We start from the raw sequence: 56,997 nt of genomic DNA, 5'->3' as shown, positions 1-56,997 counted from the left end.
GAGGTGCTCGCCTGGCGCCGCAGCCAGTCGGTCAGCAATGGCCAGACCTCGCGTTGCGCCGTCTTGCTGATGAGCATTTCCACATGGCCGAAGGGGCTGGAGAAGCCATTCCGGGGGCCGAGGCACAGGTGCTCGCGACTGGCCGAACCGAACTGGCGCAGCAGACGCTCGCAAGCCGCCGGCGGATCCTGACGATCCCCCTCGGCGGAAACCGCCAGCACCGGAATATGCACCGTGGCCAGGCCCTGCCACCAGTTTTCCCGCCCGCAGCCGAAGCGACCGAACAGTCCATGCCAGCGCAGGGCGTCGCGCGCCACGCCGATCGGCTCGTCCTCGGGTCCGCGCCCCAGTCGCATGCCGGACAGATGCGGCAGGCAGCCCAGCAGCAAGTGCCCGCCCCACTCCACCGGCGGAAACTTCAACGGCAGGTACAAGCGACTGACCTGACTGCCGAACAGCGCCAGCGAGGCTGCGCTGTGCTGGTCCAGATAACCACCACCCGCGGCAGCGGCGAGCACCACCCCGCCGAGCGAATGGCCCATCCAGTGCGGTGTCTGCCCGGTCTGTTCCATGACGAAGGCGGCGATGGCGGGGAGGTCGTAGCGCGCATAGTCGACCACTCGATTGTGCCGGTAGCTCCGGTTGCGCGGCGAAAGACCATGCCCGCGCATTTCCGGAATCCACACATCGAAGCCGGCCCGGGCCAGGTGCGCGCCAAAACCAATGCCCTTGGGCGAGTACCAGAAACGCCGGTTGGTGAAGGTGCCGTGCAGCAGGATCACAGGTACGCCCCGGCCCCCCTGTACATCGGCGCGCCCCAGGCGGGTGACCGCCAGCTCGACGCTGGCATCGGGACTGTTGCGTGGTTTGAGAAGGTAGACGTCCTCGCTCAGGTCGCCGCGGAGTTCGGCGCCGAGCAGGGAGACAGGAAAGAGTCGGCTGCTGCTTTGCATTACGGGTTCTATCGCGTGGATATGAAAAGGGCGGGTTCAGACCCGCCCTTCCAGTATGGTCAAAGCGCTCAGATTTGCCCTTCGGCGAGGAAGAACCAGGTATCAAGAACGGAATCCGGATTCAGCGACACGCTCTCGATGCCCTGCTCCATCAGCCAGCGGGCCAGATCCGGGTGGTCGGATGGGCCCTGGCCGCAGATGCCGATGTACTTGTCCGCCTTGCGGCAGGCCTGGATGGCACTGGAAAGCAGCTTCTTGACCGCCGGGTTACGCTCGTCGAACAGGTGGGCGATGATCCCGGAGTCGCGGTCCAGGCCCAGGGTCAGCTGGGTCATGTCGTTGGAACCTATGGAGAAACCGTCGAAATACTCGAGGAACTCGTCGGCCAGCAGCGCGTTGGAGGGCAGCTCGCACATCATGATCACGCGCAGGCCGTTCTCGCCGCGCTTGAGGCCGTACTGGGCCAGCAGGTCGACCACTTGGGAGGCTTCGCCGAGGGTACGTACGAACGGCACCATCAGTTCGACGTTGGTCAGGCCCATCTCGTCGCGCACCTTGCGCATGGCCCGGCATTCCAGCTCGAAGCAATCGCGGAACGATTCGCTGATGTAGCGCGACGCGCCACGGAAGCCCAGCATCGGGTTCTCTTCCTCGGGCTCGTAGAGCTTGCCGCCGATCAGGTTGGCGTATTCGTTGGACTTGAAGTCCGACAGGCGCACGATGACCTTCTTCGGCCAGAAAGCGGCGGCCAGGGTGCTGACCCCTTCCACCAGCTTCTCGACGTAGAAGCTCACCGGATCGGCGTAGCCGGCGGTGCGCTTCTGCACGCTTTCCTTGATGTCGGCCGGCAGGCTGGCGAAGTTCAGCAGCGCCTTGGGGTGCACGCCGATCATGCGGTTGATGATGAACTCCAGGCGCGCCAGGCCGACACCGGCGTTGGGCAGCTGGGCGAAATCAAAGGCGCGGTCCGGGTTGCCGACGTTCATCATGATCTTGAACGGCAGCTCGGGCATGGCATCGACGGAGTTCTTGCGTACGTCGAAGCCCAGCTGGCCTTCGAAGATGAAGCCGGTATCACCTTCGGCGCAGGAGACGGTGACGCCCTGGCCGTCCTTCAGCACGTGGGTGGCATTGCCGCAGCCCACCACCGCCGGAATGCCCAGCTCGCGGGCAATGATCGCCGCGTGGCAGGTACGGCCGCCGCGGTTGGTGACGATGGCGCTGGCGCGCTTCATGATCGGTTCCCAGTCCGGGTCGGTCATGTCGGAGACCAGCACGTCGCCCGGCTGCACCTTGTCCATCTCGGACACGTCGTGGATCACGCGCACGGGACCGGCGCCGATGCGCTGGCCGATGGCGCGGCCCTCGACCAGCACGGTGCCCTTTTCCTTGAGCAGGTAGCGCTCCATGACGGTGGCGCTGGCGCGGCTCTTAACGGTTTCCGGGCGGGCCTGCACGATGTACAGCTGGCCGTCGTCACCGTCCTTCGCCCATTCGATGTCCATCGGGCGGCCGTAGTGCTTCTCAATGATCAGCGCCTGGCGTGCCAGGTTGGCGACCTCCTCGTCGCTGATGGCGAAGCGCGCGCGCTCCTCGCGGGCCACGTCGACGGTCTTCACCGACTTGCCGGCCTTGCCTTCGTCGCCATAGACCATCTTGATGGCCTTGCTGCCCAGGTTGCGACGCAGGATGGCCGGGCGGCCGGCTTCCAGGGTCTGCTTGTGCACATAGAATTCATCGGGGTTCACCGCGCCCTGCACCACGGTCTCGCCCAGGCCGTAGGCGGCGGTGATGAACACCACGTCACGGAAGCCGGACTCGGTATCCAGGGTGAACATCACACCGGCGGCGCCGGTTTCCGAACGCACCATGCGCTGTACACCGGCGGACAGGGCCACCAGCTTGTGGTCGAAGCCCTGGTGCACGCGGTAGGCGATGGCGCGGTCGTTGAACAGAGAGGCGAACACTTCCTTGGCGGCACGGATCACGTTGTCCACGCCACGGATGTTCAGGAAGGTTTCCTGCTGGCCGGCGAAGGAGGCGTCCGGCAGGTCTTCGGCGGTGGCCGAGGAGCGCACGGCAACCGCCATATGCTCGTTGCCGCCGCTCATTTCGGCGAAGGCCTTGCGAATGTCGGCGTCCAGCTGGGCGGGGAATTCGGCCTCCATCACCCACTGGCGGATCTGCGCGCCGGTCCTGGCCAGGGCATTGACGTCATCGACGTCCAGCGCATCCAGCGCGGCGTGAATACGATCGTTCAGACCGCTTTGCTCGAGGAAATCACGATAGGCCTGGGCCGTGGTGGCGAACCCGCCGGGGACGGAAACACCGGCACCCGCCAGGTTGCTGATCATTTCGCCCAGGGAGGCGTTCTTGCCCCCTACCCGCTCGACATCGTGGTTGCCGAGCTTATCGAGGGAAACTACGTACTCAACCAAGGTGATTTCTCCACGCTGTAGGGGAATGCTGCCAGCGGATTGTGTCCGCACCGGTGTGGCCTGCCCCGGGGAAATAGGTAAGAATGCCAGCCGTCTAGCTATGGCACAGCCCGGCTATGATAGCCAAGAATCGCTTTCACCTTAAGGCTTTCGGCGTATGAAACGAACCGCTTTCTTCATCTCTGACGGAACAGGCATCACCGCCGAAACCCTTGGACAGAGCCTGCTTGCCCAGTTCGAGAACATCCAGTTCCAGAAACTCACCCGCCCCTACATAGACACGCCCGCCAAGGCTCAGGCCATGGTTCAGCAGATCGATCTGGCCACCGAGCGCGACGGTTGCCGGCCGATCATTTTCGATACCATCGTGAACCAGGAGATCCGCGACATCTTGGCGCAGTCGAGTGGCTTCATGATCGACATTTTTTCCTGTTTCCTGTCGCCGCTTGAGCAGGAATTGAGCGCCAGCTCGTCCTATTCGGTGGGCAAATCGCACGCCATCGGCCACTCCGCCAACTACATGGAGCGCATCGAGGCGGTGAACTTTGCCCTCGACAACGACGACGGCGCCCGCACCCACTACTACGACAAGGCCGACCTGATCCTGGTGGGCGTGTCACGCTGCGGCAAGACGCCCACCTGCCTGTACATGGCCATGCAGTACGGCATCCGCGCCGCCAACTATCCGCTGACCGAAGAGGACATGGAGCGCTTGCAACTGCCGGCAGCCCTCAAGGTGCACAAGCAGAAGCTGTTCGGCCTGACCATCGACCCGGACCGGCTGACCGCCATTCGCCATGAGCGCAAGCCCAACAGCCGCTACGCCAGCTTCGCCCAGTGCGAGTTCGAGGTGCGCGAAGTGGAGAAGCTGTTCCAGCGCGAGAACATCCCGTGCCTGAATACCACGCATTTCTCGGTGGAGGAGATCTCCGCCAAGATCCTGGTGGAGATGGGCGTGGAGCGCCGTCTCAAGTAGAGCGCCCGAACAAACGAAAAAGCCGGCCCCAGGCCGGCTTTTTCGTTCTCGCAAACAGGTAATCAGAACGCGTCGCCCGGCACCCGCACCCAGCCTTCCATGAGGATGCGCGCGCTGCGGCTCATGATGGCCTTGGTCACCGTCCAGTTACCGTCGATCTGCTTCGCTTCGGCACCGACTCGCAGCGTGCCGGAGGGATGGCCGAAGCGCACGGTCTGGCGCTCACCCCCGCCGGCAGCCAGGTTCACCAGCGTGCCGGGCACCGCCGCCGCCGTGCCGATGGCCACCGCGCAGGTGCCCATCATGGCGTGGTGCAGCTTGCCCATGGACAGGGCACGCACCAGCAGGTCGACCTCGCCGGCCTCGATGGTCTTGCCGCTGGATGCCTTGTAGGTTTTCGGCGGGGAAACGAAGGCAATCTTCGGCGTGTGCTGGCGGGTCAACGCCTCTTCGGCCGTCTTGATCAGCCCCATGCGCAGCGCACCGGCCACGCGGATCTTTTCGAAGCGCGCCAGCTGGGCGGGGTCGCCGTTGATGTCCTCGCGCAGCTCGGTGCCCTGGTAGCCGATGTCCTCGGCGTTGACGAACACCGTGGGGATGCCGGCGCTGATCATGGTGGCCTTGAAGGTACCGACGCCGGGCACTTCCAGGTCGTCGACCAGGTTGCCGGTGGGGAACATCGAGCCGCCCTCCTCGCCGTCGTCGGACGGGTCGAGGAATTCCAGCACGATCTCCGCCGCCGGGAAAGTCACCCCGTCCAGCTCGAAATCGCCGGTCTCCTGCACCTGGCCGTTGGTGACCGGCACGTGGGCGATGATGGTTTTCTGGATATTGGCCTGCCAAATGCGCACCACGCAGGTGCCGTTCTGGGGAATGCGCGCAGGATCGATCAGCCCGGCGTGGATGGCGAAGGCGCCGGCCGCGGTGGACAGGTTGCCGCAGTTGCCGCTCCAGTCGACGAAGGCCTTGTCGATGGAGATCTGGCCATAGAGGTAATCCACGTCGTGCCCGGGCTGGCTGCTCTTGGACAGGATCACGCACTTGCTGGTGCTGGAGGTGGCGCCGCCCATGCCGTCGATGTGCGCGGCATAGGGATCGGGGCTGCCGATCACGCGCATGAACAGCTGGTCACGGGCCGCGCCCGGCACCTGGCAGCGCTCGGGCAGGTCCTGCAGACGGAAGAACACGCCCTTGCTGGTACCGCCACGGATGTAGGTGGCGGGGATTCGAATCTGAGGTTGATGAGCCATTACGCTGCTCCAGATGAAAAGTGAAGCGGCCCCTCAGGGCCGCCTCGTTCGTTGCTTAGGCGTTGCCTTCCAGGAAGTCCTTGGCGAAGCGCTGCAACACGCCGCCCGCCTCGTAGATCGACACCTCTTCGGCGGTATCCAGGCGGCAGGTCACCGGCACCTTGAGGCTTTCGCCGTTAGTGCGGTGGATGACCAGCGTCAGGTCGGCACGCGGCTTGCGCTCGCCGATCACGTCGAAGGTTTCGGTGCCGTCGATGCCCAGGGTCTTGCGGGTGGTGCCCGGCTTGAACTCCAGCGGCAGCACGCCCATGCCGATCAGGTTGGTGCGGTGGATACGCTCGAAGCCCTCGGCGACGATGGCTTCCACACCGGCCAGACGCACGCCCTTGGCCGCCCAGTCGCGGGACGAGCCCTGACCGTAGTCGGCGCCCGCGATGATGATCAGCGGCTGCTTGCGCTCCATGTAGGTCTCGATGGCTTCCCACATGCGCATGACGGTGCCTTCCGGCTCGACACGCGCCAGCGAACCCTTCTTCACCTGGCCGTCGACCACGGCCATCTCGTTGACCAGCTGCGGGTTGGCGAAGGTGGCGCGTTGCGCGGTCAGGTGGTCGCCACGGTGGGTGGCGTAGGAGTTGAAGTCCTCCTCCGGCAGGCCCATCTTCGCCAGGTATTCGCCGGCGGCCGAGTCGGCCAGGATGGCGTTGGACGGCGACAGGTGGTCGGTGGTGATGTTGTCCGGCAGCACCGCCAGCGGGCGCATGCCCTTGAGGGTGCGCTCACCGGCCAGCGCGCCTTCCCAGTACGGCGGACGACGGATGTAGGTGGACATCGGGCGCCAGTCGTACAGCGGGCTCTTGGCCTCTTCCACGCTGCCCAGGTCGAACATCGGGATGTAGACCTGCTTGAACTGCTCCGGCTTGACGCAGGCGGCGACGATGGCGTCGATCTCTTCGTCGCTCGGCCACAGATCCTTCAGCGTGATGGCCTTGCCGTTCTTGTCATGGCCCAGCACGTCCTGCTCGATGTCGAAGCGTACGGTACCGGCGATGGCGTAGGCGACCACCAGCGGCGGCGAGGCCAGGAAGGCCTGCTTGGCGTACGGGTGGATGCGGCCGTCGAAGTTGCGGTTGCCGCTCAGGACAGCGGTGGCGTACAGGTCGCGGTCGATGATTTCCTGCTGGATCTTCGGGTCCAGCGCGCCGGACATGCCGTTGCAGGTGGTGCAGGCGTAGGCGACGATGCCGAAGCCGAGCTTTTCCAGTTCCGGCAGCAGGCCGGCTTCTTCCAGGTACAGCTTGGCGACCTTGGAACCCGGCGCGAAGGACGTCTTCACCCAGGGCTTGCGCACCAGGCCCAACGCGTTGGCCTTCTTGGCCACGAGGCCGGCGGCGACCACGTTGCGCGGGTTGGACGTGTTGGTGCAGCTGGTGATGGCGGCGATGATCACCGCGCCATCGGGCAGCAGACCCTTTTCCTCTTCGGCGCGCGCGGCGGCCAACATGGCTTCGTCGGCGATGCCGCGCTCATGCAGTGCCGAGGTCGGCAGGCGCTTGTGCGGGTTGCTCGGGCCGGCCATGTTGCGCACGACGGTGGACAGGTCGAAGGTCAGCACGCGCTCGTACTCGGCGCCTTCCAGCGCGGTCGCCCAGAGGCCGGTAGTCTTGGCGTAGTTCTCGACCAGCGCCACCTGCTCCGGCTCGCGGCCGGTCAGCTTGAGGTAGTCGATGGTCTGCTGGTCGATGTAGAACATCGCCGCAGTGGCGCCGTATTCCGGGCACATGTTGGAGATGGTGGCGCGGTCGCCGATCGACAGGCTGTCGGCACCTTCGCCGAAGAACTCCACCCAGGCACCCACCACGCGCTCCTTGCGCAGGAATTCGGTCAGGGCCAGCACGATGTCGGTGGCGGTGATGCCCGGCTGGCGCTTGCCGGTCAGTTTGACGCCGACGATGTCGGGCAGGCGCATCATCGAAGCGCGGCCGAGCATCACGGTCTCGGCTTCCAGGCCGCCGACGCCGATGGCGATCACGCCCAGGGCATCCACGTGCGGGGTATGGGAGTCGGTGCCGACGCAGGTGTCCGGGAAGGCCACGCCACCGCGGGCCTGGATCACCGGCGACATCTTCTCCAGGTTGATCTGGTGCATGATGCCGTTGCCGGCGGGGATCACGTCGACGTTCTTGAATGCGGTCTTGGTCCACTCGATGAAGTGGAAACGGTCTTCGTTGCGGCGCTCTTCCACGGCGCGGTTCTTCTCGAACGCGTCCGGGTCGAAGCCGGCGTATTCGACGGCCAGCGAGTGGTCGACGATCAGTTGGGTCGGCACCACCGGGTTGACCTTGGCCGGGTCGCCACCCTGTTCGGCGATCGCGTCACGCAACCCCGCCAGGTCGACCAGCGCGGTCTGACCGAGGATGTCGTGGCAGACCACGCGGGCCGGATACCAGGGGAAGTCCAGGTCGCGCTTGCGCTCGATCAGCTGCTTGAGCGCATCGGTCAGCAGCGCCGGATCGCAGCGGCGCACCAGCTGCTCGGCCAGCACGCGCGAGGTGTACGGCAGTTTTTCGTAGGCGCCGGGCTGGATGGCGTCGACCGCCGCGCGGGTGTCGAAGTAATCCAGCGCGGTGCCGGGCAGGGATTTGCGGTATGCGGTGTTCATGCCATGGACTCGATGGGGTAATGGGTAAAACGGAGCAGGCAGGGCCCGTCAGCGGGCCCTGCCTTCCCCAATCAGCGCTGCGCCATGGGCGGCACGGCGCGCGGCTCGACACCGATGTACTCGGCGCTCGGGCGGATGATGCGGTTGTTGCTGCGCTGTTCGAACACGTGGGCGGCCCAGCCGGTAACCCGCGAGCAGACGAAGATCGGGGTGAACAGCTTGGTGGGAATGCCCATGAACCGGTAGGCGGAGGCGTGGTAGAAGTCGGCGTTGGGGAACAGTTTCTTGCGCTCCCACATCAGCTCGTCGATGGCCACGGAGATCGGGAAGATCATGGTGTCGCCGACCTCCTCGGCCAGTTGCTTCGACCAGACCTTGATCACCTCGTTGCGCGGGTCGGAAATGCTGTAGATCGCGTGACCGAAGCCCATGATCTTCTCCTTGCGCTCCATCATCCGCTCCAGCTCGGCGACGGCTTCGGCCGGCGTCTTGAAGCGGTCGATCAGGTCCATCGCTGCCTCGTTGGCGCCGCCGTGCAGCGGGCCGCGCAGCGAACCGATCGCACCGGTGATGCAGGAGTACAGGTCGGACAGGGTCGAGGCGCAGACGCGACCGGTGAAGGTCGACGCGTTGAATTCGTGCTCGGCGTAGAGGATCAGCGAGACGTTCATCACCTTGCGGTGCAGCTCGCTGGGTGACTTGTCGTGCAGCAGGGCGAGGAAATGGCTGGCCAGGTCCGGCTCACCGGTGACGCAGTTGATGCGCACGCCATCATGGGTGTAGCGGTACCAGTAGCACATGATCGCCGGGAAGGCCGCCAGCAGGCGGTCGGCGATGTCGAGCTGCTGCTCGAAGCTGTGCTCGGGCTCCAGGGTGCCGAGCATCGAGCAACCGGTGCGCATCACGTCCATGGGGTGGGCGTCGGCAGGAATGCGCTCAAGCACTTCCTTGAGCGCCTGCGGCAGGTCGCACAGCCCCTGCAGGCGGCGCACATAGGCCTCCAACTGGGCGGCATTGGGCAGTTCGCCGTAGAGCAGCAGGTAGGCGACTTCCTCGAACTGACAGTCCTTGGCCAGCTCACGCACATCGTAGCCACGGTAAGTCAGGCCGGCGCCTTCCTTGCCAACGGTGGACAGGGCGGTCTGTCCGGCGATCTGCCCACGCAGACCCGCACCGCTCAGTACTTTTGCTTCAGCCATTGCTCGCTCCTTATTGAATTTGTTCTGGATACTGCAAATTGCCTCAGGCGCGACCCAGGCTGATGGGCCGCACGGTTCTCTTCCTCAGCCCTTCTTCTGCGCAAACAGCGCGTCGAGACTCTGCTCGTAGGCGTGGTAGTTGATGCGGTCGTACAGCTCCATGCGCGTCTGCATGGTATCGATCACGTTCTTCTGGGTGCCGTCGCGGCGAATAGCGGTATAGACGTTCTCGGCAGCCTTGTTCATGGCGCGGAACGCCGACAGCGGGTAGAGCACCAGGGAGACGTCCACGGAGGCAAGCTCCTCGGTGGTGTACAGCGGCGTGGCACCGAATTCGGTGATGTTGGCCAGGATCGGCGCTTTCACGCGGTCGGCGAAGGTCTTGTACATGGCCAACTCGGTGATCGCCTCGGGAAAGACCATGTCGGCACCGGCCTCGACACAGGCGGCGGCACGATCCAGCGCGGCGTTCAGACCTTCCACGGCCAGCGCGTCGGTGCGCGCCATGATCACGAAGCTGTCATCGGTGCGCGCGTCCACGGCCGCCTTGATGCGGTCGACCATTTCCTGCTGCGAGACGATTTCCTTGTTCGGGCGGTGGCCGCAGCGCTTGGCACCCACCTGGTCCTCGATATGGATGGCGGCGGCGCCGAACTTGATCATCGACTTGACGGTGCGCGCCACGTTGAAGGCCGAGGCGCCGAAACCAGTATCCACATCCACCAGCAGCGGCAGGTCGCAGACGTCGGTGATGCGACGCACGTCGGTCAGCACATCGTCCAGGCCGGTGATGCCCAGATCGGGCAGGCCAAGCGAGCCGGCAGCCACGCCGCCTCCGGAGAGATAAATGGCCTTGAAGCCGGCGCGCTTGGCCAGCAGCGCGTGGTTGGCGTTGATGGCGCCCACCACCTGCAGCGGATGTTCAGCGGCCACGGCGTCTCGGAAGCGCTGACCGGGGGTGTTGGAGCTCATGCGTCACCTCTGCTTTGGTTGTCTACCTGTTGTTCCACGTTGCGGCGCGAAGCCGCGATATGTCGGCGCATCAGCAGCTCGGCCAGTTCGCCATCGCCCTCGGCAATGGCTTCGAGAATCCGCTGATGCTCGGCGAAGGCCTGGTGCGGCCGATTCGGCGTGCTGGAGAACTGGATGCGGTACATGCGCACCAGTTGATAGAGATCGCCGCACAGCAGCTGGGACAGCGTGGCATTGCCGCTGGCCTGAATAATGCGGTAGTGGAAGTCGAAGTCGCCTTCCTGCTGGTAGTACCCGCGCCCGGCCTGGAAGGCCTCGTCGCGCTCGTGGGCATCCAGCACCCGGCGCAGTTCGTCGACCTCGGCGCGGGTCATGCGCTGCGCGGCCAGGCGACACGCCATACCTTCGAGGGACTCCCGGATCTGGTACAGCTCCACCAGCTCGCGGGTACCCAGCGAGACCACTCTGGCGCCAGCGTGGGGAACTCTCACCACCAGGCGCTGTCCTTCCAGCCTGTGAATCGCTTCACGCAACGGCCCGCGGCTGATGCCGTAGGTACGCGCCAGCTCAGGCTCGGAGATCTTGCTGCCGGGCTTGATCTCTCCACTGACGATGGCGGCCTGGATACGACGGAACACCTGCTCGGCCAGGGTTTCGCCTTCTTCCGCCACAGACAGCAAGGCTGGTGGGAGCCACTCATTCATTGTCGACAATCCATTTACTAGATGTCTAAAAAATACTCAAAAAAACGGGTCAATGCCAGATCTCAGCAGAAGATTGTCAACATGAACCCTGCCAAGCCATGCCACCTTGGTCGAGTTGTCTTTCCACCACCCGGTTCACGATCCGCCAGGCGCCGGACTTCCGGCGCCATGGTAGAATTCGCCCCGCTTGTTCCAGGGGGCGTCTCTGCATACCTTCTCCCGCGTTCCACGCGCTTGCCGGTCCGCAGCTGACTCCGGTCGGTTCAGAACCGCCACTGCCTGTACTCCAAGACCTATGAGAATTACGCCTCCCCTCCTTTTCTGCCTGTTGCTCGGCCTGGCCACTGCCAGCACCGCCGATCAGAAAACCATCTATGGTTTGAACGAATACGCCCGGATCATGGATTTCGATCTGGAACTGCCCGCCAAGCTCGACACCGGAGCCATGACCGCCTCGCTCAGTGCCCATCACATCCAGCGCTTCGAACGCGACGGGGAAACCTGGGTGCGTTTTCAGCTTGATAATGGTGACGCGGAAGGCAAACCGATCGAGCGCCCGGTGTCACGCATCAGCCGGATCAAGCGGCGCGCGGGCGATTTCGATCCTGAAGAAGGCAAAAGCTACACCGCGCGCCCGGTTATCGAGCTGCAGCTGTGCATGGGCCAGACCCTGCGCACGATCGAAGTGAACCTGACCGACCGCAGCGCCTTCCAGTACCCCCTGCTGATTGGTTCTGACGCGCTGTCCGAGTTTGCGGCCCTGGTCGATCCCAGCATTAAATACGTGGCCGGCAAGCCTGCCTGCCCTGCCCCAGAAACAACTCCCGGCGAGTAAACAGCTCCATGCGCTCACTGACTCTGCATCTGAAAATTCTCATCACCGTGCTGGTGACGCTGGGGGTGCTGACTACGGCCTACCAGATCTTCGTGCTCGGCATTCCATTGACCGAAGACGAAACCGCGGACCTGTGGAACATCGACGCCCGGGTGGAACTCCAGGCCAACCCCCGCGAGCCAGTGAAGGTGCAGATGTTCGTGCCGCCGCCGGCAGCCAGCCATGTCAGCCTCAACGAGAGCTTCATCTCCAACAACTATGGGGTCAGCGTCAACCGGGTCGATGGCAATCGCCGGGTCACCTGGTCGGCCCGGCGCGCCAGCGGCGATCAGACCCTGTACTACCGGATGGTGCTGACCAAGCGCTACGGGGGTGAGCAGAGCGAGGAAAAAGGACCGATCTTCCGCGAAAGCATCCCGGTCGAAGGGCCGGAGAAGATCGCCGCCGAAGCGCTGCTGGCCCCCATCCGCCAGCACTCCGCGGATGTGGAGACGTTCATCAGCGAGACCATCAAGCGTGTCAACAACCTGAACGACGACAACGTCGGCCTGCTGCTGGGCGGCGATCGCTCCACGGCAAATAAAGCCCGCGTCATCGATCTGCTGCTGTCCATTGCCCATGTACCCATGGAGCGCGTGAACACGATCCGCCTGGCCAATGGCATCGCACAGACCCCGGAGCTGTGGCTGCGCAGCTACAACGGCACCCAGTGGCTGTACTTCAATCCGGAGACCGGCGAGCAAGGCCTGCCGGCAGACCGGCTGATCTGGTGGTTTGGCGAAGAACCGCTGATCAGCGTGGAGGGCGGGCGCAACCCGCAAGTCGAATTCACGCTGAACAACAGTCAGATCAACGCCATCCGCCTGGCGCAACTGTCGGACGCTCAGGCCCAGGCGGGTTTCCTCGAGTACTCCCTCTACGGGTTGCCGCTGCAGACCCAGCAGACCTACCAGATCATGATCATGATCCCCATCGGCGTACTGATGATCCTGATCCTGCGTAACCTTGGCGGCTTGCAGACGCTGGGCACCTTCACACCAGTGCTGATCGCCCTGGCTTTCCGGGAAACCCAGCTGGGATTCGGCATCCTGCTGTTTACCCTGGTCACGGCGCTGGGCTTGATGCTGCGTTCCTACCTCGAGCACTTGAAACTGCAGATGCTGCCGCGGTTGTCCGTGGTGCTGACCTTCGTGGTGGTGCTCATGGCGGTGATCAGCCTGCTGAGCCACAAGCTGGGCCTGGAGCGCGGCCTGTCGATCGCCCTGTTCCCCATGGTGATCCTGACCATGACCATCGAGCGCCTGTCGATCACCTGGGAAGAACGCGGCGGCGCGCACGCCTTCAAGGTCGCTATCGGCACCCTGGTGGCGGCCACTCTGGCCTACCTGCTGATGACCATTCCGGAGCTGACCTACTTCGTCTTCACCTTCCCTGGCGTGCTGCTGATCATGGTTGCCTTCATGCTGGCGATGGGTCGCTACCGCGGCTACCGGCTGACCGAACTGTTCCGCTTCAAGGCTTTCCTGAAGGACTGACACCATGCTGGGACTCTGGAAAACCTGGAAGGCCCTGGATGCCAAGGGCATCATGGGCATCAACCGCCGCAACGCGGATTACGTGCTCAAGTACAACAAGCGCAGCCTTTACCCCATCGTCGACGACAAGATCCTCACCAAACAGCGCGCGCTGGAAGCGGGGATCCATGTGCCGGAGATGTACGGGATCATCGAGACCGAGAAGCAGATCGAAGGGCTCGACCGCATCATCGGTGGGCGCAACGACTTCGTGATCAAGCCAGCCCAGGGCGCCGGCGGCGACGGTATCCTGGTGATCGCCGACCGCTTCGAGGGGCGTTACAAGACGGTGTCGGGGCGCATCATCAGCCATGAAGAGATCGAGCAGCAGCTGTCGACCATCCTGTCCGGCCTCTACTCCCTGGGTGGTCACCGGGACCGCGCACTGATCGAGTACCGCGTCACTCCGGACCCGATCTTCAAGAGCATCAGCTACGAGGGCGTGCCGGACATCCGCATCATCGTGCTGATGGGCTATCCGGTGATGGCCATGCTGCGCCTGCCCACCCGCCAGTCCAATGGCAAGGCCAACCTGCACCAGGGCGCCATCGGTGTCGGCGTGGACCTGGCCACCGGCATCACCCTGGGCGGCACCTGGCTGAACAACAAGATCGTCCGTCACCCCGACACCGGCAACGCGGTGGATGGCGTGCAGTTGCCCGACTGGGACGGCTTCATGCGCCTGGCCGCCGGTTGCTATGAGCTGTGCGGGCTTGGCTACATCGGCGTCGACATGGTGCTCGACCAGGACAAGGGGCCACTGATTCTCGAGCTCAACGCACGACCCGGCCTGAACATCCAGATTGCCAACAACTGTGGCCTCACCCTGCGCACCCAGGCGGTCGAGGCGCATCTGGAAACCCTGCGCAAGGCAGCCGTGACCGAAACTCCGGAGCAGCGGGTACGCTTCGCCCAGGAAGTGTTCGGGCACGTGAAGCCCAGGGACTGATCAACGCAGCACGGTGAGTTCGAAGCTGCCGTCCTCGGCATGGCGATGGACCTGCACACCGGCCTCGTTCAACTCCAGGGACTGCAGCGGGCGCTTGTAGGGCCGGTTGTCCAGCGTTTGCCGGGCCCGGTCCTCCTCGGTGGTCAGCAACAGGACGTAGCGCTCGCCGCGACCCCCGAAAACCGGCACCACGCCCTCCAGGAAGGCGTAGCGGTGCCAGCTTTCCGGATGCAGAGTGGACACCGCCTCGCTCACCAGACGCGTGGGGCGGCGCGACTCATCGAGAAACAGCAGCGACGGATAGACCAGTTGCCGGTTGGCGAAACTGCGCACCCGCAGACCATAACGCTGCGCGGAGCGCGGCAGCTTGATGGCCACGTAACGGCTGTTAAGGTGCGGCAACCTGAGACGCGGCGAGAACCGATTGAACTCCTCGTAACGGGGCTCTTCGGTCGACAGTTCGATGAAGTCGCTTTCCGCCAGCTGCTCGCAACAACGCTCCAGCAACTCCCGGTGCAACTCGGTCATCCCGGCCGCGGACTCCTGCGGCTGCCAGGCCAGTGCGGGCTGACCATCCAGACTGGGCAGCAGGGGCGACGGTCGGCTGAACGCTACCTGCCGACCTTCGCTGTATTCAACCGGTGCGGCGGCCGGCCCGACGGGGCCGCCGCGCTGGCCAACCGGCGAGTTGCGCACCCGCCCCTGATCATCGACCCAGGTGAAATAGGCACCTGCGCGATCATCCGCCTGGAAGTTGCGGCCTTCCAGCCATTCCGAATCCACATAGTCACCCTCCAGCGGATCGCGGCCGGATACCTGCGTATCGGCCGGCGCGGTCGCCGAAACATGGAAACTGCTCTGCAACGCGCCACTGGCATCTACCCAGGTGAAGTAGCGGCGCTTGGCCTCATTGCTGCCCGGAGCGTTGTTGGCCCAGCCGGCACCATCCCGACTGTTCGCTTCCGGGGTAGGTCCGCTTCGCCAGAAGCCACCGGCAGCACCCTCAGCCTGGATGAAGGTGTTATGGACACGTCCCTGGTCATCCAGCCAGGTCAGATAGCGCCCCTGCCCCGCCTCGACGGGCAGGGCCAGGATCACCCACAACAGCGGCAGCCAGTTGCGCATCTCGACTCTCAGAAGGTCGTCCGGTAACTGATCGAGAAGATATACGCCTCAACCTTGGTCTTGATATCCAGGTCGGCATACGGGTTGTAGACCATGTCCAGCAATCCCGAGCAGTTCACGTTACAGCTGGTGCCGGCGGGAATGTCCTGCTTGCTGATCAGGTAGTTGAAGCCGATATCGATCTCCGTATCCTTGTCCCAGCGATACCCGGCACCGATGCCGTAAAGGTCGGCATCGCCCAGCGGCGCGAGGATATCCGCCCGATCACTCGGGATGGATGAGCTACGCGGTTCATAGCCCACCCGCAGGCTGAGACGATCGTTGACGTCGTACTGCACGCCCAGGGCCCAGCTCCACACCGACTCGTAGCCGCGATCCAGGATGATCGAACGGTTGGTGGCGTTGTCGGGCGCAAACAGCATGGCAATGGTCAGCAGATCCAGTTGACGGTCGAACTCCAGCTCCAGGTTTTCCCAGCTGCCGTAGTCGGTCCATTTCACGTCGAAATTGACCTGCCAGCGCGGCAAGGGGCGGACCTTGATCCCGGTGGAAAAATGCGCCGGATGGGTCACATCCAGGGAGACGTTGCCTTGCTCGTTCTCCCAGACGCCGTCAGGTGTGATGCTGGTGAAAATGGCGCCAAACAGTGAACTGTCGAGGCCCCTCCAGAAGTTCTGCCAGTTGTCGGTGTACTCGACGCGGTACTTGCCCTGCAGGCGCATCTTCGCTTCGCTCTGGTAGACGGCCCCCAGGGAGAACCACTCGGTCGGTTCCCAGAGGAAACCCAGGTTCCAGGTCGGCGACAGCGTCTGCTGCATGTCGACGTCCAGGTTCGCCAGGTCGGTGAAGGGACCAAAGGGCGCGCCACACAGGTTGATCAGCACATCCATCGGGTTGCCCTCGATGGTGCAGAGCGCATCCTGAACCGCGGCCACCACACCGGTGAGCATGCCTGGAGCCCGGAAATCCTGCTTCAGGGCCAGCGCCTGGTGGGAAAACCCGACCGAAAGCCCCACGGAGAACTCATCGTTGACCTGGTAGGCCACCGAAGGCGAAAAGTAGGTGATGCGCTGCAGCGCGATTTCCTGCCCCATGTAGCGGCCCGGATCATCCTTGTCGCGCCGAAAACCGACCGCCTGCGGGGTATACACGTTGGTGGCGAAGGTGAACTTCGACCCCGGCGGATTGATGGAGACCCCGGCCAGCGGCGCGACCAGCACCGGCACATCGACCGTCCCGCCCAGACCGGGCAGGTACATGGTGGAGGTGGTGGTGCGACTGCGGCTGCCCGCGATCGGATCGTTCTTGAAGTTGAAGAAGTTGTCGCCGTAATGGGGCGGCGCATCGAACTCGGCACGGATATCCATCACCCCGGTCACCAGCTTCAGCGCGGTCTGGCGACCCTTGAGCTTGGAAAGCGCCGCCGGGTTGTAGTGCACCGCATCGATACCGCTGGAATCGGCGGTAATGGCGTTGCCCAGCGCCATGGCCTTGGGGTTGCCCACGGTCAGGTTCTGGGAAAACTGCGCCTGGCTTTCCATTGCCCAGAGCAAGGTCACCCCGGCAATCGCGCGCGCAAGCGGCGAAAATCGCTTTTTCATGGGCTGTCCGCCTGCGCGTTATCGGGCCTTGAGGCCTTTGATATCCAGGGGCATGGAGAACCCCAGTAGGACATCCGGCGAATCCTCGGTCAGACCGAAACCGGCGTTGACGTTGACGATGCGATCCGGCGAGGTTCGCAAGCCCAGCGAAAAGTTCATGACAGCGCTGGTCTGCTCGTTGCCGTCACCGGAAACATCCGCGAAGCGAAACTTGGGCTTCAGGCTGTGGGCCATCTGGTAGGAGGTGGCCAGCGACACGTCATAGGACAGGGCGTAGGCAAAGCCCATGCTGAGCGAGAAGGTGGCGCCGGGGTAAACCTCTTCCAGCAACCGTCCACCGCGCACCTGGTCGATGTCCTTGATGGGCGCGTTGTAGGCGTACCCCAGCGAACCGAAGAGCACGACCGGGTCGAGGACATGGGAGACGTTGGCCCCCAGACCTAGGCTGTAGTAGCCATTGCCGGTCGACAGATCTCGGTTGATGTTGATGTCATAGGGGCTTTCCCCGGTGGGAAAGCCGAGGTTCGCGTAGAACGTGGTAACGGGGCGTCCGCGCACCGAGTTCCAGGGCTGCCAGCGCAGACTGGTGGAGAGATCGCCGATGCTGTAGACGTCGAGATCGCGCTCGGTATCGTACTTGGCCACCAGTGGCAGGCGCACGCTGAAGGTCAGGTTGTCCCAGACACCGTAGTCGAAGGTAAAGGCGTTGGTGAAGCTGTGCTGAGCCTCGCTCTGGCCAATGACGCTGTAACTCGGCACACCCTGGCTGTCCTGGTTCGTGCGCACCGTCTGGATGGCCATGTCGCGGGTCAGTGAATAGTCGAAACCGTAAGTGAGGGTCCGCTCCCCCTTCTTGAGCAGGGTGTAGCTCTGTTCGGCCGCCTGGAATACTTCTTCCAGCGCCTTGGTGCTGTCCGCGTCGTCTTCTTTCTTGCTCAGTGCTTCCCGGGCCTGCTCGACACTGCTTTCCTCGGCATAAACCTGCCCCGCGCTGACCAGCGAGATGATCGCCAGCCACGCCAGTCCCCGAACTCCCATGGCCTACCCCTTGTTATTTTTGAATTACGGGTCGCGCGTCCCCTGCGCGATCTGTGCTTGCTATTTGCGGCGGATGTAATGGGTTTCTCGCAGTTGACCCGCGGACCCGATTTCGGTCGCCTGGTTCTCGGTGAATTTGGCCAGAACCGGGAACTCCCGAAATGCCAGCAGGCTGGTGGTCCTGTCATCGACCAGACGCATGTCTGCGTCGCTGAGGGCAAGCGCGTTCACGGGCGGACGCTCGCCCGGATACACGATGAACACGACATTCTGATCCCAGACGTCCTGAAATCGTGTCTGGGTAAAACTGATGTTGCCCAGGGCCGGATCGGCCACATAAACCCGACCTTCCTGAACCTTGCGCAGCACCACGAAATGTTTGAAACCGGCATATTCGATCGGAACGATCGCCGGATGCTCCAGGGTCACCAGATCCTGGAAGTCGGCACGGAAACCGCCGCTCTGGTAGCCCAGCGCCGCCGTGAGCCGTTTCATGTCCAGCAGCGAGAAGCCACGCCGTTCGGCGATCTTGTCGGCCTCACCATAATGGAGGAGCCCTTCCATGACCTGGCGTTCATCCAGATTGAGCCCCAGGTAATAATCCAGCACCGTGGTCAGGGCTGCCGAACCACAGCTGTAGTCGTAAGCCTGGCGGACGACGTTGCGATACTTGAGCTGACTCAGTGGCTCGACCACCACCGACTCCCGCACCGGGCCGGCGACCGTCATGCCGTGACTGACATTCACGCCGCCTTCGGGCACTGTCCGGGTGTCAACGGCCTCGGTGAAGCCCCAGACAGCCAGCAGGCTACCCAGCAGAATTTCTATCATTGCTGTTCTCTCGATCCAGGAATCCGCCGGTTGCCCGGCGGATTGTCAGGCGCGTGCCCGGGGATCAGTGACCCCAGATCCGCAGCTGGGTACCGGCCATGTTCTGGTCGATGATGGCCAGGGAGCCCAGGCTGGCACCGGTATCACCCACACGGATGGCGCCGATGGACACCTGACCGGTCATTTCCGGCAGGGTGATCTGCAGCTGATCGGTAGCGGTACCGGAAATATCAGTGGTAACCACGTCAATCATCAGCGGGTTGTCGTCAGTGATGCTGAAGCCGGTCATGGAGACGTTTTCCAGACGCAGGGTGCCGCTGCCGGAAGCATCGTTGTCGGTGTAGACGATGGCGCCGATGGTGCCATTGAAGTCACCGGCAATGCTGATGCCGTCCTGACCGCTGATACCTGCCAGGGAAGCGTCGTCCAGGGCGCGCAGATCGGCCTGAGCCATGAACGGAGCGGCGAGAACAGCGGCAGCCAGAGCCAGTTGGTTCAATTTCATTGTTGTTATCTCCAGAAGGTTCGGTTCGCTAGGGATCATCCCAGAAGCTGTCGCGGCACCCGCCTCGACAGCAGGAGCGCTTCGTCTCGCCTGCCGCAGCACCTCGGTCGACAGTCGGATAGCATCGAACTCGTCCTGCGCATAAAGCTACTGAGGCTTCGGTGACCTGCCAGCCTATCCAAGGGATGGCACAGGCCAGATGGCGTCCAGCCGAACCTCAGGCCTCACCCAGCAGGCCCAGGCTCTTGCCCTTCAGTACCGCCTGGGTACGGCTGCGCACGGCCAACTTGGCAAACAGGTTGTGCAGGTGCCATTTGATCGTGGCTTCGGAGAGGTGCACCGCCTGGGCGATATCACGGTTCGACAAGCCCGCCGCAACCAACCGGAGAATTTCCCGCTCGCGGTGGTTAACCACCTGATTCTCTTCAATTTTCTCCGGGTCTACGGTCAGCCGCCGGCACTGCTCGCGCAGCATCTCGCCCAGACTTGGCCAAGCGACCTCCGACTGCCAGGCCTCCCACAGTGGCAACAGCCATAGCGCATCATCCAGGAAGAGGCGTCGATAGCCCCGCTCCCAGGCATCACGTACGGTCTGTTCCAGCAGGTTGAACGCCTTTTCGCTGTTACCCTTGCGCCAGTACGCTACGGAGAGTAACAAGCCCAGGCGCAGACGCCGGTCGCGCTGATGTTCGCCGGCCTGCGCAGACAGCAGCGGCTCCAGAACCCCCTGGGCCTTCTCCGGGCGCCGCTCACTGAGGGCCAGGCGTGCCTGGGCCAGACTGAGGGCGGCAAAGGCGTCTGGATAGCGGCTGATGTCCAGGCGATCCAGTTGCCGCTCCAGCTGCAGGCAGGCGCGCTCCGCTTCGTTGGGACGATGCAACCACAGCAGGAAGCTCACCTTGCAGCCCATCGCCAGGGCATAGACGCGCTCGTAGCCGGGGCCCTGCAGATTCAGCAACCAGTCCTCCAGCTCCGCCAGTCCCTGCTCGGGTTCCCCGGCATAGAAGCGCGCGCGCACCATGACCAGTCTTGCCCGGTTGATCAGCTCGATGGGCGTCGCCACATCCCGCCAGGTGGTGGCCAGGGGCAGCTCGGCCAGGACCGCAGCGTGGCGATCCTGCTCGTAAAGCAGGTCGGCATAGGCCAGGGCCAGCGGCCCGCCGACCCGGCTGCGCCGGCCGAACACCCGCTCGACTCGATTGCGCGCCGCCTCGGCAATGGCACGCCCGCGCTCCAGTTCGCCATATTCCTTGCTGATCAGGGCTTCGATCAGACTGGTCACAACGTACAGGTAGGCGCTGTCCACCTGACGCAGCTCGCTGCGCGCCAGCGCGATGGCCTTGCCGGCCTCGGCAAAATCACCGAGCAAGGCCAGGGCGGCGGCCTGCACGCAGGCCAGGCTGGCACGGAACACCGGCTGGCCGCTCGGCACCAGCGTCAGCCATTGTCGGGAAATCTTCAGGCAGGTCTCCAGCTTGTCCTGGTAGAGGAGCACCAGCGCCTTGAGCACCTGGGCGGCGCCCAGCAATTCGATCAGACCGGGCTGCGGCGTCTTGCCCCTCACCTGCAGCAGGCGTCCGCTGACCTCCTCGATCAGCGCCTCGGATTCGGCGAAGCGCTGATCGAACGCCAGCTGCCAGGCGTAGAACAGCTGAAAGACTATGTGCTCACGGATCTGCTCGGTGGGCACCTGCTTGAGCAGGGTCAGGACCCCGTAGGCCCGGTTGCCCGCCACCAGGCGAGCGCCCTGCCGCTCCAGCAGACTGGCGGCCAGGGTGTAGTCCCGCGCGCGCAGGGCATAGGCGATGGCGCGGTCGCCGTGCCCCTGCGCCTCGCTCCAGCGGGCGGCAGCCAGCAACAGCGGCGTTGGGCTGCCATTGCGCGCCAGGCGCCCCTGGAGGAATTCGGCGAACAAGTGGTGGTAACGAAACCAGTGGCCCTGGCCATCCAGCGGAATGATGAACAACTGCTCCCGTTGCAGACGTGCCAGCAGCTCGGCGCTGTCCGTGCGCCCGGTCAGCGCATCGCACAGCTCGGCGCTGAACTCGTCAAGCACGGAGGTCTGTTCCAGGAAGCGGCACAACGCCGGCGGGAGACCCGACAGCACATCCTCGGCCAGGTAGTCCGCGATGTCGCGCTCGGTGCCGCTTAAGCCGTCAATAAACGCCTTGCGGTCCGGATGGCGCGCCAACGCCAGTGCCGCCAGGTGCAGCGCGGTGATCCAGCCCTCGGTACGTTGGTAGAGCAGATCCAGCTCACGCTCGGTCAGCTCGAGGTGGCGCAGGCGCTTGATGTATTCGGCCGTCTCGGCCCGACTCAGCCGTAGGTCGCCGGCCCCGATCAGCTGGCAGGCCCCCTCGGGAAGTGCCGTTTCGTCGCGCAGGAAGCGGGGAAGGAAGCGGCTGCTGGCAACCAGGTGCAGCCGTGGCGGCATCCGGCTCAACAGATAGCGTACGGCTTGCGGAAACTCCGGATGACGAATGCGGTGCACGTCGTCGAGGATCAGATAGACGTCGCGGGGAAACCGCTGTACTTCGGCCAGAAAAGCATCGAGCAAAGCCTCCACCGGCCAGCTCGGCCCATCGCGCAGCAGCTCGGCCGTGCTGCCGCCAAAGCCGGGCTGCGCCAGCTCCAGCGCCGCCAGCACATACTCCAGCAGGCGATGCGGCTCACTGTCCGCCTCGTCGCAAGATAACCAGGCCACGCAGCAACCCGCCTGCTCCAGGCGCTGGCGCAGCAGGGCCAGCGCCGTGCTCTTGCCGTATCCGGCCGGCGCACCGAGCACCAGCAGCGGATGATGGCGTGCCTGGTAAAGGCGCTCTACCAGCAGGTCTCGCCCGAGCAGTGCCCGACTCTCCAGGCCAGCCGGAAACAGCTTGGTGCGCAGCAGGGGCGCCCGCATCGCGCCCCTTTCGAGATGGTTCATGCCAGCACTCCCAGATCGCGGGCGCGACGGATCGCCTGGGTCCGGTTACGCACCCTGAACTTCTCGTAGATGTTGTGCAGATGCCACTTCACGGTGCCCAGCGCCAGCGATAGCTGCCGGCCGATCTCGTCATTGGAGAACCCCTGGGCAGCCAGGCGAATGACCTCCAGTTCGCGCTCGGTGAGTGCCTCGGACAAGCCATATTGCTCACTGCTGGCGGGTTGTCCCGGCCACATACCGATCAGCTCGCGCAGGAAGCCCTGCAACGCCGGCTGGCGCTCGACCGCTTCCAGATGCTGCAGCAGCGCGCGTACACCTTCACCCTCTTCCACGAACAGACTGCGCATCCCTTCGCGCTCGGCCGCCAACAGGCATTGCACCAGCAGGCTCAAGGCGCGCTCCTGGTAGCCCAGGTGCTGGTAGCTGAGCGCTGCCAGGAGGTCCAGGCGCAGCCGCTGCAGCTCGTGCCAACCCGGCTGCAGCAGGGCGCGCAGCTGGGTGATCTCGTGCAGCGCCTCACTGAATTGATTGCGCGCCTGCTGCAGACGCACCCGACTCAAACCCAGCACCCACTGCACCGCATTGAAGGTGTGCTGGGGGTATGCGGCCGCCTGGCGCTGCCAATCGACTGATTTCAGGCGCTGCTCGGCACGTTTGGCGCGTTCGCCACCCGGGTCCTGCAGCAATCCGAGGATTTCCTCCCCCACCGCCTGGGCATAGAAGCGCCAGGATTGATGACGGGCGCCCAGGTTCTGCACCTCCATGAGCGTGGCCTGGGCCTCCCTGGCCTGGCCGCGCAACCGTTGCAGGCGCGCCAGACAGAGCAGGCCCTGGGCGTAGAAGTCGATGGGGTTGATGACATCCACACCCGCCAACGCGCGGCGCAAGCGCTCTTCCAGGCCCTCGAAACGCCCCTGCTGATAGGCGATCAGGCCTGCGCTGATCTGCGGCAGCACCAGCGCCGTGCTGCCGGGCTCGAAACAACCCTGGCTTCGTTCCAGCAAGCGCTCGCAGAGCATGCTGGCCTGACGCAGGCGGCCCTGTTCGTAGGCCAGAAATACCTCGATGTTGTCGAGCTGAATGTCCAGGTAGCGGCCGCTCAGGAAGTGATTACGTTGCCGGGCCAGCGCGATGAGGCGCCGGGCCTGCTCCGGCTGGGCCAGCACCGCATGGGCCAGTGCTCCCATCAGCAGCGTGGCAGCTTCGAGAAAGGCACTGTGCTGCTCGAGTCGCGCCTCGACCTTGCGCACCAGCGCCACGCACAGCTGCAGGTCATCCTTCTGCAGAGCCAGCATTGCCTTGATCGCCAGCACGGCTAGACGTCCGTCGCCCAGCGGTGTCTCGTCCTCGCTTGCCCAGCGCGCCAGCAGCTCGTCCAACAGCCGATTGGCCTCTGCCAGGGTCAGGCCGGCGGCCTTGTCCCAGACATCCACCAGCACCAGGATCGGATGGCGCTCCACCAGGGCGTCAGGGATCTTGCGCCGCCAGCGATACAGGCGGTGCAACTGGCCGCGATTGATCAGTTCCAGGCCGTAGCCGCCCACCAGGGCGGCGAGCATTTCCGAATCCTCGGCCAGACAGGCATGTTCGATAGCCAGGGTTTGCATGTGGTGGTTGGTAAACCACAGGCTGGTCTTGAACTGCAGCTGGCGATACTGCTCCGCATCGCTATGCCGCAGGAGCGACTGCAGGAAACGGCCGAATTGGCGATGAAAGCGGTACCAGCGGCGCTCCCGATCCAGGGGGATGAGGAACAACTGACGGGTCTCGAGCTCCTCGAGTAGCGCCTGACCATCGTCCCGTCCGGTCAGGGCGCAGACCAGTTCACCGCTCATTCGCGCCGGCACGCCCAGGATCAGCAACAGCTCCCGGATTTCTTGTGGCAGCGCCTCAAACAGAGGCCGCAGCAAATCGTCCAGCAGCCGGGCATAGTGGGCCAGTGCTTCCGCACGCGGCAGTGCGTCCGGCAGGGGCTGGCAGGTGAGCAGTGCGCCGGCCAGCCAGCCCTCGGTGAGCGCATGCAGGTCCTGCAGGGTTTCCTCGTCGAGCCCGGCCGGCGACACACCGCGCATCTCGTCCAGGGTCAGGCACAGTTCGCCCAGGCCGATCTCAAGCAATCGCCCCTTGGCACGCAGCACAGCCAGATTCAGCGCAGGCCGTTGCGTACAGCCAATGGCCAGGGTCAGACCCGGCGGGGCCAACTGGATGAAGCGATTGAGGGCCGAGAGCAGCTCCGTGCTGGCCGGTTGCCAGTCATCCAGCACCAGCAGCAGGGGCCGGCGCAGTTCGCCCAGCTCTGCCAGCAGACCATCCAGTACCACACCGGGGGCTGGCCTGTCCTGGCTGGCCAGCATTTCCAGCAACGCGGTACAGAGGCCCGGCACCTGCAGGCGCAGCGCGTGTAGCAAGCGGGTCAGAAAATGGTGGGGATCGGTATCGCTGGCGGCCAGCGACAGCCAGGCGCATGCACTGCCCTGCGCCTGCCGGCTGGCGATCAGTTCGGCCAGCAACGTGCTCTTGCCGGAGCCGCTGGGCGCGCAGAGCAGAATCAGTCGGGCATCGGCGTGTTCGGCCAGCAGGTTGTGTAGCCGGGAGCGGAGCACATAGCCATCCGGCACGGGAGGCAGGAACCGCCTGGACGGATGCGCAAGGCCGCCCATCGTATCTGAGACGACGTCCATGGTCTGAATCCCTTGCTGCTTATATTTATCGTTATGATCGGGCCAACGGCCCCGCGGGATGCTCCAGATACTAATCACCCCCCCTCGACCGCGCAAACCGACAGCGGCCCTAGGACAAGCCCGGTGAGCGGAATACAATCCCCGTCACGTTATTGCCCGCGATTCCGATGCCTACCTGTCTTTGCCACACCCTGCCCTACCAGGCCGACCCCACCGAACGTTTCGCCCGCATTCGCCACGCGCCGGGAGCTGTCTTGCTGGACAGTGGCCGGCCGGGGGCCGAACGCGGACGGTATGACCTGCTGTCCGCCTGGCCATTGGCCTCGCTGAGCCCTTCTTGCGACGAAACAGCCAAAGGCTTCTTCCAGCGCCTGCGCGCAGCGCTGGGGACGCTGGGCCGGGCCGAGGCGCCGGCGGGCTGTGCGCTGCCCTTCACCGGCGGGCTGATCGGCTACCTGTCCTACGATTTCGGCCGGCGCCTGGAACGGCTGCCTGAACAGGCCCGTGACGACCTCGGTTTCGCCGACGCAACGCTGGGCCTGTACGCCTGGGCGCTGATCTCCGATCACCACCGGCGCACCACGCAGCTGATGTTCCACCCCACTGTCGAAACCGCCGAGCGGCAGCGTCTGATCCGGCTGTTCGAAGCCGAGGCATCGGCCGAGAGCGGCGCGGCCTTCCAGTTGCTCGCGCCCTTCCAGCCCGACCAGAGCGCGGCGCAGTACCAGCGTGCCGTGCAGCGCATCCTCGACTACATCCGCGCCGGCGACTGCTATCAGGTGAACTACGCGCAGCGCTTCCGCGCCGCCTGCCAGGGCGACGCCTGGCAGGCCTATCGCGCATTGCGCGCCGCCTGCCCGACGCCCTTTTCCGGCTTCCTCAGCGGACCCGACGGCACCATCCTCAGCCACTCGCCCGAGCGCTTCATCGAGGTGCGCGGCGGACAGGTGGAAACCCGGCCGATCAAGGGCACCCGACCGCGCGGCGCCACGCCCGACGAGGATCGCCAACAGGCCGAGGCGCTCCTGGCCAGCACCAAGGACCGTGCCGAGAACCTGATGATCGTCGACCTGCTGCGCAACGACCTGGGGCGCAGTTGCCGGACCGGCTCGGTGCGCGTGCCCGAGCTGTTCGCGCTGGAGAGCTACCCCAACGTGCACCACCTGGTCAGCGCGGTGACCGGCGAACTGGCGGACGACAAGGACGCGCTGGACCTGCTGGCCGGCAGCTTTCCTGGCGGCTCGATCACCGGCGCGCCGAAGATCCGCGCCATGCAGATCATCGACGAGCTGGAGCCGACCCGCCGCGCGCTGTATTGCGGCTCGCTGCTTTACCTGGACGTGCGTGGGGAGATGGACAGCTCCATCGCCATCCGCAGCCTGCTGGTCAAGGATGGCCAGATCAGTTGCTGGGGCGGCGGCGGCATCGTCATGGACTCCGACTGGCAGGCCGAGTACCGGGAATCCATCGCCAAGGTCGGGGTGCTGCTGCGCACGCTGGAGAGACTCCCCCTGTAGGGTGGTCGGCGTCTTTCCGGCCGCCGGCGGCGCGGCCGCAACGGGCAAGGAAAACGTTGCCCACCCTACGAAGTCATGGCATCACCGAGCGCTGCCACAGCGGCAAATCGCCCCAAATGTGACGAGCGCGCTCGATTGCGACTCGGCAGCGGCGTGCCGCTTGCTTAAACTGCGCCCTTGCTTCGCATCTTCGAAGGACTCGCATGCCCAGCCTGAATCGCCTCATTCTGATCAACACCCACCTCAAGGGTGTGGTGGAGCTGGTCGTGGACGACCACACCAACATCTGCGGCACCAACGCCTCCGGCAAGACCACCCTGCAGCGCCTGGTGCCGGTGTTCTACGGCGAATACCCGAGCCGCGTGGTGCCGGCGACCCGCGACAGCTTCGAGCGCTGGTACCTGCCCACCGAGCAGAGCTTCATCGTCTACGAATACCAGCGCATGGACGACGAGCCCTGCCAGGCGATCCTCGCCACCAGCAGCGACGGCCGTGGCGTGGATTACCGGCTGGTACAGAAAGGCTTCGACCTGGATGACTACATCCGCAGCCGCCAGGGCGACAGCATCGTCTGCCGCACCATGAACGAACTGGGCCGGCATTTCCGTTCGCTCGGCATCGCGGTGAGTAACCAGCTCAACACCCGTCAGTACCGGGCGATCATCCAGAACGACCGCACCCTGCTCTCCAGCGACAGCCAGCGCAGCGAGCTGCGCCAGCTGGCCCGCCAGTTCTCCCTGTGCAACGGCGAACACAGCCTGCGCCATATCGAGAAGCTGGTGCGCGCCGTGCACTCGCGCGAAGGCAAGATGGAGACCATCAAGTCGATGGTCGCCGCCATCCTCGAGGAGGACGGTGTTGCCCCACCGACCACCGGCCTCAGCGCCCAGAAGGTCGAGGACTGGATTCGCGATAGCCAGCTGATCCAGGGCTTCGCCGACCTGCGCCCGGAATTCGCCCGCCTGGAACGCGACTTCCAGGAGCTGCAGGGTTGCGAGGCGCGCCTGAGCGGTCTGCTGCAGGCCTTCCGCACCGACGAGCCGCAACTGTTCGCCCGCCAGGAAACCCTGAAGAGCGAGCTGGAGCAGCTCGGCTTCGAACTCAATCGCCTGGAGGGTGACTGGAAAGAGCAGCGCGACGCGCTGAGCCTCGACCTGTCCCAGGTGCAGGCGCGCATCGAGAGCGACGAAACCCAGCTCAACCATATCGAAGAGCAGTACCAGCAGTACCTGGATTCCGACATCGACCAGGCCAAGGCCGATCTGGAAAAGCTCGACGGCTGGAAGCTGGAGCTGGACAACCTCAAGGAGCGTCTGCGCCTGCTCACCGAGCAGCACGCCGACGTGCAGAACGCCTACCTGGAGCGCAAGCAGATCGTCCAGGAGCGCCAGCAGGAAGCGCTGGATCGCCTGCACGGCCAGGAAGGCAAGGTGCGCGACGAGCTGGCCGCCCGCACCCAGCAGCAGCACGACGCGCTGAGCCAGCTGGACAAGTCCTTTGCCAACCGCCGCCAGGAGTCGGAAACCACCTACCGCGAGCAGAAACATGCCCGCGAGCTGGAGCGCAAGGATCACGAGCAGCGCATCAACCAGTTCGGCTACAGCGAAGAGGAAAGCCGCAGCCTGGACATCTTCGACCGGCGTCTGGAAGAGGCCGACGAGAAGCGCGACGCCGCCAGCCAGCAGGTCGAGACCCTAACCCAGCAGGAACGCCAACTGCTGCGCCAGCGCGAGGAACTCGCCCAGCAGCACCAGCAGGCGGCCCGCAAGGTGGCCGAACGCGAGCAGGAAAAGAATGCCGCCGAGCGCCTGCTCTACCCCGGCCAGCACACCCTGCTGGAATTCCTGCGCCGCGAGCAGCCGGGCTGGGAACAGCACCTGGGCAAGCTGATCGAGCCGGGTCTGCTGCAGCGCACCGACCTCAAGCCCGCGCTGAGCGACGCCCCGGCCGACAGCTTCCACGGCCTGCGCCTGGACCTGGCCATGCTGCCCACGCCCGAACACGCGGCCGACGAAGCCGCCCTGCGCGCCCGCGTGCAACTGGCCGAGGACAACCTGCAGGCCGCGCGCAATCAGCAGGAAGCGCTGGAGACGCAGCTGGGCGAACAGACCGCCGCGCTGGACGACCTCAACACCCGCCTGGTGCAGGCACGCACCGAACTGCAACGCGCCAGGGACGACCGCCAGCGGCTGCGCGAGGAGCGCGCCGCCCTCAAGGAGCGCCTGGACGCCGCCCTCGCCGAACGTCGCCTGGAAGCCCGCAAGCAACTGAGTGCGCTGGACGAAAGCCTGGCCCGCCTGAGCGCCGAACACGGCCTGTTGCTGAACGAACTGGCCGAGCAGCACCAGGACGCGCGCCTGGAAGCCTCGGCCCACTGGCAGCAGGTGATCCAGGATCTGGAGCAGCGCCTGGCGCAGCTGCGCGGCCAGATGGACGAGCAGCGCGCCCAGGGCAAGACCGAACTGGCCGCCTGCGAAAGCTGGTACCGCAACGAGCTCAAGTCCCGTGGCGTCGACGAAGCCCAGCTGATCGAGCTGAAGAACGGTATCCGCCAGCGCGAGCAGCGCATCCGCGAAACCGAGGCGTTGCGTTCCGAGGTGCTCCGTTACGAGGAGTGGTACGCGGTCACCTGGCTCAAGCGCAAGCCGCAGCTGCACGACGACCTGGTCGCCCGGCGCGCCGAGGCCAGCGACCTCAAGCAGAGGCTCGACAGCGCCACCCAGGCCTACAAGCGCCAGCGCGACCAGCTTGAGCAGCAGCGCAAGCAGGGCCTGCAGCAGCAGGGCCAGATTGGCGAGCAGCTGGACCTGCTCAAGGGCCTGCTGCGCCGCCTCGGCGAGTGCAAGCTGCCGCGCGACGGCATACCACCGGAAGGCGAACTGGACGAGCGCCTGCGCCTCGGCCAGGAGCTGCTGCACAGCCGCGACGCGTTGATGACCACCATCAAGCAGCACGTCGACCGCTTCGACAGCCTGCTGGCCGGCAAGAGCGGCTCCAGCCTCACCGAGACCTGGGAACGCGGCCGCGAGGAATGCACGCTGGTCAGCGAGCGCGGCGTGCCAACCCTGGATTACCGCCGGCTGGTGCCGGTGCTCGCGCAACTGCTCAACGAGCTGGTGCCGCAGAGCATCCGCGGCCTGCTGGAGCAGGGGCGCATCTTCGGCAAGGACCTGTACGACTACTTCGACGTGCTGGCCGACATCGACAAGCGCATCGCCAGCCAGAGCGCGCGCATCACCCGCGAGGTCAGCGACGAGCTGTTCCTCGACGGGGTGTCCAATTCGGCGGTGACCATCCGCTCGCGCATCACCGAGCTTGAATTCTGGCCGGAGCTGCGCAGCTTCGTGAACGCCTACCGCGAATGGCAGGACAGCGGCTTCGCCGAACTGCCCGGCGAGGACTACACCGGCAGCATGCGCCGCGCCCTGGAAGTGCTCGGCCGCTCGGCCCTGAGCAGCGGCATCGCGGGCTTGCTGGAAATCGAGCTACGTCTGCGCGAGGGCAACAGCGACCTGGTGATCCGCACCGACCGCCAGCTCAACGAATCCTCCAGCCACGGCATGGCCTACCTGATCCTCTGCAAGTTTCTGCTGGCCTTCACCCGCCTGCTGCGCGGCGACGCGCCGGCGATGATCCACTGGCCGATCGACGAACTGGGCACGCTGCACCACAACAACGTGAAGAAGATCTTCGACGCCTGCACCAGCAACCGCATCCGCATCCTCGCCGCCTTCCCCAACCCGGATTCCGAGGTGCTGTCGCTGTTCAGCAACCGCTACATCGTCAACAAGCAGACCCGCCAGCTGCAGGTGGTCAAGCCGCGCCTGGATGTGATCGGCGAGCGCCTGAAAGCCCGCCAGACCGAGGAGACCGTCTGATGCTTTCCAACAAGGGACAGGTCATCGAACGCCTGCTGCAGGGCAGCTTCATCTGCCGCACCACCGACGAGGAAGGCTGGCGCTTCCTGAAGAACCCGGCCAACCGCGAACAGGTGGACGACTATCTGAACACCCTCAACCGCGTGGTAGCCAGCGTCGGCAGCGGCGCCGAGGCGGAGGTGTTCTATTGCGCCTATCGCCAGCTCGGCGAGAACGAACGCAGAGTCGTGGGCCAGCAGTTCCGCGATGTCTGCAACGCCCTCACCCCGCTGGTGGAATGGCTGCTGCTGGTGCAGGAAGCCAGCGCCCAGGACGCGCCGCTGACCGAGGGCAGTCCGATTCGTCTGAATGAACTGCAGGGTATCGTCGAGGACACCCCGGCCTTCCGCGAGCAGTTGGCGCGCATCAGCCACTACCGTCTGTTCGGCTCCACCAGCGCCAGCGTCGACGCACAAATCAAGCAGGTGTTCAAGAAGCTCTGCGACATGGGCTACCTGATCCGCCCCAACCCGGAAAAACAGATCTACATCGGCACCGGCAAGCTGGACTACCTCTACGAGGTGATCCGCTTCATCGACGAAGCGGAGGGCCTGGCGCTGGAGGATCGCGCCGAGGCCGCCAGCCAGGGCAACCTGCTATGAGCGGCAACCTGCACCAGGCCGGCGTGCGCTTCCTGCGCCAGCTGGGCCGCCACGCAGAACCCATCATGGACGCCTACCTGGCCGGCTCCATTGGCGACGAGGCGCTGGAGCCCGGCGTGCAGGAGCGCCTGGTCAAGGACGGCATCCTCTACCGCCCGGAGCCCGGCGCCGACCTGCACCTACGGCGCACGGTGCGCGCCCTGCTGGAAGAGGCGCTGAAGGACGACCGCAACCGGCAGATCGACGCCAACACCGGCGCCACCCTGGCCACTTTCCGCACGCTGGCCGCCCACTACACCGAGGCGCGCCACCAGGGCGACTTCGCCGCCGCCGACGCCTACCTGGCCGACCTGCGCGAGCACGTCTACAGCTTCTGCGAAGGCCTGGGGCACGGCATTCGCGTGCTGTGGAGCCGCATCAACAACGAGTTCGGCTACGTCGGCAGCCTGAACGCCAAGATCCGCGAGAACGAACTGGCGCAGACCCAGGTCAGCGAAATGCTCGCCGGTCTGGAGCTGATCGACTTCCAGGATCTGGCCGACACCGCCGGCGACCTGCGCGAACTGCGTCGTCTGCTGGTCACCAGCCTGCAGCGCAGCGTCAGCGACGCCTATCTGGAACTGGGCGTGGTGCAGGCGCGCCTGCTGGATCTGCTCGGCCGCTTCCGCAAGATCCAGGGTCGCACCCGTCTGCTGCGTGGCTGGAGCCTGCATGTGGAGCAGCAGCCGGACTATCAGCCCGGCCAGCACACCGCCCTGCCGCAGATGCCGCAATTGCTCAACCTGGCCGAGGCGCTGCTCGCCCCGGCCGCCGTGGATATCCACGACAGCGTGCAGGAAGCCGAACTGCTGGCCCTGGCCGCGCAGGTGCGTGCGCAGCGCGAGGAGCGCGCCCTGGTGGCCCTGCCGGAAGCCGGCGAAACGCTGCTGGGCGAGGTGGAAAGTTTCGAGGTGCAGGCCAGCCCGATCCAGGAGGCCGTGCAGGAGTACCTCTGCCAGGTAATCGAGCGCGGCCAGCCGATTTCCGCGCTCGCCTGGCGCGCCGAACAGCGCCTGCCCTGGGACGAGGAAACCTGGCTGTACCAGGTGATCGGCGGCTACGAGGCGCTACCCGATGAGCAGAAGGACTACTTCGAGCTGCTGCCCGAAGGCGAGGACCATCCGGTGTTCACTGGCAACTTCATCGTGCGGGATCTGGCGCTGTGTTTGTCCGCCTAGGCCGGAGGCATGCCAACGCGGTGCATCGCCTGCTGAGCAATCACCTGCTGGACGTGACCTATACCGTAGCCTGGCGGGACATCCATCGGGCCTTTGAGCTGGGCCGGGTCGAGCGGCACCGCTTGATACTCACCCCGCGCGAGCGCGAGCTGCTGCGCAAGGAAGCCGAACGCTATTTCGGCTGGGACCTCATAAGGCCGCTGCCAAGCGAAGACCGTATCCAGGCGGCTGCCCAGGCCATCGACGAGAAGCTTGCTCCGCAACGGCCGGATGACGGCTTCGTGCTGGCCAAGGGCGCGCTGCCCGCGCCGCTGCCCGCCCTGCCTTCCAGCTGCGCGTTGCGGGTTGCGTTGGATCAGCTGGATGTGGCGGCCATCGGCAGCGTGCTGGTGGTCGAGAACCTCGACTGTTTCGACCAGCTTCACCGCTTCGCCCTCCCCGCTCGCCTGCGCGATGCGCTGGTGCTGTACCGGGGGCATGGGGCCGCCACGCGCGGCACGCGGCAGTTGCTGCAACGCCTACCCGCCGCGATTCCGGTTGTCGTCTTTGCGGACTACGATCCGGCGGGCCTGGTGATCGCCGCGGCGCTGCCGCAGGCCAGTCACCTGCTGGTGCCGCAGCTCACCCCGGAGCTGCTGGCCAAGGGCAGCCGCGAGCATTTCCAACGGCAGCATCTGCAGGCCAGGCATCTGGACAACAGCGCGCTGGGCGGTTGGCAAGCGGTGTGGGCGGAGATGAAACTGGGCGGGGTCAGCGTCAAGCAGCAGCATATGCTGGCTATGGGTGCGCCGCTGCACTGCATTGGCCGGTAGGGCGGTCAGCTTCTTTTCTCTGGAATCCCGATTAGTGGCAATGGTGGACAAGAACAACGTTGTCCACCCTACGGCTCGACCGGCGTACGCGCGCAGGCACAAAAAAGGCGGCCACCGGGGCCGCCTTTTCCTGCTGGTTCTTACAGGCTCAACGGGCGATTCGACGCCTTGAGGAATTCCTGCTTCAGGTCCGCATAGGTATGCACCGCCGGGAACTGCGGGAACTCGCGGATGACGTTGTCCGGCGCGTGGAACAGGATGCCGGCATGCGCCTCGGACAGCATGGTGGTGTCGTTGTAGGAGTCACCGGCCGCAATCACGCGGTAGTAGAGGCTCTTCAGCGCGATGACGGACTGGCGCTTGGGGTCCTTCTGGCGCAGCTGGTAGCCCACCACGCGGTCGGTCTCGTCGACCACCAGCTTGTGGCACAGCAGGGTCGGGAAGTCCAGCTGGCGCATCAGCGGCTGGGAGAATTCGTAGAAGGTGTCGGACAGGATGACGACCTGGAAGCGCTCGCGCAGCCAGTCGACGAACTCGACAGCGCCTTCCAGCGGCTTCAGGGTGGCGATCACTTCCTGGATGTCGCGCAGCTTCAGGCCGTGCTCATCGAGGATGCGCAGGCGCTGCTTCATCAGCACGTCGTAGTCGGGAATGTCCCGGGTGGTCGCCTTCAGCGCCTCGATGCCGGTTTTTTCCGCAAACGCGATCCAGATTTCCGGGACCAATACGCCTTCCAGGTCGAGACAAGCGATCTCCACGAGAACACTCCTAGGGTGAGGTGAGAAAGGGCCGCACTCTAGCCGGTCGGCACAGGCGGCGCAATTGGACTCTTATAACCGGGCGGGTGGGTACGGCGCATTTTGGTTATTTAATTGCGTAGGTTGCCCGGTGCTACCATCGCGGCCCCAGGTTGCAACCCGCCGAGAGCCGCATGATCGAGCCCAGCCACATTGCCGAACTGGCAGCCCGCTACGCCGAGAAATCGCCCCAGGACATCCTCAAGCTCGCCTTCGAGCACTTCGGTGACGACCTGTGGTTGTCCTTCAGCGGCGCGGAAGACGTGGTGCTGGTGGACATGGCCTGGAAGCTCAACCGGAACGTCAGGGTGTTCAGCCTGGACACCGGGCGCCTGCATCCGGAGACCTACCGCTTCATCGAGCAGGTGCGCGAGCACTACTCGCTGCCCATCGAGATCCTCAGTCCGGACCACGCCCGCCTGGAGGCCCTGGTGCGCGAGAAGGGCCTGTTCAGCTTCTACAAGGACGGCCACGGCGAATGCTGCGGCATCCGCAAGATCGAACCGCTGCGCCGAAAGCTGGCCGGCGTGCGCGCCTGGGCCACCGGCCAGCGCCGCGACCAGAGCCCCGGCACGCGCAGCCAGGTCGCCGCACTGGAACTGGATGCCGCTTTCTCGGCGCCGGAACGGCCGCTGTACAAGTTCAACCCGCTGGCGCAGATGACCAGCGCCGAAGTCTGGGGCTACATCCGCATGCTGGAGCTGCCCTACAACCCGCTGCACGAGCGCGGCTTCATCAGCATCGGCTGCGAACCCTGCACCCGCCCGGTGCTGCCCAACCAGCACGAGCGCGAAGGCCGCTGGTGGTGGGAAGAAGCCACCCACAAGGAATGCGGCCTGCACGCCGGCAACCTGATCCACAAGGGTTGAAACCCAGAAACAAAACAGCCGGCATGCAAGCCGGCTGTTTTGTTTTTGCAGGTTTGCGGTCAGTAGACCGGCAACTCCACATTCGCGAACAGCTCGTCCAGCTCCAGCTTGTTGCGGCATTGCACGGCTCTGGCCTGTACCTCGCGGGTCAGGTGCGGGGCGAAGGATTCGATGAAATCGCTCATGAAGCCGCGCAGGAAGGTGCCGCGGCGGAAACCGATCTTGGTCACGCTGGACTCGAACAGCTCGCTGGCATCCAGGGTCACCAGGTCGTCGTCGTGCTCGTCCACCGCCATGTGCGCCACGATGCCCACGCCCAGCCCGAGGCGCACGTAGGTCTTGATCACGTCGGCATCCGCGGCGGTGAACACCACCTTGGGTGACAGTCCGCGTCGGCTGAAGGCCTCGTCGAGCTTGGAACGCCCGGTGAAGCCGAACACGTAGGTGACGATCGGGTGCTCGGCAAGCGCCTCCAGGGTCAGCTTGGGCAGCGCGGCCAGGGGATGTCCCTTGGGTACGATCACGCAGCGGTTCCAGCGGTAGCAGGGCATCATGATCAGGTCGCCGTACATCTCCAGACCTTCGGTGGCGATGGCGAAATCTACCGTGCCGTCGGCGGCCATCTCGGCAATCTGCGTCGGCGAGCCCTGATGCATGTGCAGCGTCACGTCCGGGTAACGCTTGATGAAGCGGTCGATCACTTTCGGCAGGGCATAGCGCGCCTGGGTGTGGGTGGTGGCGATGGACAGGTTGCCCTTCTTCTCGTTGGAGAACTCCTGGGCGATCTGCTTGATGCTTTCCACCTTGCGCAGGATCTCGCCAGCGGTCTGGATGATGTATTCCCCGGCCGGGGTGACGCGGGTCAGGTGCTTGCCGCTGCGGGCGAACACTTCGACGCCGAGTTCGTCTTCCAGCAGCCGGATCTGCTTGCTGATGCCCGGCTGGGACGTATAGAGGCTCTGGGCCGTCGCCGAGACGTTCAAATCGTGGTGCGCCACCTCCCAGATGTAGCGCAGTTGCTGAAGCTTCATGTGTGATCCTCTTTCGACTCGAACGCCGCCTTGCTTATAACCATATCGCGAGTATACGAGCAAAGAAAAAAGTCATTCAGCAATAGTAGTGCGGCATAAATCCACGTCGACGCCGCCCTGTCCCATTGTCGAGCCAAGGGCTGTCGCGTTATGGTGCGCCCTCCCCGCCTCCGCGCCTCCAGCTGTGCTCGCCGCAAGGGGATGCCAGGCGGCCGGCTCTGTGATTACGAGTACCTCGATGGCTGATTTACCGATCAACGACCTGAACGTTGCTTCCAACGAAGCCCTGATCACTCCCGAGCAGCTCAAACGCGAGATGCCGCTCAGTGACACCGCCCTGCAGACCGTCAGCCACGGCCGCCAGGTGGTACGCGACATCCTCGACGGCAAGGACCACCGTCTGTTCCTGGTGATTGGCCCCTGCTCCATTCACGACCTCAAGGCGGCGCACGAGTACGCCGAGCGGCTCAAGGCGCTGGCGGAAGAGGTCTCCGACACCCTGTTCCTGGTGATGCGCGTGTACTTCGAGAAGCCGCGTACCACCGTGGGCTGGAAGGGCCTGATCAACGATCCGTACCTGGACGACTCCTTCAAGATCCAGGATGGCCTGAACATCGGGCGCCGCCTGCTGCTGGACCTGGCCGAGATGGGCCTGCCGACCGCCACCGAGGCGCTGGACCCGATTTCGCCGCAGTACCTGCAGGACCTGATCAGCTGGTCCGCCATCGGCGCACGTACCACCGAATCCCAGACCCACCGGGAAATGGCCTCGGGCCTGTCTTCGGCCGTGGGCTTCAAGAACGGCACCGACGGCGGCCTGGCCGTGGCCATAAACGCCTTGCAATCGGTTTCCCGTCCGCACCGTTTCCTGGGTATCAACCAGCAGGGCGCGGTCTCCATCGTCACCACCAAGGGCAACCCTTATGCCCACGTGGTGTTGCGTGGCGGCAACGGCAAGCCCAACTACGACTCGGTGAGCGTGGCCCTGTGCGAGCAGGAGCTGACCAAGGGCGGCATCAAGCCGAACATCATGGTCGACTGCAGCCATGCCAACTCCAACAAGGATCCGGCACTGCAACCGCTGGTGATGGAGAACGTGGCCAACCAGATCGTCGAGGGCAACAGCTCGATCATCGGCCTGATGGTGGAGAGTCACCTGGGCTGGGGCAGCCAGAGCATTCCCAAGGACTTGTGCCAGCTCAAGTACGGCGTGTCCATCACCGATGCCTGCATCGATTGGGACACCACCGAGAAGGCCGTGCTGGCCATGCGCGACAAGCTCAGGGATGTGTTGCCCAAGCGCCAGCGCTGATCAACCCGGAACGCGCCGCAAAAGAAAGCCGGGCATGCCCGGCTTTCTTCATTTCGCGGCCTGCCGCTGGCGGCGCTCCATGTAGCGCTCCACGTAGGAACAGGAAGGAATCACCGAATAGCCCATGCGTTCGGCATACTGCAGCGCGTGCTCGGTGAGTGCCGCCGCGATGCCCCTGCCGCGCAGGTCGTTGGGGACGAAGGTGCGATAGATATCCCAGGTCTGCTGGCCCAGATCCATGTAGGCCAGATAGGCGCGGTGGCCATCCACGGTCATCTCGAACTGATGACCCGCCGGATCGTGATGGATGGAAGCCTCGTTCATGTGTTCTCCCGCACGGCATCTGGCGCAAGGTCCGCCCTCCCTGCGGATACTGCCTGGCGCGTCATTTGACCACTTGCCATCCCGGCAATGACCGACACTCTACACCCGCCAGGGATTTCCACCTAGTGCGCCAGCGTGGGTCTGGCGTCGTGGTCTGACTGGAACTTTTGCCGTGCGAGCGGATCAGATGGCCGCTTAATTGCAAGTCTCCGCTCGCGCCGTTAAACGTCACGCGTCGGAAACTGTCTTTAATTTGCATGCTGTCCGTTCAGTGTCTAGAAATGTGATTGGCAGCATGTAGGCCGCTGGTTTCCCGTCGCGGGAAATAGCCGATACAGTAAAGCCCACCATAAGGGGAATCCAATGAACAACACTCTGAAACTTTCTGCTATCGCCTTGGCCGCCGTTCTGGCCGCTGGTTGCAGCAGCACCAGCAGCGATACCGAAGCCCGCATGACCGCCACCGAAGACTCCGCCGCTCGCGCCCAGGCACGCGCGGACGAAGCCTATCGCAAAGCGGACGAAGCCCTCGCCGCCGCACAGCGTGCCCAGCAGACCGCAGACGAAGCCAACGAGCGAGCGCTGCGCATGCTGGATCGTGCCAGCCGCAAATAAGGGACACATCCCTTGAGAAAGCCGATCCGCAACCGGATCGGCTTTTTTGTTTCCGCCAACTGAAGCGTCAGGGATAGACGTCGGCCACGTGCCCCTCGCCCCCCTGCTGCACGACTGCCGGATCACGCCGAGCAATTTCCACCGGCAGGCCATCCTCGGCAGCCACCACCTCGCGCAGCATTTCCCAGTCCAGTTGCTGGGAGCCAAGGTCACCGCGCGCCAACAGGGCATTGATGATGTTCGCATGCTTGTCCACCACCGAGACCTTGCCGTCGTCCTCCAGCGGGGCATGCACCTCCAGGAAGTAATGGCCACCGCCCACGCCCACCTTGTAGGGCTGGTTGATGATGCGCACCGGAGTGCCGACCGGCGCCAGCCCGGCCAGCTCCAGCACGTTGTGGTTGAGCATGCGGAAGCAGCCATGGCTGACCCGCATGCCAATGCCGAACTTTTTATTCGAGCCATGGATCAGGTAGCCCGGCAGCGCCAGGTTCATCTTCAGCGGACCCAGCGGGTTGTCCGGCCCAGGCGGAACAACGGCCGGCAACGGGTCGCCCTCGGCCGCATGCTCGTCGCGGATCGATTTGGGCGGATACCAGGCCGGATTGGGCGTCTTGGCGGTTATGCGGGTTTGTGCAACCGGCGATGACCACCCCTCGCGCCCGATACCCAGCGGGTAGGTGTAAACCACGTCACGCCCTTTCGGGTAGTAGTACAGACGGTACTCGGCGAGGTTGATGACAATGCCTTCACGAGGGCCGGGGGGCAGGATGTAGCGCGTCGGCAGGATCACTTCGGTGCCCTCGCCCGGCAACCAGGGGTCCACCCCCGGATTGGCCGCGACCAGTTCCAGATAACCGAGGTCGTTGGCCTCGGCGATCGCGGCAAAGGTGTCTTCGTAGCGGCTTTGAATCATGCGCACCTGACCGACCACATCCTCGCCGGGCGGAGGCAATGGCAGCTCGAGCGCCTGAGCGGCTCCCGTGGCGCCGAGAACGAGCAGAACGGCGCGGCGCAGCGAAGCAAGAAGCGGGACAAACATCCGAGAGGAACCCTTGGCTGACTGAACATGCAGAGCAAAACGAGGCCCACTGAGCCGACGTCTTGAGACTGCGCTAGGGAGCAAACGTTCAGCGACAACGGCGGGATGACGGAAAAACCAGACCAGTGGCTACCCCTGAAGCGCGCTCACCACGCCAGGGCAGGGTCGGGCCGCTTCCCCTGGCGATGCGCCTTGAGCGTAGCCAGACATTGCGGACAGAGCAGCCGGTCACTTAGCAGATCCTGCTCGACCGAACGGAAGTGCGGGCGGGCCGGCAGCAGATTGCCACAGAGCGTACGGTCACCCCGGCCGGCCAGCTCCAGCTGCCGTGCAACCAGATGCACACGCACCTCGCGACAGGCGAAGAGGTCGAGCTGCTCGTCTGGCTCGATCAACTGATAGGCGTACAGGGACCAGGCGTGACGCGGCATGGCAGGCTCCGGGAAGGGGGCGCCACCTTAGCCGAAAGGCGAAAGGCGGGAAAGCCTCACAACAAGGGCTCGAGAACCGGCCAGAGGTTGTCCAGCAGCCGCTCCTGGGCTGCAGCGCTGGGATGAATGCCATCGGCCTGCATCATGCCATCCACGCCACCCACGCCTTCCAGGAAGAACGGCACCCAGGGCAACTGCCACTGCCTGGCCAGTTCGGAAAAGACCTGCTCGAACGAACGGGTGTAACGGACGCCATAATTGGGTGGCAGACGCATGCCCAGCAGGACCACCTCGGCGCCTGCGTCCCGGCTGCGCGCGATCATCGCATCGAGGTTCTGCTTCAACTGGTCAGGGGGCAGACCGCGCAGGCCATCGTTGCCACCCAGTTCGAGGACCACCCAGTCAGGGCGATGCTCTTCGAGCAGCCGGGGCAGGCGGGCCAGCCCGCCGGCGCTGGTATCCCCGCTGATGGAAGCATTGACCACCCGGTAAGGCTGCCCCTTCGCCGCCAGGCGCTGCTCCAGCAGGGCAACCCAGCCTTGGCTGGTATCCAGTCCCAGAGCGGCGCTGATACTATCGCCGACCACCAGCAGCGTACCGGCCAAGGCGGACTGCCCCCACAGCAGGCACGCAAGGCCACCCGCCAGAATCCACGCACGCATCGGAACCCCCATGATCAACAGCATTCTCAGCGCCCGGAACCTTAGCAAAGTGGTACCTGGCACGGAAGGCGCGCTGACCATCCTGCATCCCCTGTCCCTGGAACTGTCGGCGGGCGACAGCCTGGCCATCGTCGGCAGCTCGGGCTCCGGCAAATCCACCCTGCTCGGCCTGCTGGCCGGACTTGATCGCCCAAGCAGCGGCGAAGTCGTGCTGGCCGGCAACGCCCTGGAAACCCTCGACGAGGACCAGCGCGCGCGGGTGCGCGCCGAGCACGTGGGCTTCGTGTTCCAGTCCTTCCAGTTGCTCGACAGCCTGAACGCGCTGGAGAACGTCATGCTGCCGCTGGAACTGGAAGGCCGCGCCGATGCCCGTCAGCGAGCCACCGAACTGCTGGAGCGGGTCGGCCTGGGCCAGCGCCTGCGTCATTACCCACGGCAGCTGTCCGGCGGCGAGCAGCAGCGGGTCGCCATTGCCCGCGCCTTCGCCGCCGAGCCCGGCCTGCTGTTCGCCGACGAACCCACCGGCAATCTGGACAGCCGCACCGGCGAGCGCATCAGCGACCTGCTGTTCGACCTCAACCAGGAGCGGGGGACCACGCTGGTGCTGGTTACCCATGACCAGCGCCTGGCCCACCGCTGCCGCCGGCAGATCCGCCTGGAAGGCGGTCGACTGATCGAGCAGGAAGAGCCCTGATGGCCCGACACATCCCCTTCGTTCGCCTGCTGGCCCTGGCGACCCGCCAGTTGCTGCGCGACCTGCGTGCCGGCGAGCTGCGCGTGCTGTTCGGCGCCGTGCTGATCGCCGTGGCGGCCAGCACCGCCATCGGCTACTTCGGCGCGCGCCTGAACGGCGCCATGCTGCTGCGCGCCAGCGAGTTCCTCGGCGCCGACCTGGTGCTCAGCGGGAGCGCGCCGGCCAGCGCCGAGCAGCTTGCCCCGGGACATGCCCTCGGCCTGGGCCATGCCCGGGTGGTGGAGTTTTCCAGCGTCATCGCCACGGACCTGGGCATCCAGCTGGCCAGCGTCAAGGCGGCCGATGATGCCTATCCGCTGCGCGGCGAGCTGCGCAGCGCCGCGCAGCCCTATGGAGTCGAAAGCGCCGGCGCCGGACCCCGCCCCGGCGAAGCCTGGGCCGAGGCCCGTTTGTTCGCCGCACTGGAGCTGGCGGTAGGCGACAGCATCGACGTCGGCGAGAAAAGCCTGCGTCTGACCCGCGTGCTGACCCACGAACCGGACCGCGCCGGTGACTTCTACAGCCTGACGCCACGCGTGCTGATGCACCTGGACGACCTGGACGCCACTGGCGTGGTGCAGCCCGGTAGCCGGGTGCGTTACCGGGAGCTGTGGAGCGGTCCGACGGCAACTCTGGATGCCTACCGACAGGACGTGGAAGGACGACTGCAGGCCAGCCAGCGCCTGCAGGACGTACGCGACGAGAACCGGCAGATCGGTGGCGCCCTGGCGCGCGCCGAGCAATACCTGAACCTGGCCAGCCTGGCCGCCATCCTGCTGGCCGGGGTGGCCGTGGCGCTGTCGGCTAACCGCTTCGCCGTGCGCCGCTTCGACGCGAGCGCGCTGCTCCGCTGCCTCGGCCTTTCACGGCGCGAAGCCCTCGGCCTGTATGCGCTGCAGCTGCTGATGCTGGGGGTTGCCGCCAGCGCGGTGGGCGTACTGCTGGGCTGGCTGGCGCAGCTTGGACTGTTCCGTCTGCTGGCCGGACTGTTGCCGGCGGACATCCCGCCCGGCGGCCTGCTGCCGGCGTTGGCCGGTACCGCCACCGGCCTGCTGGCCCTGGCCGGCTTCGCCCTGCCCCCGCTGGCGGCGCTGGGCCGTGTGCCGCCGCTGCGCGTGCTGCGCAGCGATGTGCAACCGCTGCCGCCCGGCGCCTGGCTGGTCTATGGCTCGGCATTGCTGGCGCTGGGCGTGATCATGTGGCGCCTGAGTCTCGACCTGACGCTGACCCTGGCCCTTCTGGCTGGCGGCCTGGTGGCTGCCTTGCTGCTCGGCGGCCTGCTGCTGGCGGCGCTGACCGGCCTGCGCCGCCTGCTGCGCGATGCCGCACTGCCCTGGCGCCTCGGGTTGGGGCAGTTGCTGCGCCACCCGCTGGCGGCGGTGGGCCAGGCGCTGGCCTTCGGACTGATCCTGTTGGCCATGGCGCTGGTGGCGCTGCTGCGCAGCGAGCTGCTGGACACCTGGCAAGCCCAGCTGCCGGAAAATGCGCCCAACCATTTCGCGCTGAACATCCTGCCGGATGAACGCCAGTCCTTCGCCGAACACCTCGAATCCCTGCAGGCGATCGCCGCTCCGCTATACCCAGTGCTGCCCGGTCGCCTGGTGGCGATCAACGACCAGCCGGTGCGCGACATCGTCAGCAAGGACTCACAGGGCGAACGCGCGATCCGCCGCGATCTGAGCCTGACCTGGGCCGCCGAACTGCCTGACGACAACCAGGTGCTGTCCGGTGCCTGGTGGCCACAGCAGGAGGACACCGACCTGCCGGGCGTCTCGGTGGAGAGTGAGCTGGCCGAGAGCCTGAAAGTGAAGCTGGGCGACCGCCTGCGCTTCAGCATCGCCGGCAGCGAGCACGAGGCGCGGGTCACCAGCCTGCGCCAGGTGAACTGGGACAGCTTCCGGCCGAACTTCTACATGATTTTCGAGCCCGGCTCCCTGCAGGATCTGCCGGTGACCTACCTGACCAGTTTCCACCTGCCGGCCGGCCAGGAGCGCGAGCTGGTGGCGCTGGCCCGCGCCTTCCCCTCCGTAACCCTGCTGCAGGTGGACGCCCTGCTCGCGCAACTGCGCAGCATCCTGGAACAGGTCACCCTGGCGGTGGAATACGTATTGCTGTTCGTTCTGGCCGCCGGCATGGTGGTGCTGGCGGCCGGCCTGCAGGCCACGCTGGATGAGCGCATTCGACAGGGCGCCCTGCTGCGCGCCATTGGCGCCTCGCGGCGCCTGCTGGTCCGCGCCCGGCGCAGCGAGTTCGCCTTGCTCGGCGCGGCCAGCGGTCTGCTCGCCGCGCTGGGCTGCGAACTGTCCAGCGCCCTGCTCTATCGTTTTGTCTTCGATCTGGACTGGCAGCCGCACCTGTGGCTGCTGTCGCTGCCACTGCTGGGCGCCCTGCTGGTTGGCACGGCCGGCGTGCTGGGTACCCGCCGCGCCCTCAATGCCAGCCCTCTGCAGGTGCTGCGCGAAGGTTGAGTCAGGAAGAAAGCATGAGTCGTTATCGCCCCCCGCGTACCGCCGGTACACCGCTGATCACCCCCGAAGGCGAAGCTCGTCTGCGCGCCGAATTGCATGAACTCTGGAACGTGCGCCGCCCACAGGTCACCCAGGCAGTGAGCGAGGCCGCCGCGCTGGGCGACCGCTCGGAGAACGCCGAGTACATCTACGGCAAGAAGATGCTGCGCGAGATCGACAGCCGTGTGCGCTTCCTGCGCAAGCGCCTGGAGAACCTGAAGGTGGTGCGCGAACGCCCGGCCGACCCGAACAAGGTCTATTTCGGCGCCTGGGTCACCCTGGAGGACGAGGACGGCGAGACGGCGCGCTACCGCATCGTCGGACCGGACGAACTGGACCTCAAGCAGAACCTGATCAGCATCGATTCGCCGCTGGCCCGCGCACTGGTGGGCAAGAGCCTTGACGCCGAGGTGCGCGTGTCCACGCCCACCGGCATCAAGACCTGGTACCTGGTGGAGATCGACTACCCCAAGGACAGCTGAACGCCACCGGGATCTCAGCGTCGGAGGATCAAGCCCTTGCGCGCCACCCGTATCAGTTGGCCGATGCAGTCGAGACCGGAGGCCTCCATCACCGCCAGGTCAATGCTGTCGGTCGCCAGGCTGGCCAGCGCGCTGCCTTCCTCGGCAAAACGGATCTGCAGCGGGCCACGCCGCCCCCGCAGGGCATCCAGACGTCGGATCAGATCGACCTGACGCTGGCCACCCAACAGGATCTGCGGGTCGCGGCCGGCCAGGCCGCGGGCAACAGGAGCGGTACGCAGGGTAAAAAGGGAGGAATTCATGGTGAAACGCTTCCGCCTCGCGAGAACCACTGGACAGCGGTGGGAGGCATCACCGGAACCAGCGCTTTAGCGGTATTTTTCTCAAGCGCCCCGCAAGTAGCTGACTAAATCGGCGCAGGGGCGAAATGCTAGAAAGACCCACCAGACCTGTCAACCACCGACGACCGCCCGGATGACCAACGATCGCCTGCGCCTGTTCTTCGCCCTGCCCTGCCCTGAGCCCGTGACCGAAGCGCTGAGCGCTTGGTGCACTGCGAACTTCCCCAGCGGGCGACCGCTTCACCCTGCCGATCTGCACGTGACGCTGGCGTTTCTCGGCAATCAGCCGGTGGAGTCCCTGCCGGCCCTGACCACGCTGGCAGCTGCACTGCCACTGCCCGCCTTTGAGCTGGAGCTGGCCCGTACGGAGCGCTGGTCCGACCTGCTGGTGCTGGTCACGCGCCAGGCGCCGCCTGCCCTGCTGGAATTCCAGGCCGAACTGTCGAACCGCCTGCAGGCGGCCGGCATTGCCCATGAACAGCGGCCCTACCGGCCGCATCTGACCCTGGTACGCCGGCTGGACGAGACAGCAGCACCGGCGTCCGCTCCCCATGTTTCCTGGCAGGTGAGCGAATGGGGGTTGTACCAGAGCATCGAGCGCCAGCCACGTTACCAGCGACTAGCCCACTGGCCTGCTGTGTCGGGCCGTAACAGTTTCTCTCCCGATTGAGCGGCTGAGCGCGCGCGATCTCTGAATCCAGAGGCATTGGCACTCAGGCACGATTCCTGCCTCGACAACCCACCGCGAGGCAGGACGCCTCGCTCCGAGTCATCGAGTCGCCGATGAAGAAGCTGCTTCTGGCCCTGGGCCTGGTCCTGATGTTCGCGTTCGGCGGGCTGCATCTGTTGCCCAACGAAACCACTGCGCAACAGCTGCGTCCGCTGAATGCGGAAGAGACTCGCGCCTGGGAACGCCGCCTGCGGGCCTACAACCGGGCCAAGGCGCGCATCCAGCTCAATGAGCGCCTTGACAGCAACGCCCGGCAGCAGGCCATCGAGCAACTGCAGATCGACTACTTCGACGACGTCGAGCGGGCCCGCTTGCGGCAACGGGATAGGCAACAGCATGTTCCTGATTTATAAGGACCTCTCATCGCCCCCCTGCGGAACCGTCATGCTCATCGATATCGGAGTGAACCTCACCCATCCCAGCCTCGTCGCGGACCTGAACGGTGTGCTGGAGCGCGCCCGCCAGGCGGGCGTCGAACAACTGGTGGTCACCGGCACCAGCCTGGCCGAAAGCGAGCAGGCCCTGCACCTGTGCGAAGAGCACGACCCCGAGGGCGGACGCCTGTTCTGCACGGCCGGCGTGCATCCCCATGATTCCAGCCATTGGCAAGACGGCCACCGCCGCCAGTTGCAGGCGCTGCTGCGCCAGCCACGGGTGCGCGCCGTGGGCGAATGCGGCCTGGACTTCAACCGCGACTTCTCGCCCCGCCCGGTGCAGGAGAACGTGTTCGCCGCCCAGCTGGAGCTGGCGGCCGAGCTGAAGATGCCGGTGTTTGTCCACGAGCGCGAGGCTGATCAACGCCTGCTGGCCATCCTCAAGGAGTTCCGTGATCACCTGCCCGCCGCGGTGGTGCATTGCTTCACGGGCGAGCGCCGCGCGCTGTATGCCTATCTGGACCTCGACCTGCACATCGGCATCACCGGCTGGATCTGCGATGAGCGCCGCGGTACGCACCTACAGGCGCTGGTACGCGACATTCCCGCCGGCCGACTGATGCTGGAAAGCGACGCGCCCTACCTGCTGCCACGCACTCTGCGGCCGAAACCCAAGCACGGGCACAACGAGCCGGCCTTCCTGGGCGAGGTGCTCGCCCAGGTGGCACGCAACCGGGGCGAAAGCCCCGAGGCCCTGGCCGCGCATACCAGCGCCTGCGCCCGCGCCTTCTTCGGCCTGCCCGAACCCGCCGCAGATGGCCGGGTTTCTTGATTATTCTCATGCCGGCTGGCATATGGCCGATATAGTGTTGCCTGCGTCACATTCCTATAACGATAAAAAGACCATCCCATGGGACTCCACCTTCGCGATCTTTCTCTCAAATACAAATTCTGGGCGCTGAACGCCGTCTCCTTCGCCATAACCCTGCTGCTGGTGTTGTTCGCCATGCATCAGGAGCAGGATGCGCGGGGGACGGCGGCGCGCCAGCAGGCCCAGGCCCAGGCCGAGCTGCTGGCCCGCTGGCCGGCGGGCACGGCTCTGCCGGCCAGCGACCGGGTGCTGGTGTATGCGCCGGACGGACAGCCGCGGCGCAATGGCGCCCCGCTGCCGCTGTCGCGGCAGAGCGGCTGGACGGCGCTGGAGCACGATCTCTTCGATCGCCAGCCGCTGATCGGCGCACACGTGGTCGAGCTGGCTGACGGCCGCCGAGCCGCCGTGCTGGCAGTAGGCGCCGGTCTGGGTGAGGTGTTCTTCGAACGGGCCAGCAGTTACGCGCTGGCGGTGCTGGTGCTGATGCTGATGCTGCTGGCCAGCTCGCAACTGCTGATCCGCTTCCTGCTCACCCACCTGAACACCCTGCGCGGGGTGATGCTGCATGTCGAGCGCAGTGGCGATCTTTCCGCCCGTGTCCCCCTGGACAGCCGTGACGAGGTCGGCGAGATGGCCAGCGCCTTCAATGCCATGCAGGCCGGCTACCAGCGCATCGTCGGCGTGGTGGCGCAAAGCGCCGCGCAGCTGGACGAAGGCGCCACGCGCCTGGCGACCGCCATGGGCCAGGTACAGCAGGGCATGGTCGGCCAGCAGAGCGAAACCGATCAGACCGCCACGGCGATCAACGAGATGTCGGTGACCGTGCACCACATTGCCCAGCACGCCGCCGACACCCGTGACCAGTCACTGGCGGCGGACCGGCTGGCCAGCACCGGCCAGTCGGTGGTGGCGCGCGTGGAGCAGTCCATCGCCGGACTCTCCGACGGCATCCAGGAAACCGCGCAAATGGTCGAACGGCTGGCCCAGGACAGCGAGAAGATCAGTGGCGTGGTCAACGTGATTCACGGCATCGCCGAACAGACCAACCTGCTGGCGCTCAACGCCGCCATCGAGGCGGCGCGCGCCGGCGAGCAGGGGCGCGGTTTTGCGGTGGTGGCCGATGAGGTGCGCAACCTGGCCCGCCGGGTGCAGGACTCCACAGACGAGATCACCGCGATGGTTGGCACCCTGCAGGGCGGCACCCGGGACGCAGTGGAGTTCATGCGGGAAAGCTCGTTGCGCGCCGATGACTGCGTGCAGCTGGCCCGCGAAGCGGAGCAGGCGCTGGCGGAGATCGCCCAGGCTGTCGAACAGATGCGCGACAGCAACATGCAAATCGCCACCGCCGCCCAGCAGCAGAGCCAGGTGGCGGAGGAAATGACCCGTTCGGTGATCGGCATCCGCGACTTCTCGGAGAAAACCGTGCTGCAGACCCGCGATTCGACCACCACCAGCACCGAGCTGGCCAACCTGGCCAGCGAGCTGAACCGGGCCATCGGCAAGCTGAAGCTGTAACCCTTCCTCGCGCGAAAGTGACTGGGCGAGCCCAGGCGCTTTCGCTTAGTCGAAGACCACCACGGTCTGACGACTGATGGCCGCCAGCTCGCCGCCGGCTGTCCACAGGTTGGCGGCCACATGCCCATAGCCGTCGCGGGCATGTTCGATGCGCGCCTGATAGAGGAAGTATTCGCCGACGTCCGCCACCGGCAGCGGCTGCACGAATTCGATGGTCCAGGTCAGCGAACTGCCCGGCGCCGGGCGCGACAGGTGACTCAGCAGCGCCGGTGGCCACGCATCCACGAGCGCCAGCAAGGCCGCCTCGTCCACCGGCTGGTGTGGTGATTCACCGCGCAGGCGTACCCAGCCACCCATCTCCCGGGCCGGCGTGGCGGAGAACGGCAGGCCACCCTGCCCCCAGTTCATTTCCAGATGACGGGTGAACTCCGGCGTGATGCCCGGAAGGTAGGGGAAACTCTGACACTCGTCAGGCGCTTTCAGCGCTGGCGCCGGCTCGGCGTCCACCGCCACGACAGACGGGCGCCCGGCGCCGAAGCTGGCCTGCACCAGGGTCACCACTTCGCCGTTCTGCAGCGCCCGGCCCAGCAACTGGCTGACGGCGCGCCCCTCGCGCAGCACCTCCACCTCGAGGTGTACCGATGCTTCGCACTGCATCGGCGCCACGAAAGTGATCGCCAGCGAACGCACCGGGCGATCGGCCGGCGCACGCTCGCGCAAGGCCTTGTAGACCAGCGCGGCGGCCAGGCCGCCGAACACGGAGCGGCCCTGTCCCCAGTGCGCGGGGATGCGAATGGCGCTATCCGACGGAATTTGCATCAATTCAAAGAAATTCATCACTGACTCCATTGCGGGTAAGGCGCAGCTTAGCCAGCGCGACGGCGCAGCAGAAGCCGCTCAGCGCAGGCAACGCCGCAGCCGGGTGAGGGCTGCTCGCAGCCCGTGCCCCGACTGCGACTGATCGGCATAGCGGGCCTGTTCGTGCAGCCGGGCGAAGGCGAGGATCGGTTCACGCTGCGCCGCCAGGGCCTGTGCCGCCCGTTCGGCAAAGTCCCGGGGGCCTTCCCCGATAGCGCGGCGCAGGCCGTGCCGGGCCAGCAACGCCTCGAAGCGGGCATACTGCCGCGACAGCGGGTCCGCACGTCGCCGCCAGGGAGCAATCAGCCAGACCGTCAGCAGCAGGAGCGGCGCACCCAGCAGCAGAAGCAAGGCCCCGGCCAAGGCCCGCCCGTCGAGAATGCCAAACCACTCCTTCAGCACGCGCCATTGCTGATCGGCCTGATAGCCCAGCACCCAGCGCTGCCAGCCGTAGTTGATGCGCTCCCAGCCCAGGCGCAAACCGTTCAGCCAGCTGATATCCCGATAGCGCAGCAGGTTAAGCGGCGCATCGGCGAGGAAACTTTGCTCCTCATCGACGGCCTGCTCCAGGCCCTGCTCGATACGCTCGGGGGCCACCGCAAAGGTCGGATCGACACGCTGCCAGCCCAGCTCCGGCAACCAGTATTCCACCCAGGCATGGGCATCGAACTGGCGCACCGTGAGGTAGTTGCCGCTCGGGTTGTATTCCCCGCCCTGGTACCCCACCACCAGGCGCGCGGGAATTCCGGCGGCACGCAGCACGAAGGTCATGGCGCCGGCATAGTGCAGGCAGAAGCCCTTGCGGCTGGCAAACAGGAAGTCATCAATGATGTGCACGCCCACCGGCGGCGGGCGCAGGCTGTAGACGTAGGGCTGCTCGCGGAAATGGCTGAGCATGGCCTGTACCAGTGCCTGAGGCTGGTCGTGATCCGCACGCAACTGCCTGGCCCAGAGCCGCGCCTGCGGGTTGCCCGCGTCGGGCAGCTGCAAGGCCCGCTGCAGGGTAGCCGCAGGCGCAGTTAATTCGCGCACCGCAGCCGGCCATGAGGTGACCGGGTAAAGCAACGGCTGATCCACCGGCCGCCAGTGTTCCAGCCGGAAGTCGGCCCCCTGGCGTACGCGCGGCAGCTCGGTTTGCGCGACATCCAGGCCATACAGCCAGGTGCGATTACTGGGCTCCATCACCACGCTGTAGCGCAGCGGCTCGCCCTGTGCTTGCCACTGGGGCGCGCTCGGCCAGGCAGGTGCGGCGTCCTGGCTCCATTCGCGACCGTCGAAGCGCTCCAGGGTCAGCGCCCGCCAGTACAGTTCAGTACGCGGAGGTGCAGCCCCGTCGAAGCCGACCCGAAAGGCCAGCGCGCTGGACTGGCTCAGTTCGACAATGTCGCCCGGCGCCATGCGGTCGGACAGGCCGCTGACACCCTGCTGCTTCACCTGGGGCAATGACCACAGCGGTCCCAGACGCGGGAACAGCACGAACAGCACCAGCAGCAGCGGCAATGCCTGCAGCAGCAGCGTGCCGGCCAGGCGCAGGGTCCGGGCGGGTCGCCGGGCCAGCTCGCTTTCTTGCAGGCCGATCAGCGCTGCCAGCAGCGCGACGAAGGGCACCAGACTGTACAGGGTGGCCAGCAGACCGGAATCGAACAGGAAGCCGGTCACCAGCACGAAGAACCCCAGGAAAACCACCACCAGCGCATCGCGCCGCCGGTGCATTTCCAGCACCTTGAGGATGAATGCGGCAACCAGCAGCGCGGCGGCCGCGTTCAGATCGAAGCCCGAGCTGGACAGCGCCAGCCCCAGCAGCACGGCCAGCAGCAGCAAGCCCTTGAGCCACGACGGCGGCAAGGGCAAGCGCATGCGGTACACCTGGACCCGCCACGCGGCACAGCCCAGCCAGAGCAGCACCAACCAAGCCGGCAGGTACGCCACGAACGGCAGAATGACCAGCAACTGCGCGGTCAGCAGCCAGCTCAGTGCGTGACGCGGCATATGGCTCACGAGGCTTCCCCCAGGCCGTGCAATGCCAGCGCGCGCAAGCAGGCCTCGCGATGGGCTGCGCCGATTGCCGGTCCCAGGCGCTTGCCCGCCACGCGTAATTCGAAGGGCCGTCCCTCGGAGCACAATTCCAGCACCGCCTGGCACAAGCGCGACAGGCGTTCCTCCAGCGGGCCAGGCAGGCTGTCCAGGTCCAGCAGCCAGTCGCCGCCGGCCCACGCGGCAAACTCCTTCACGCGCAGCCCCTGCCCGCGCGAGAAGGCCTTCCAGTCCAGCCGACGTGCGCCATCGGCGGGCTGGTGCTGGCGCAGGCCGCGAAAGTCGTCCACCCCCTCGCCCGCCGGCTGGCCATCGCCGTCGCCACCGCCGGCACGACTACGCATCGGCGACCCGCTGGTCGGCTGCGGATACACCAGCGCCTGCTGCTGCAGGTCAACCCCGCTCCAGGCTACCCACAAACCCAATGGGAAACGGCTTTCCACACGCAGGCGCGGCGCCACCAGCCAGCCTCGGCGTAGCGCCGGCAGCAGCAGTTCGACGCGGGCCTCGCCCGTCTCAGGAATATCAACCAGGACGCGATCCATACCGGGCCAGCCCAGCGCGATGGCGGAACGGGCACTGTCGGCCCCGAGGAATATCTGAAAGCAGGCGGCCTGGCCGGCGAAGGTGGACTCCGCGGGCCCCGCGCGCAGCTCTACGCCGAGCAACGTGCGCCAGGTATGCAGCAGCGACACCAGCGCCAGCGATACCAACAGGAAGGTCAGCGCATAGGCCGGACTGTTCTGGTAGTTGACCGCCACCAGCAACATGGGCGCCACTGCAGCCGCGAGTGCCCATCCTGCGCGGGTGGGCAGGATGAACACCTGGCGCGGCGCCAGGCGAACATGCCGGGCCGCCGGGAGCCGCCGCATCAGCCAGCGCTCCCCCCGCAGTGCAGGCATCACAGCACCGGCACCTCGTCCAGCAGCCGGCGCACCTGCGCATCCCCGCTGTTGCTGTCATGGCCCAGTCGATGCCCAGCCACGGCCGGCAGCACCGCCTGGACATCCTCGGGAATCAGGTATTCGCGCCCGGCCAGCCAGGCCCAGGCCCGCGCCGCGGCCAGCAGCGCCAGGGTGGCGCGCGGTGACAGGCCGCTGCCAAAGGCATCGGACTGGCGGGTCGCGGTGGCCAGGCGCAGCACATAGTCCACCACGGCGGTGCTGGCATGCACGGCGCTGACCGCCTGCTGCGCCTCGGCCAGCTCACCGGGTTCGAGCAGCGGCTGGATATGCGCCAGCAGCGCGCGACGTGTCGTGCCCAGCAGCAGATCCCGCTCGGCGGCCAGCGCTGGATACCCCAGCGACAGGCGCATCAGGAAACGGTCCAGCTGCGATTCCGGCAGCGCGAAGGTGCCACCCTGGTTGCTGGGATTCTGGGTGGCAATGACGAAGAAAGGCGACGGCAGCGCATGGGTGGTGCCCTCATGGGTCACCTGTCCTTCTTCCATCGCCTCCAGCAGCGCACTCTGGCTTTTCGGCGTGGCGCGATTGATTTCATCGGCCAGCACCAGCTCGGCGAAGATCGGCCCCGGATGGAAAGTGAAGCGGCCGCTGCGCGGGTCGAACACCGAAGTGCCGAGAATGTCGCCCGGCAGCAGGTCCGCAGTGAACTGGATACGCTGGAAGCCCAGCCCCAGCACACGCGCCAGGGTATGGCTGAGGGTGGTCTTGCCCATGCCGGGCAGGTCTTCGATCAGCAGATGTCCCCGGGCCAGCAGGCAGGCCATGGCCAGACGCACCTGCGCTTCCTTGCCCAGCACCACCTCGTTTACTGCCGCCAGGCAGCGTTCCAGTTTCGTGCGCATGCAGCCTCCTTGATGAGCGGTCGATGCTACTGACCACTCCAAGGCGGGCAAGGCCGCGCGCGGCGATTCTGTGAACTGGCCGGACGCCTGGCCGTGCAGCGTGCACATTCTGCACGCCGCGGCGCAAACGCTAGCGGCAGGTCAGCCGCGCCAGGTAGCCGATGACCTCTTCGCGATTGCCGGTAAAGATCACCCGCTCGCGCTTCTTCTCCTGCTGGAAGGCGTACATGGGGTCGTAGTACTCGCGCAGCAGGCCTTCGATCCAGGCGCGGTGCAGGTCCACCGCGCCGCTTCTGGCCTGCTCCGCCAGCGCATCGTCCATCAGCGCCAGCAGGCGCTGGGCACGCTCGCCGCCAAGACGGCGCTGGATATTCGACAGGCTCTGGCGCAGCCGCTCGGCGAACACGGGGAAGCCCTGCTCGGCGCCGTGCAGAGCGACGAACTCGGCCAGCAGGTCGATGACGTAGTCCTTGAGGATGCGTTCGACACGGTTCTCGAAACTGTCCTCCAGCCAGACCAGCGGATATTCCTGCATGCCCCGGCACAGGGACAGCGGCAGCGAGCAGCTGCCCACCATGCGCCCCTCGTCTTCCAGGACGAAATGCTCGAAGCCGGCAGCGCGCTTCTTGAGGATGTCGATGGCCAGCCGGTTGTCGAAGTCGATCTGCCCCGGCTGTGGCGTGGCGTGGCGGCCGAAGCTGGAACCGCGATGATTGGCGTGGCCTTCCAGATCCAGCGCGCTGGGCAGTTGCGCCAGGACTTCGGTCTTGCCGATGCCGGTGTAGCCACCGAGCACCACGAAGCGGCACTGGGCCATGGCTTGCTCGGTGGTATCGATCAGGAAGGTGCGCATGGCCTTGTAGCCACCCACCACGCGCGGATAGTCGATGCCCGCCTCGCTCTTCAGCCACTGCTGGACGATCTGCGAACGCAGGCCGCCGCGGAAGCAGTACAGATAGCCCTCGGGATTGGCGCGGGCGAAGGCCGCCCAGGCCGCAATGCGTTGCTCCTTCACCGCCCCCGACACCAGGCGATGCCCCAGCTCGATGGCCGCCTCTTGCCCACGCTGCTTGTAGCAGGTACCAACCTTTTCGCGCTCCGCGTCCGCCATCAACGGCCGATTGATGGCCTGCGGAAAGGCGCCCTTGCGAAACTCGATGGGCGCCCGCACGTCCATCAGTGGCCGGTCGTTGAGGAAAAGGTCGCGGTAGTTACTGCTGTTTTCTCGCATCAGATCACCTGGACAGAATACTGCTGTCGCTCCGTCAGCTCGCCGATGGGCGAAAGACTCATGCCCAGCTCGGCCGCCACGGAGAGGAATTCCGCCTCGCCTTCCGGGGCCACGGCCACCAGCAGGCCACCCGAGGTCTGCGGGTCGCACAGCAGCAGCTTGTGCAGCTCCTCCAGGGGGGCGGCCCGCTGGCCATAGCTGTCGAAGTTGCGATGGGTGCCGCCGGGCACGCAGCCCTGTTCGAGGTAGTGCTCCACCGCCTGCAGGCGCGGCACTCGGTCGAACGCCACCCGGGCCGACAGGCCGCTGCCGTCGGCCATTTCCAGCAGATGGCCGAGCAGGCCGAAGCCGGTGACGTCGGTCATCGCCTGCACCCCTTCCAGCCGGCCAAAGCGGCTGCCGGCGCGGTTCAAGGTGCACATCAGATCGCGGGCCACGCCGACATCCTCGGCACGCAGGGCGGCCTTCTTTTCCGCCGTGGTGTAGATGCCGATGCCCAGCGGCTTGGTCAGGTACAGGCGCGCGCCGGCGCTGGCCGTGTCGTTGCGCTTGAGGTGTCGCTTGTCGACCAGGCCGGTGACGGCCAGGCCGAAGATCGGCTCCGGCGCGTCGATGGAATGTCCGCCCGCCAACGGGATGCCGGCCGCCTCGCAGGCAGCGCGCCCGCCCGCCACCACCTCACGGGCCACTTCCGGCGCCAGCACGTTCACCGGCCAGCCGAGGATGGCGATGGCCATCAGCGGGTCGCCGCCCATGGCATAGATGTCGCTGATGGCGTTGGTCGCGGCGATGCGGCCGAAATCGAACGGGTCGTCGACGATGGGCATGAAGAAGTCGGTGGTGGAGACCACCCCGCGTTCGCCGTCGATACCATACACGGCGGCATCGTCACGGGAGGCGTTGCCGACCCACAGGGCCGGATCGAGGTTCTGCGCACCGCTGCCGGCCAGGATCACATCGAGCACCTTCGGGGAAATCTTGCAACCGCAGCCGGCACCGTGGCTGTACTGGGTCAGGCGAATGGTCTCGGGCATGGCGTCTCCGGGCGAGGTTCAGATCGGGGCGGGGATTCTAGCGCTCTGTGGGCCCCTCTGTCCGCGCCTACGTCGGGCTTGGCGACGACAGAGGCGCCGCGCTATCGTCCCCCCTTTTGCACGAGGGAACGATATGGGCAAGCGGGTGGCACTGGTGCTGGGCTCGGGCGGGGCACGCGGCTACGCCCATATTGGCGTCATCGAGGAGCTGGAACGGCGCGGCTACGAGATCACCTGCATCGCCGGTTGCTCGATGGGCGCGGTGGTGGGCGGCATCTACGCCGCCGGCAAGCTGCCGGAATACCGCGCCTGGATCGAAAGCCTCGACTACCTGGACGTGCTGCGTCTGGTGGACGTGAGTTTCTCGCTGGGCATGATGCGCGGCGAGAAGGTCTTCGGGCGCATTCGCGAAATCCTCGGCGAGGTGAACATCGAGGACCTGGCGATCCCGTTCACGGCGGTGGCCACCGACCTCACCAACCAGCAGGAAATCTGGTTCCAGGAAGGCGATCTGCACCAGGCCATGCGCGCCTCCGCGGCGATTCCCAGCATCTTCACCCCGGTCCTGCAGGACCAGCGCACCCTGGTGGATGGCGGCCTGCTCAACCCCCTGCCCATCGTGCCGGTGGTCTCCAGCCATAGCGACCTTATCGTGGCGGTCAACCTCAACGCCGCCGGGCATCGCCATTACCGCCTGCCGGAGATCGAGCGTCCGCCCGCGATGCGCAACCGCTTCGAAGGCATGCTCCACCGCCTGCCCTTCATGCGCACCGGCAATGGCAACGGCCATGCGCCGAGCGCTCCCGAGGAGGCCGATCCGGAAGCCCAGCAACCGATCGCCGCGCCGCTCAAACCAGGCTCGCCGCGTTCGGCCAGCGGCACGCGCGTGGTGGACCAGGTCGGTCCGGCGTCGCTGCTGGAACTGGTCAACCAGAGCTTCGAGGCCATGCAGACCTCGCTGGCCCAGTACAAGATCGCCGGCTATCCGCCGGACATCCTGATCAACGTGCCGCGCAAGGTCTGTCGCTTCTTCGACTTCCACCGCGCCCAGGAACTCATCGCACTGGGCCGGCAGATCGCCAGCGACACCCTGGACAATTACGAAGACACGGCCTGACCGTGAGACCTACAGCACCGGCCCGCCCGTCTCGGCGGCTTTCTGCTCCTCCGCCTTGCCGACCCAGTCATTGAGCAGGCTGTAGGCCACCGCCAGCAGGGTGGGCCCGAGGAACAGGCCCATGAAGCCGAAGGCCAGGATGCCGCCGAACACGCCGAGCAGCACCACCACCAGCGGCAGATTGCCGCCCCGGCTGATCAGGTAGGGCTTGAGCACGTTGTCCACGCCGCTGATCACGAAGGTGCCCCACACGGCCAGGAAAATCGCCATGCCATACGCCTCCTGGCCCACCAGCCAAACGGTGGCGGGAATCCACACCAGCGGCGGCCCCATGGGAATCAGGCTGAGCACGAAGGTCAGCAGGGCCAGCGGCAGTACGCCGGGCACCCCGGCAATGGCAAGGCCGATGCCGGCCAGCGCGGCTTGCGCCGCCGCGGTCCCGATGACGCCGTTGACCACCCGCTGGATGGTGGCGGCCACCAGCTCCAGATAGTGGTCCGCGCGCCGACCGATCAGGCGTTCCAGCACGCTGTGCACGAAGGCCGACAGGCGGGGGCCGTCGCGGTAGAAGAAGAACACCAGCACCAGGCTCAGCGCCAGTTCGATCATGCCGCCGGCAATCTGCGCGCTGCGCCCCAGCAGCCAGTTGCCCAGGAAGCCCAGGTGCGGGCGCAGGGCATCGAACAGCGCCGTGCCCTGCTCGTCGAGCTCGCGCCAGGTGTCACGCAGCCAGTCGCCAATCAGCGGAATCTCGACCAGCCAGGCTGGCGCCGGCGGCAGGCCGGCGTCCTGCAGGTCATGGATCAGCGCATTCAGATCACGCAGATGATCCGCCATGTTCAGCCCCAGCAGCACCAGCGGCACCGCCACCAGCAGCATCCAGCCGGCGGTCAGCACGGCAGCGGCCACCGTCTGGCGCCCCGACAGCCAGCGGGTCAGCAAGCGCATCAGCGGCCAGGACGCGAAGGCCAGCACCGCTGCCCAGAACAGGGCGGA

48 protein-coding genes (2 of these 48 cut by a window edge) are annotated in these 56,997 nt (G+C 65.7%); 20 read left to right on the top strand and 28 right to left on the bottom strand.

Annotated elements, in window-relative coordinates:
* Window positions 1-953 carry the 5' portion of an alpha/beta fold hydrolase gene (locus tag AS93_RS0106070; protein WP_027589776.1) on the bottom strand. It extends 43 nt beyond the left edge of the window, so only the first 953 of its 996 coding nucleotides appear in the window; the start codon lies at window positions 951-953; its stop codon lies off the left edge, out of view.
* A 68-nt stretch (window positions 954-1,021) separates the two neighbouring features.
* Entirely contained in the window at window positions 1,022-3,391 is a 2,370-nt protein-coding gene (gene ppsA / locus AS93_RS0106065) for a phosphoenolpyruvate synthase (RefSeq protein WP_027589775.1), read from the bottom strand.
* A 157-nt stretch (window positions 3,392-3,548) separates the two neighbouring features.
* Between ppsA and AS93_RS0106060 the strand changes: the two genes are divergently transcribed.
* On the top strand, window positions 3,549-4,367 hold the full coding sequence (locus AS93_RS0106060) for a pyruvate, water dikinase regulatory protein (RefSeq protein ID WP_027589774.1): 819 nt from the start codon (window positions 3,549-3,551) through the stop codon (window positions 4,365-4,367).
* A gap of 62 nt (window positions 4,368-4,429) precedes the next feature.
* Here AS93_RS0106060 and prpF read toward each other — a convergent pair whose 3' ends face one another.
* The 5 genes from prpF to AS93_RS0106035 all read right to left on the bottom strand — a co-directional run bounded on the left by prpF (window position 4,430) and on the right by AS93_RS0106035 (window position 11,154).
* Window positions 4,430-5,617, bottom strand: a complete 1,188-nt coding sequence (prpF, locus tag AS93_RS0106055; protein ID WP_027589773.1) for a 2-methylaconitate cis-trans isomerase PrpF — start codon at window positions 5,615-5,617, stop codon at window positions 4,430-4,432.
* A gap of 55 nt (window positions 5,618-5,672) precedes the next feature.
* Window positions 5,673-8,279, bottom strand: a complete 2,607-nt coding sequence (gene acnD, locus AS93_RS0106050; protein ID WP_027589772.1) for a Fe/S-dependent 2-methylisocitrate dehydratase AcnD — start codon at window positions 8,277-8,279, stop codon at window positions 5,673-5,675.
* A 71-nt stretch (window positions 8,280-8,350) separates the two neighbouring features.
* Window positions 8,351-9,478 carry a 2-methylcitrate synthase gene (gene prpC / locus AS93_RS0106045; RefSeq protein ID WP_027589771.1) on the bottom strand — a complete coding sequence of 376 codons (1,128 nt, stop codon included), beginning with the start codon at window positions 9,476-9,478 and terminating at the stop codon, window positions 8,351-8,353.
* An 84-nt stretch (window positions 9,479-9,562) separates the two neighbouring features.
* Window positions 9,563-10,450: a methylisocitrate lyase gene (gene prpB / locus AS93_RS0106040; RefSeq protein ID WP_027589770.1), complete on the bottom strand. Its 888-nt coding sequence runs from the start codon at window positions 10,448-10,450 to the stop codon at window positions 9,563-9,565.
* Entirely contained in the window at window positions 10,447-11,154 is a 708-nt protein-coding gene (locus AS93_RS0106035) for a GntR family transcriptional regulator (protein ID WP_037008614.1), read from the bottom strand. Before AS93_RS0106035 ends, prpB begins: the two co-directional genes overlap by 4 nt.
* A 295-nt stretch (window positions 11,155-11,449) precedes the next feature.
* On the opposite strand from AS93_RS0106035, the gene AS93_RS0106030 reads away from it, so the two are divergent.
* Genes AS93_RS0106030 through AS93_RS0106020 form a run of 3 tightly spaced genes read left to right on the top strand, consistent with a single transcriptional unit; the run spans window position 11,450 to window position 14,512 of the window.
* Window positions 11,450-11,989, top strand: a complete 540-nt coding sequence (locus tag AS93_RS0106030) for an ATP-dependent zinc protease (RefSeq protein ID WP_027589768.1) — start codon at window positions 11,450-11,452, stop codon at window positions 11,987-11,989.
* A gap of 8 nt (window positions 11,990-11,997) precedes the next feature.
* On the top strand, window positions 11,998-13,524 hold the full coding sequence (locus AS93_RS0106025) for an inactive transglutaminase family protein (RefSeq protein ID WP_027589767.1): 1,527 nt from the start codon (window positions 11,998-12,000) through the stop codon (window positions 13,522-13,524).
* A 7-nt stretch (window positions 13,525-13,531) separates the two neighbouring features.
* On the top strand, window positions 13,532-14,512 hold the full coding sequence (locus AS93_RS0106020) for an alpha-L-glutamate ligase-like protein (RefSeq protein WP_162172918.1): 981 nt from the start codon (window positions 13,532-13,534) through the stop codon (window positions 14,510-14,512).
* On the opposite strand, the gene AS93_RS0106015 is transcribed toward AS93_RS0106020, so the two are convergent.
* The 7 genes from AS93_RS0106015 to AS93_RS0105985 all read right to left on the bottom strand — a co-directional run bounded on the left by AS93_RS0106015 (window position 14,513) and on the right by AS93_RS0105985 (window position 25,198).
* The gene (locus tag AS93_RS0106015) at window positions 14,513-15,637 is read right to left on the bottom strand and encodes a MalM family protein (protein ID WP_027589765.1); all 1,125 of its coding nucleotides are present in this window, start codon (window positions 15,635-15,637) and stop codon (window positions 14,513-14,515) included.
* Between the two features lie 8 nt (window positions 15,638-15,645).
* The gene (locus AS93_RS0106010) at window positions 15,646-17,238 is read right to left on the bottom strand and encodes an outer membrane protein transport protein (protein ID WP_027589764.1); all 1,593 of its coding nucleotides are present in this window, start codon (window positions 17,236-17,238) and stop codon (window positions 15,646-15,648) included.
* Window positions 17,239-17,256: 18 nt separating this feature from the next.
* On the bottom strand, window positions 17,257-18,276 hold the full coding sequence (locus AS93_RS0106005; RefSeq protein WP_027589763.1) for a transporter: 1,020 nt from the start codon (window positions 18,274-18,276) through the stop codon (window positions 17,257-17,259).
* Window positions 18,277-18,336: 60 nt separating this feature from the next.
* Window positions 18,337-19,107 (bottom strand): C39 family peptidase, encoded by a 771-nt coding sequence (locus AS93_RS0106000; RefSeq protein ID WP_027589762.1) that lies wholly within the window; start codon window positions 19,105-19,107, stop codon window positions 18,337-18,339.
* 64 nt (window positions 19,108-19,171) lie between these two features.
* The gene (locus tag AS93_RS0105995) at window positions 19,172-19,612 is read right to left on the bottom strand and encodes a DUF6160 family protein (protein ID WP_027589761.1); all 441 of its coding nucleotides are present in this window, start codon (window positions 19,610-19,612) and stop codon (window positions 19,172-19,174) included.
* Between the two features lie 217 nt (window positions 19,613-19,829).
* A complete protein-coding gene (locus AS93_RS0105990) occupies window positions 19,830-22,538 on the bottom strand; it encodes a LuxR C-terminal-related transcriptional regulator (RefSeq protein ID WP_027589760.1) in 2,709 nt (902 codons plus the stop codon).
* Window positions 22,535-25,198, bottom strand: coding sequence for a LuxR C-terminal-related transcriptional regulator (locus AS93_RS0105985; RefSeq protein ID WP_256214708.1), 2,664 nt, complete (start codon window positions 25,196-25,198; stop codon window positions 22,535-22,537). The genes AS93_RS0105990 and AS93_RS0105985 overlap by 4 nt, the downstream gene beginning before the upstream one ends.
* Before the next feature lie 188 nt (window positions 25,199-25,386).
* On the opposite strand from AS93_RS0105985, the gene pabB reads away from it, so the two are divergent.
* The 5 genes from pabB (at window position 25,387) to AS93_RS0105960 (ending at window position 33,284) form a co-directional block, all read left to right on the top strand.
* Window positions 25,387-26,736: an aminodeoxychorismate synthase component I gene (gene pabB, locus AS93_RS0105980; protein ID WP_027589758.1), complete on the top strand. Its 1,350-nt coding sequence runs from the start codon at window positions 25,387-25,389 to the stop codon at window positions 26,734-26,736.
* Between the two features lie 203 nt (window positions 26,737-26,939).
* A complete protein-coding gene (locus AS93_RS0105975; RefSeq protein ID WP_027589757.1) occupies window positions 26,940-30,614 on the top strand; it encodes an ATP-binding protein in 3,675 nt (1,224 codons plus the stop codon).
* A complete protein-coding gene (locus AS93_RS0105970; RefSeq protein ID WP_027589756.1) occupies window positions 30,614-31,255 on the top strand; it encodes a hypothetical protein in 642 nt (213 codons plus the stop codon). Before AS93_RS0105975 ends, AS93_RS0105970 begins: the two co-directional genes overlap by 1 nt.
* Window positions 31,252-32,472, top strand: a complete 1,221-nt coding sequence (locus tag AS93_RS0105965; RefSeq protein WP_027589755.1) for a hypothetical protein — start codon at window positions 31,252-31,254, stop codon at window positions 32,470-32,472. The genes AS93_RS0105970 and AS93_RS0105965 overlap by 4 nt, the downstream gene beginning before the upstream one ends.
* Window positions 32,473-32,492: 20 nt before the next feature.
* Window positions 32,493-33,284 carry a hypothetical protein gene (locus tag AS93_RS0105960; RefSeq protein WP_155956112.1) on the top strand — a complete coding sequence of 264 codons (792 nt, stop codon included), beginning with the start codon at window positions 32,493-32,495 and terminating at the stop codon, window positions 33,282-33,284.
* Window positions 33,285-33,424: 140 nt separating this feature from the next.
* On the opposite strand, the gene thrH is transcribed toward AS93_RS0105960, so the two are convergent.
* Window positions 33,425-34,042: a bifunctional phosphoserine phosphatase/homoserine phosphotransferase ThrH gene (gene thrH, locus AS93_RS0105955; RefSeq protein WP_027589753.1), complete on the bottom strand. Its 618-nt coding sequence runs from the start codon at window positions 34,040-34,042 to the stop codon at window positions 33,425-33,427.
* Window positions 34,043-34,215: 173 nt separating this feature from the next.
* On the opposite strand from thrH, the gene AS93_RS0105950 reads away from it, so the two are divergent.
* Window positions 34,216-34,950, top strand: coding sequence for a phosphoadenylyl-sulfate reductase (locus AS93_RS0105950; protein WP_027589752.1), 735 nt, complete (start codon window positions 34,216-34,218; stop codon window positions 34,948-34,950).
* 59 nt (window positions 34,951-35,009) lie between these two features.
* Here the strand turns inward: AS93_RS0105950 and cysB are convergent, their stop codons facing one another.
* Complete coding sequence (gene cysB / locus AS93_RS0105945) at window positions 35,010-35,981, bottom strand: HTH-type transcriptional regulator CysB (protein WP_027589751.1); 972 nt, start codon at window positions 35,979-35,981, stop codon at window positions 35,010-35,012.
* A 238-nt stretch (window positions 35,982-36,219) separates the two neighbouring features.
* On the opposite strand from cysB, the gene AS93_RS0105940 reads away from it, so the two are divergent.
* Window positions 36,220-37,293, top strand: coding sequence for a 3-deoxy-7-phosphoheptulonate synthase (locus tag AS93_RS0105940; protein WP_027589750.1), 1,074 nt, complete (start codon window positions 36,220-36,222; stop codon window positions 37,291-37,293).
* A gap of 48 nt (window positions 37,294-37,341) precedes the next feature.
* Here AS93_RS0105940 and AS93_RS0105935 read toward each other — a convergent pair whose 3' ends face one another.
* Complete coding sequence (locus tag AS93_RS0105935; RefSeq protein ID WP_027589749.1) at window positions 37,342-37,617, bottom strand: GNAT family N-acetyltransferase; 276 nt, start codon at window positions 37,615-37,617, stop codon at window positions 37,342-37,344.
* A 363-nt stretch (window positions 37,618-37,980) separates the two neighbouring features.
* Between AS93_RS0105935 and AS93_RS0105930 the strand changes: the two genes are divergently transcribed.
* Window positions 37,981-38,232 carry an Lpp/OprI family alanine-zipper lipoprotein gene (locus tag AS93_RS0105930; protein ID WP_027589748.1) on the top strand — a complete coding sequence of 84 codons (252 nt, stop codon included), beginning with the start codon at window positions 37,981-37,983 and terminating at the stop codon, window positions 38,230-38,232.
* Window positions 38,233-38,299: 67 nt separating this feature from the next.
* On the opposite strand, the gene AS93_RS18835 is transcribed toward AS93_RS0105930, so the two are convergent.
* From AS93_RS18835 to AS93_RS0105915, 3 genes are all read right to left on the bottom strand, one after another.
* Window positions 38,300-39,274 (bottom strand): L,D-transpeptidase family protein, encoded by a 975-nt coding sequence (locus AS93_RS18835; RefSeq protein WP_051587355.1) that lies wholly within the window; start codon window positions 39,272-39,274, stop codon window positions 38,300-38,302.
* A gap of 146 nt (window positions 39,275-39,420) precedes the next feature.
* Window positions 39,421-39,705, bottom strand: coding sequence for a hypothetical protein (locus tag AS93_RS0105920; protein ID WP_027589747.1), 285 nt, complete (start codon window positions 39,703-39,705; stop codon window positions 39,421-39,423).
* A 56-nt stretch (window positions 39,706-39,761) separates the two neighbouring features.
* Window positions 39,762-40,367 carry an arylesterase gene (locus AS93_RS0105915; protein WP_027589746.1) on the bottom strand — a complete coding sequence of 202 codons (606 nt, stop codon included), beginning with the start codon at window positions 40,365-40,367 and terminating at the stop codon, window positions 39,762-39,764.
* 10 nt (window positions 40,368-40,377) lie between these two features.
* Here AS93_RS0105915 and AS93_RS0105910 point away from each other — a divergent pair, with 10 nt between their 5' ends.
* The 3 genes from AS93_RS0105910 to greB are packed head-to-tail and all read left to right on the top strand — an operon-like array spanning window position 40,378 to window position 44,089.
* On the top strand, window positions 40,378-41,061 hold the full coding sequence (locus AS93_RS0105910; RefSeq protein ID WP_027589745.1) for an ABC transporter ATP-binding protein: 684 nt from the start codon (window positions 40,378-40,380) through the stop codon (window positions 41,059-41,061).
* The gene (locus AS93_RS0105905; protein WP_037008611.1) at window positions 41,061-43,568 is read left to right on the top strand and encodes an FtsX-like permease family protein; all 2,508 of its coding nucleotides are present in this window, start codon (window positions 41,061-41,063) and stop codon (window positions 43,566-43,568) included. Before AS93_RS0105910 ends, AS93_RS0105905 begins: the two co-directional genes overlap by 1 nt.
* Window positions 43,569-43,582: 14 nt before the next feature.
* The gene (greB, locus tag AS93_RS0105900) at window positions 43,583-44,089 is read left to right on the top strand and encodes a transcription elongation factor GreB (RefSeq protein ID WP_027589743.1); all 507 of its coding nucleotides are present in this window, start codon (window positions 43,583-43,585) and stop codon (window positions 44,087-44,089) included.
* A gap of 14 nt (window positions 44,090-44,103) precedes the next feature.
* Here greB and AS93_RS0105895 read toward each other — a convergent pair whose 3' ends face one another.
* Window positions 44,104-44,391, bottom strand: a complete 288-nt coding sequence (locus tag AS93_RS0105895; RefSeq protein ID WP_027589742.1) for a hypothetical protein — start codon at window positions 44,389-44,391, stop codon at window positions 44,104-44,106.
* Between the two features lie 172 nt (window positions 44,392-44,563).
* Here AS93_RS0105895 and thpR point away from each other — a divergent pair, with 172 nt between their 5' ends.
* The 4 genes from thpR (at window position 44,564) to AS93_RS0105875 (ending at window position 47,920) form a co-directional block, all read left to right on the top strand.
* Complete coding sequence (gene thpR / locus AS93_RS18830) at window positions 44,564-45,100, top strand: RNA 2',3'-cyclic phosphodiesterase (RefSeq protein WP_051587354.1); 537 nt, start codon at window positions 44,564-44,566, stop codon at window positions 45,098-45,100.
* A gap of 113 nt (window positions 45,101-45,213) precedes the next feature.
* On the top strand, window positions 45,214-45,513 hold the full coding sequence (locus AS93_RS0105885; RefSeq protein ID WP_027589741.1) for a lipase secretion chaperone: 300 nt from the start codon (window positions 45,214-45,216) through the stop codon (window positions 45,511-45,513).
* A gap of 31 nt (window positions 45,514-45,544) precedes the next feature.
* Complete coding sequence (locus AS93_RS0105880; RefSeq protein ID WP_027589740.1) at window positions 45,545-46,366, top strand: TatD family hydrolase; 822 nt, start codon at window positions 45,545-45,547, stop codon at window positions 46,364-46,366.
* 78 nt (window positions 46,367-46,444) lie between these two features.
* Complete coding sequence (locus AS93_RS0105875; RefSeq protein WP_027589739.1) at window positions 46,445-47,920, top strand: methyl-accepting chemotaxis protein; 1,476 nt, start codon at window positions 46,445-46,447, stop codon at window positions 47,918-47,920.
* A 45-nt stretch (window positions 47,921-47,965) separates the two neighbouring features.
* Here the strand turns inward: AS93_RS0105875 and AS93_RS0105870 are convergent, their stop codons facing one another.
* The 6 genes from AS93_RS0105870 to selD form a co-directional block, all read right to left on the bottom strand.
* The gene (locus AS93_RS0105870; RefSeq protein WP_027589738.1) at window positions 47,966-48,757 is read right to left on the bottom strand and encodes a thioesterase family protein; all 792 of its coding nucleotides are present in this window, start codon (window positions 48,755-48,757) and stop codon (window positions 47,966-47,968) included.
* A gap of 60 nt (window positions 48,758-48,817) precedes the next feature.
* Window positions 48,818-50,767 (bottom strand): DUF3488 and transglutaminase-like domain-containing protein, encoded by a 1,950-nt coding sequence (locus tag AS93_RS0105865; protein ID WP_037008609.1) that lies wholly within the window; start codon window positions 50,765-50,767, stop codon window positions 48,818-48,820.
* 5 nt (window positions 50,768-50,772) lie between these two features.
* A complete protein-coding gene (locus AS93_RS0105860) occupies window positions 50,773-51,714 on the bottom strand; it encodes a DUF58 domain-containing protein (RefSeq protein ID WP_037008606.1) in 942 nt (313 codons plus the stop codon).
* Window positions 51,714-52,619, bottom strand: a complete 906-nt coding sequence (locus AS93_RS0105855; protein ID WP_027589735.1) for an AAA family ATPase — start codon at window positions 52,617-52,619, stop codon at window positions 51,714-51,716. The genes AS93_RS0105860 and AS93_RS0105855 overlap by 1 nt, the downstream gene beginning before the upstream one ends.
* 130 nt (window positions 52,620-52,749) lie before the next feature.
* Entirely contained in the window at window positions 52,750-53,850 is a 1,101-nt protein-coding gene (gene mnmH, locus AS93_RS0105850) for a tRNA 2-selenouridine(34) synthase MnmH (protein WP_027589734.1), read from the bottom strand.
* On the bottom strand, window positions 53,850-54,884 hold the full coding sequence (gene selD / locus AS93_RS0105845) for a selenide, water dikinase SelD (protein WP_027589733.1): 1,035 nt from the start codon (window positions 54,882-54,884) through the stop codon (window positions 53,850-53,852). The genes mnmH and selD overlap by 1 nt, the downstream gene beginning before the upstream one ends.
* 133 nt (window positions 54,885-55,017) lie before the next feature.
* On the opposite strand from selD, the gene AS93_RS0105840 reads away from it, so the two are divergent.
* On the top strand, window positions 55,018-56,001 hold the full coding sequence (locus tag AS93_RS0105840; protein ID WP_027589732.1) for a patatin-like phospholipase family protein: 984 nt from the start codon (window positions 55,018-55,020) through the stop codon (window positions 55,999-56,001).
* A gap of 9 nt (window positions 56,002-56,010) precedes the next feature.
* On the opposite strand, the gene AS93_RS0105835 is transcribed toward AS93_RS0105840, so the two are convergent.
* Window positions 56,011-56,997, bottom strand: partial view of an AI-2E family transporter gene (locus AS93_RS0105835; RefSeq protein WP_027589731.1) — the 3' portion only. It continues 84 nt past the right edge of the window; the window shows 987 of its 1,071 coding nt (coding positions 85-1,071); the start codon falls outside the window, past its right edge; the stop codon is at window positions 56,011-56,013.

The sequence above is a fragment of the Pseudomonas sp. RL genome, assembly GCF_000647775.1.
In the GTDB taxonomy this organism is placed as follows: Bacteria; Pseudomonadota; Gammaproteobacteria; order Pseudomonadales; family Pseudomonadaceae; genus Serpens; species Serpens flexibilis.
Note: the sequence above shows the minus strand (reverse complement) of the source record. Positions and strands in the feature narration are given on the sequence as shown.

Excerpts from the sequence above, each read along its gene's own strand:
- AS93_RS18835 (WP_051587355.1), bottom strand. The coding sequence starts at position 39,274 with ATGTTTGTCCCGCTTCTTGCTTCGCTGCGCCGCGCCGTTCTGCTCGTT.
- AS93_RS0106035 (WP_037008614.1), bottom strand. The coding sequence starts at position 11,154 with ATGAATGAGTGGCTCCCACCAGCCTTGCTGTCTGTGGCGGAAGAAGGC.
- pabB (WP_027589758.1), top strand. The coding sequence starts at position 25,387 with ATGCCTACCTGTCTTTGCCACACCCTGCCCTACCAGGCCGACCCCACC.
- AS93_RS0106030 (WP_027589768.1), top strand. The coding sequence starts at position 11,450 with ATGAGAATTACGCCTCCCCTCCTTTTCTGCCTGTTGCTCGGCCTGGCC.
- AS93_RS0105860 (WP_037008606.1), bottom strand. The coding sequence starts at position 51,714 with ATGCCTGCACTGCGGGGGGAGCGCTGGCTGATGCGGCGGCTCCCGGCG.
- AS93_RS0106060 (WP_027589774.1), top strand. The coding sequence starts at position 3,549 with ATGAAACGAACCGCTTTCTTCATCTCTGACGGAACAGGCATCACCGCC.
- AS93_RS0105910 (WP_027589745.1), top strand. The coding sequence starts at position 40,378 with ATGATCAACAGCATTCTCAGCGCCCGGAACCTTAGCAAAGTGGTACCT.
- AS93_RS0106025 (WP_027589767.1), top strand. The coding sequence starts at position 11,998 with ATGCGCTCACTGACTCTGCATCTGAAAATTCTCATCACCGTGCTGGTG.
- AS93_RS0105990 (WP_027589760.1), bottom strand. The coding sequence starts at position 22,538 with ATGAACCATCTCGAAAGGGGCGCGATGCGGGCGCCCCTGCTGCGCACC.
- AS93_RS0105950 (WP_027589752.1), top strand. The coding sequence starts at position 34,216 with ATGATCGAGCCCAGCCACATTGCCGAACTGGCAGCCCGCTACGCCGAG.
- greB (WP_027589743.1), top strand. The coding sequence starts at position 43,583 with ATGAGTCGTTATCGCCCCCCGCGTACCGCCGGTACACCGCTGATCACC.
- AS93_RS0106010 (WP_027589764.1), bottom strand. The coding sequence starts at position 17,238 with ATGAAAAAGCGATTTTCGCCGCTTGCGCGCGCGATTGCCGGGGTGACC.
- AS93_RS0105875 (WP_027589739.1), top strand. The coding sequence starts at position 46,445 with ATGGGACTCCACCTTCGCGATCTTTCTCTCAAATACAAATTCTGGGCG.
- AS93_RS0105905 (WP_037008611.1), top strand. The coding sequence starts at position 41,061 with ATGGCCCGACACATCCCCTTCGTTCGCCTGCTGGCCCTGGCGACCCGC.
- AS93_RS0105895 (WP_027589742.1), bottom strand. The coding sequence starts at position 44,391 with ATGAATTCCTCCCTTTTTACCCTGCGTACCGCTCCTGTTGCCCGCGGC.
- prpB (WP_027589770.1), bottom strand. The coding sequence starts at position 10,450 with ATGAGCTCCAACACCCCCGGTCAGCGCTTCCGAGACGCCGTGGCCGCT.
- AS93_RS0106005 (WP_027589763.1), bottom strand. The coding sequence starts at position 18,276 with ATGGGAGTTCGGGGACTGGCGTGGCTGGCGATCATCTCGCTGGTCAGC.
- AS93_RS0105920 (WP_027589747.1), bottom strand. The coding sequence starts at position 39,705 with ATGCCGCGTCACGCCTGGTCCCTGTACGCCTATCAGTTGATCGAGCCA.
- AS93_RS0105975 (WP_027589757.1), top strand. The coding sequence starts at position 26,940 with ATGCCCAGCCTGAATCGCCTCATTCTGATCAACACCCACCTCAAGGGT.
- prpC (WP_027589771.1), bottom strand. The coding sequence starts at position 9,478 with ATGGCTGAAGCAAAAGTACTGAGCGGTGCGGGTCTGCGTGGGCAGATC.
- prpF (WP_027589773.1), bottom strand. The coding sequence starts at position 5,617 with ATGGCTCATCAACCTCAGATTCGAATCCCCGCCACCTACATCCGTGGC.
- AS93_RS0105915 (WP_027589746.1), bottom strand. The coding sequence starts at position 40,367 with ATGCGTGCGTGGATTCTGGCGGGTGGCCTTGCGTGCCTGCTGTGGGGG.
- AS93_RS0105870 (WP_027589738.1), bottom strand. The coding sequence starts at position 48,757 with ATGAATTTCTTTGAATTGATGCAAATTCCGTCGGATAGCGCCATTCGC.
- cysB (WP_027589751.1), bottom strand. The coding sequence starts at position 35,981 with ATGAAGCTTCAGCAACTGCGCTACATCTGGGAGGTGGCGCACCACGAT.
- selD (WP_027589733.1), bottom strand. The coding sequence starts at position 54,884 with ATGCCCGAGACCATTCGCCTGACCCAGTACAGCCACGGTGCCGGCTGC.
- AS93_RS0105930 (WP_027589748.1), top strand. The coding sequence starts at position 37,981 with ATGAACAACACTCTGAAACTTTCTGCTATCGCCTTGGCCGCCGTTCTG.
- thpR (WP_051587354.1), top strand. The coding sequence starts at position 44,564 with ATGACCAACGATCGCCTGCGCCTGTTCTTCGCCCTGCCCTGCCCTGAG.
- AS93_RS0105970 (WP_027589756.1), top strand. The coding sequence starts at position 30,614 with ATGCTTTCCAACAAGGGACAGGTCATCGAACGCCTGCTGCAGGGCAGC.
- AS93_RS0105885 (WP_027589741.1), top strand. The coding sequence starts at position 45,214 with ATGAAGAAGCTGCTTCTGGCCCTGGGCCTGGTCCTGATGTTCGCGTTC.
- AS93_RS0105840 (WP_027589732.1), top strand. The coding sequence starts at position 55,018 with ATGGGCAAGCGGGTGGCACTGGTGCTGGGCTCGGGCGGGGCACGCGGC.
- AS93_RS0105995 (WP_027589761.1), bottom strand. The coding sequence starts at position 19,612 with ATGAAATTGAACCAACTGGCTCTGGCTGCCGCTGTTCTCGCCGCTCCG.
- acnD (WP_027589772.1), bottom strand. The coding sequence starts at position 8,279 with ATGAACACCGCATACCGCAAATCCCTGCCCGGCACCGCGCTGGATTAC.
- AS93_RS0105940 (WP_027589750.1), top strand. The coding sequence starts at position 36,220 with ATGGCTGATTTACCGATCAACGACCTGAACGTTGCTTCCAACGAAGCC.
- mnmH (WP_027589734.1), bottom strand. The coding sequence starts at position 53,850 with ATGCGAGAAAACAGCAGTAACTACCGCGACCTTTTCCTCAACGACCGG.
- AS93_RS0105985 (WP_256214708.1), bottom strand. The coding sequence starts at position 25,198 with ATGGGCGGCCTTGCGCATCCGTCCAGGCGGTTCCTGCCTCCCGTGCCG.
- AS93_RS0105880 (WP_027589740.1), top strand. The coding sequence starts at position 45,545 with ATGCTCATCGATATCGGAGTGAACCTCACCCATCCCAGCCTCGTCGCG.
- AS93_RS0105965 (WP_027589755.1), top strand. The coding sequence starts at position 31,252 with ATGAGCGGCAACCTGCACCAGGCCGGCGTGCGCTTCCTGCGCCAGCTG.
- AS93_RS0105865 (WP_037008609.1), bottom strand. The coding sequence starts at position 50,767 with ATGCCGCGTCACGCACTGAGCTGGCTGCTGACCGCGCAGTTGCTGGTC.
- AS93_RS0105935 (WP_027589749.1), bottom strand. The coding sequence starts at position 37,617 with ATGAACGAGGCTTCCATCCATCACGATCCGGCGGGTCATCAGTTCGAG.
- AS93_RS0106000 (WP_027589762.1), bottom strand. The coding sequence starts at position 19,107 with ATGATAGAAATTCTGCTGGGTAGCCTGCTGGCTGTCTGGGGCTTCACC.
- AS93_RS0105855 (WP_027589735.1), bottom strand. The coding sequence starts at position 52,619 with ATGCGCACGAAACTGGAACGCTGCCTGGCGGCAGTAAACGAGGTGGTG.
- AS93_RS0106015 (WP_027589765.1), bottom strand. The coding sequence starts at position 15,637 with ATGCGCAACTGGCTGCCGCTGTTGTGGGTGATCCTGGCCCTGCCCGTC.